Here is a 57,671-nt window from a genome sequence, read left to right as displayed (position 1 = left end):
ACGGCGCCGGATACGGTTCCAAAAATTTTTGCGGAAGGAATTATCTCAAAAGCATCGCGATCGGAGTTCGGCTCCGTCTTTTCCGCGGACGGGACCACATTTTATTTTGCGGTAAACGATGGGGGAAAAGCGGAAATACGGTACTCGCAATGGCAAAAAGAATCTTGGACGACACCAAAGACCGTCATTGGCCATGCTGTTTATAGTTTTAATGACCCAATGCTCTCACCGGACGAAAATCGACTGTACTACATCTCCGATAAACCAAAGACCGGGGAAACACCGGGCGACTATGATATTTGGTATTCGGAAAAAACCGGAAGTGGTTGGTCGCACCCTATAAACGCCGGAACCAAAATCAACTCGGAAAAAGACGAGTATTATATTTCTTTCACCGCAAATGGAACCCTATATTTTTCTTCGAATAAAGATGCAGGGGAAGGGAATGACAACAATTTTGACATTTACGCATCCAAAAGCGTCAACGGCGAACATCAAGAACCTGTACGGCTAAGCAGTGTCATCAATACCAAGTATTATGAGGCGGATGTTTTTGTCGCCCCCGATGAAGCCTATCTAATATTTTGCTCCCGCAGGCCCCAAGGCCTTGGCAGAGGTGACCTGTATATCAGCACAAAGGAACCCAATGGGAAATGGGGCGCTGCCCAACATTTAAAAAAACCGATAAGTACCGACAGCCACGAACTCTGTCCTTGGGTAACCCCAGATGGGGCTTACTTCTTTTACACTGGAAATCAGGATATTTATTGGGTAAGTACACGAATATTTGAACAAGTCGGGCAAAAGAAATAACTGCACCATAAGGGAGGCGCTTTAAAATCTTGCCCAAAAAGGCTGAAAAACCCGTCAAATCCCTTTTTTAACGTATGGGAAGCGACGGGTTTAAAATCGGTTTTTACAGTATTTTCGATAGTAATAACAACGATTTAATGCACTTTAGGTTGAAGTGATTAGAATTTAATGGCACGAAGACCGGTTTCCCCAAACTGCGAGATGTACAAGATGCGCTTTCGTTCGTCAGCGGCAATGCCATTGGGTTGCGAGAAGGTAGCTTCCAATAGTTTGCCATCGGCACTGCCATTTTCCCCGGTTCCGGCAAAAATTTCGGTACTTCCATCAAAAGCGACTTTATAGATTACGTTTTCGCTAATGCCGGTGGCGTAAACCGCTCCCTCAAAAATGGTCATGTATCCGATGGCAAAGCCTTGCGTAACGTTCGGAATGGTCGCCATCAGGGATACGGCGCCATCAGGGGTTATCTTTAAAATATCGGCGGTAAAGAAATTAGCGGTAATGATATTGCCCTCATCGTCAATATCGATGCCTACACATCCAAATAACCGATCATCGGTAGCGAGCACCGATAGGGTACCATCAGGCAGTACTTTGTGCAAGGTCGGGGCAAAAAAGTTGGCCACATAAAGGACATCATCGTCATCGATGGCCAGGCCGGAAGGCCAACCCGCTATTTCGCCTACGGTCTCCGAAGTGCCGTCAGGTGCTACCTTTACCAACACCCCCGATACGGCGTCGTTGTTGTTTTCCGTGTTAAAGTATAGGTTTCCTTGTCGGTCGAGTACACTTCCCATGGGTGCTTCAAAACCTTCTGCCTTTGCCCTTATACCACGTTTGGTAACTTCGAATACCGTGGTACCGTTATATTTGTTCAGCTCGGGGTCGAATACACCAAAATTAGAGGCGAAAAGTGTTCCGTCCGGGCCTACATGTAGCCCATCGTTGGCGGGAAAATCAGATCCGATGAGGGTGCTTACCTTGGGATTTTTTTTACCGCCTCCGATATAGTCCTTGATACAGGAGTTGAGCAAAAGCATGCCGCAACAGGCAAACGCGAATGTAATTTTAGAAAAGGAGTGTCGTTTTTTCATTGTTTTACGTTTTAAAGGGTTCAATGGTAAAACTATGTTCCAGATTTTCGGGTATCGGCCCCATGGGTACATTCATACCGATCTATGCTACGTTCAGGCTCTTTATGTAGGCGCTAGGGGTGGTTCCTTTTTCGTTTTTAAAGGCTTTGTTAAAAGTAGATTTCGAGTTGAAACCAACATCCATCGCCAGGGCCAACAACGTGTGCCGTAAGTGTTCTTTCCGATCGATCTTGTTTAAAAAGGCAGCGATGCGGTGTCGGTTGATGTAATCGTAGAAAGAGGCTTGGTATACCTGGTTTAAAAGCCAGGATAGGTTGTTGCTGGAGGTATTCATTTTTTCGGCCAGCTCCTTCAGAGTAAGTTTAGGCATAAGAAATACCTTTTCTTCGGAAATATAGTATTGCAATCTTTTTTGCAATTTTTGAATCTGGTCGGGTTTCAAACGGTCTTTTTTGGATGTTGGGAGTTTTGGCAAAGGGAGCCTAAAAATTTCCGGTTGGCGCAAACTAAAAAAACCGACAACGTAAATAAATGCCGGTGTCGATACCCACATGGTAACATAATCGGCATATGGGAACGGTTTTCCAAGGAAATTGGTAGTGGTAAAACTAATGCCCCACAGCAGCATAAAAACCCCTAGGGGGAGCAGTAAAAATATAACAAAGCGAAGGATGGCTTGGTTATAAGAGAGCTGATCGGGTGCTTCGTCCCTATAGCGCCGGACCAACAATATGGTCTTGATCCAATAAAAAATAAAGGATATCAGCCCGCAGCCCTCAACAATAAAGAACATCAGATATAATTTTCCCGAAAAGTATAGTGTATTGAATTCGGCCAACGGAACGGTCAGTGTCGCAAAGTAATACAGTAGATGAAGGCAAGCGGGCATATAGTGCCACCATTTTAAATGAAAATCCGGACTTTCCCGATATAGTAAGCGACGGACGTAGGTATATGTAAAAGGACCAAAAAGGAAGATAACGGTATCGACTAAGATGCCAAAACGCCACACCCAATCCTCTGGTATCCGAAATGCCGACATCCTTGCGAACAGCATCAGTGCCGCAATGAGCAAAAGGATGGAAAGCATTTTGTTCGCCGGCTTGTTTCTATTGTGCAAAAGCCGTAGCGAAAGCGACAAAAACACGCCTTGACTTACCCCTAGAAAAAGGATCAGATCTGTAAAGCTGTAGGATTGCATAGGAATGTGCGAATATCTGAAAATAGGATTAAAAAATGATGCCGAAGTAGGTTTGGGTACACTTGAACACAAACAAACGGTTTTCTGGGGACCATTTTTGATGACGCATGTTCTCATTTCAAAACTGCCGTCCGTTGTCGATGGATCATATAATTTTTCTGGAAAAATTGGTTATTCAAGTAAGGATACGGCAATTTCTTTTTTTGGGCAACGGTCAATTGGACCGATTGGTTTTCCGTGATATGGAGGTGCCGTAATTTTTCGATACCGACTTTTGGATGTACCGAAATTATCTTTCCATTCGCAAATAAAAAGAACGAACCAAGAGCTTAAAGGTATCTTTTGGAAAATAAATTTCTATGTGTGACCTGAAAAAGGAAAAGATACTTGTGTTGGGCGATTCCCCGTCTTTTTTAGAGGAAATCGGGTCACTTTTGGGAAAGGAAGGGTATCATACGCTTACCCTTGAAGAGCGGCCCGAAAAGGCCATGGCGATTATTGAAGAAGAAGCACCGGACCTTGTTCTGATCCACGTCGACTTTGAGTTGGGGGAAAAAGGGTTGGATTTGGGCGCGGCACTTTCGAAAGCAAAGAAAACGCCATTTGTATATATCACTGTTAACGGTGACAAACGTAGTTTTGAAAGGGCCATAAAAACACGCCCAAAGGGGTATTTGGTACGTCCCTTAAAGTCGATCGATATTATCACTACCGTAGCGACCATTTTGATCCATAATGGTGAAAGCGGCACGCGTCGTTTGGAGCATACCGTCCCTAATGGAATTCCCGTTAAAATCAAGGATACCATTGCTTACATCCAGGACAATTTACAGGATAAGATAACCGTTGGCGACTTGGCGGCGATCGCCGGTTGGAAAGAAGAGCATTACATCACGAATTTTAAGAAGGCGCTCGGGGTAACACCCTATCGGTTTGTGATGAAATCCAAGATCGATAGGGCAAAAAAACAATTGCTGGCAACGGATATTCCTATTGTGGATATAGCGTACGATCTGGGTTTCCAAAGCCACAGTAATTTTAGCGCCAATTTTTTGCGTTATGTGGGCATGACGCCCCGAAAATATAGAAGTGCTTCCCGGCTACAAAAAAGAGAAGCAGGGTAATTCAAAGAAATACCCTGCTCTTATCCATTGAGGATTTAATTTAACCTTACGGTACAAAAACGGAAGTAGTACCATTTTCTACATGTGTAGATCCATAGTTGGAAGTGACCTTGAACCCAGCATTGTCGAAACTGATAGACCCTCCCGAGGTGGCCACCCCGAGGGCATATCTTCCTTGGGCGTAACTGGAAGCGGTTGTTGTTACCTGTGATTCGGACAAACCGGATCCCCAGTTCATAACGGCCCAATCCTGCATGTCGGCAACAATTACTCGACGTGAGGACGAATCATATATAATTCGGAGTAAGTACCCCATTTCACCTCGTTTTGTACCCCATACATAGCGAATGATCCAATTGCGGGTACTGTCACGTCTATAGTTACGTTCGGTAGCAGTTATTTTACCTTCACCCTGTTTGCCGATTTCCGGTTTGTCTATTAAGACCATTCCAGATAGCATATTGTCCCAGGTAATACCATTCTCGTTTCCTAACGCAATGGTTTTTAACGACTCGCCCCTGTAGTTCCAAGTAAGCTCGAATACCAGATCACCCTTTTTGGCAGTGCTTTTCGCCATATTGGCTACGACGGATTTTTGGTCCTTGCCGGATTTGTTACGTACCTTCTGGAGCGTACTTATATTAATGGTACTTGGTTCCATAAGGTTACCGACACTTAAAATGCTCTCGTCTCGTAGGGACAAATCGATAGCATTTTCCAGCGCCTTCTCCTCGGTAGCTTTACCCAGTACTTTGTGGGATACATACTGTAGGTCCCCGTCTAAATAGGAGTCAAAGTTTTGATTGGAGAGCTTAAGCTGCTCGGCTACCTTTGCCGGTAAATCTTCGTTTTCCACACTTTCCAGACCAAGATCGTTCAGTTCGATACTATTGTCGATCACCAGATCATCCGTTTCATTTTTGGAGCATGCGGCCAAAAACAAGACGCATAGCAGGGCTACGTAATACTTTTTTACTGTATTCATAATTTGATTTTTTAATAGTTAAACTTTTTTAATGGATAGGAGGCGGCCAACCTACGGGAACGGTGCTTTACGAAGGTTTCTAATAGTAACCTACCACATCGTTCATAAGAATTCCTTTACCTAAAGGTAGGGTGCTATGGACGGTCGCTTTTTGTAAAAAATGTGGTTCATTTAAAAAAATTGACATTAATTAAGAAATAATTAACAAAAAAACAGGCCCGGTAAGGCCTGTTTGAAGTATTATTTTGAAGGTTATATCTACTGTCTAACGATACGGACAATAGCTTCTCCCTGTCCAGCGTTGACGGACCAATAATGATTGGTGGTCAAACCATACCCGTTGATCCGGTTTTCAAAGTAGCTGTAAATTGGCGGTCGAAGATAGCGATTGCGGTATTCGTTACGTACCAGAAAACGGTCGCCATCCAAATGCTCCAACCAAAAGTAGGTGCGTCTATCATCGTTTCCATGGCCTCCGTAAACCGATTCGTTGCCTTTTCTTGGACCAAAATACCTACTGTCCCCTTCCGGTTTGAAATTGAATTGTACCCTTCCGTTGCCAAGGTTTACAAGTTCCAACACTTCACCATCGCCATAGACCCTTCCATGGGTGTACACCCGGCCCCTATCGGCCCAAACATTGGGATTGATTTCACCGCCCAACTTAACGCGGAAGTTGTCCCGAGCGCGTAATCCGTACTCGTCGATAATACTTTGAAGGGTTCGTAACGCCGGTGTGGAGGCGCAATTCCTGGCATTGGCCAAAACATTCTCTACGTAAGAAATGGCCCTTTGATATCGGTCCGGAAAAAAACTGCTCATAGGATCGGTGAGCTGCACGTTTGCCACCTCTGCCCTTAAAATGGACCATTCCTCTACACGCTTGAAACACGTTTTTTGATTGTTGAACTCCTTGATCAGTCTGGCGTTCTTACCGGGATATTGATACGGCAATAGCTCTTGGTAGAGTCCCGCGGCCTGTTTTTTACGACTGTTCAGGTAATTTCGGCTCCTTCGTATTTCGGCATTGAATTCATTTACGTTCCGTACAAATTTGGGAGCAAAACCACCGATGTTGGTCGCCGACTTCAAAATCTCCTTTGTATTGGAAAGGATTACCTCATCTGCCTTGGAAAAACCGTAGGTTCTGGGAAGCTTAAAAATACGCTGTAATTTTCCGGAGACCATTCTATTGTATTTGCTCTTGGTCTGCTCGTTGATCAACTTGCTTTCGTAGGAGTACACATAATAGATCTCTCCGCCAAAAACTTGTTTGTTTACAAATGAGGTGCCGTACCTTCGAAAAAAACCGGCAAAGTCGTTGTTGTCCAACAGATCTTTGGCCCTATCGTTATAGTCGAGACCCGTAGGGTTCACTACGGAGGACCGGAAATCGTTGTACTCCACCCTGGCGATAACGTTTACCCGGTTGCTTTTGGTACGTATGATTTTTTTAAGGTCCGATACCGTTTTGGAAAATTTAATGACCCCTAAAAAAGAACCACTTTTTTTTATCGTTTTTCGAACATAGCTTTCAATGTCCTCCTCGGTCTTTATAACCTCGATAGATGCCTTTACGGCCGCTTGGGAAAAATTGTAGTCCTCTTTTATGCGAACATCTTCGAATGCGGGCCGGTATACCTGATCGGTAGCGGGGGTATAGCCAAAACCGGCTTCGTAACGTTTATTGTTCGGGCCCTCGAACGTATATTTGGTGGCCGATAGCTCTTCCTGCAACTGTAGGTCTTCCATATCGTCCTGTTTACAGGACGATGCCAGGAAAAACATGCACAATACGATATATTTTATACTTTTCATATCATTAAATTTTACTGTTCATATTCATTTTAATTGGTGGCTCCTTTTTCTTGCTCATATCGCGCTCTTAGCGCTTCGCCCGCTGTAGGTGGTGGAGGCACCGAATTTCTACAATTGTTGGCATTGTTGATCTGCTGTACAACATTGGCCAAAGCGGCTTTCGTATCATTTTTTAAAACGGGATCTGCGGTGTTGTTCCTTACATATACCAAATTGGCACGGACCGCCCTCCATTTTTCAAGGTTTTGATAACAGGCATATTTACTGCTATAGGCGTTGTTCAGGGCGCCTCGTGTTTGAGGAGAGATTCGCAGTCTTGGGTCGTCGCGGAGTACGCTGGCATAAGAGCGTAACTGTAGTTCCGTAGTAGCGGCGCGGCTCTCCCTTTGATTGATGTAGCGCACCAAATTTTGTTTTTCTTTTTCAAAACTTTCAACGCTGGTTATGGTTCGCTTCAAAGGTTTGTATCCCTTTAGATTGGTATAAAAACTACGCTCGAGCAAGTTGGCTTCTATGGTTTTTCGCTCCTCGTCGGATAGTTTTCGTTTGGGTCCCGGGGCGTTTAGGAAGGAAGCAAGATCATAGCGTACCTTGGTTTCGAGCGCCGTTCGGTTTTCCTTATTATAATTGGCCGTTCTATAGGTATAGAAAAAGTAGATATCCCCACCTAAATTTTGCCGTTCAATGAACATAGGGCCATAGGTTTTAAGAAACTCTTTGTCCTTGCCACTGTTCAAAAGGGCTACCGCTTCTTCGGTTAAACGGGGTACACGGTCCATTTCGTACCGTTTGGTTTTAAAGCTCACCACGGCCATTACCGTTGTGGTACTCTCGGTCAGTTTCAATTTACCGTTGACAACTTCCGGCATTACGCCCAACTCTACCCTAAGCCCTTGAAAAGAACGTACCGAAAATGGCTTTACCTTGGCTTCAAACTCCCGATTTTCTTTTAAAATGTTGATTTCGGAAAAGAATTGTATCGATCTTCCGTTGTCGATCTTAAAATTGATGTCGTCCATTATGAATGCGGGAGGTTTGAACATATCGTTTCTGGTAGGATCGTATCCGATACCGGAATACAGACGCTTCCCTTTATAAGAAACCGCCTTGTTGCTCGGAGATATACTTTTTAGCTGTATGGCGCTCAATGTGCCAAGGGAATCGGTTTGAGTCGATGTAGGAATCTCGATTTCGTTCTCTTTTTCACAAGAATAAAGACCTGCAAACAATGCTACTAGGATGATTATTTTTTTCATAGTCTAAATTTTAAGGGGCGTCACTTTTTTCTTTGGTAACTTTTAAACCAAGGGATACCGAATTGGGGCATCCCTTGGTTCAGATTAGTTATGGGCGAAGTTTAACGACCCTGTTCCTTATTTACAAACGGATGCTTCCATATCTCGACTTAGTAGGGGGTTTGCTGTTCCTACAGTTTCGTGCCTTTTCTATTTCTACCCTAACCTGTCGCAACGCGGTGGTCGCACGTCGTCGCATATTGGCATCGGCGCTTTTTTTCTTCACCGTTTCCAAACGCGCTTCCAAGGCCGTCCACCGGTCCAAGTTGGTGGCGCATTTTCCAAGTTTTTTGAATTCGGCCCTAAAAAACTTATTGTTCGGCCCTTGCGTGGTCTTATCGAATCTGGGGTCGACATGGGGCCGTAAAGTCTGCTTGAACGGCTTTAGGTTAAAAGGACTTCGCTTTGCGAACTGGATCATACGACGTATCTCTTTTTGGTATCCTCTTTTTTGAAAAATGGTGCTAAAATCATCCGTGCTAAACAGTTTTGGAGCAAAACCTACGAGATTGGTCAACACCTGTTGGTCTATAAAAGTTTCGGCGATCTCCCGCTTTTCAAAGGATGTAGTGCTGTTGTTGACACTCAATCCAAAATATGGCTGTATACCAAGGGAGAAGGACCCTTCGCGTTCCTCTACCTCTGTGGAGTCAAAGCTGGAGAAGTCAAAATTGAATACATGAAAGACCTCTATGGCCGAAGTTTCCGCGGATACCCAGGCCGGGCCGTAGTTGTCCATAAAAGTGAATTTTCCTATCTGGATATCTTCCTTGGCATCGTCGGATGGCCGTGGTCTTTTTCGAAGCACCTCATCTTTACGTATTGGAATGGTCACACGAACGATGATCGATTTTCTTTTGGAGCCGGTGGCGATACGTTCGTACATAAACTTACGTGCGCTTATGCTAAAACTGATATCCGAAAAGGTGGGAAAGGGTATGGAATCGGCTGTTGGATTTCCTTTGACCGCATTGAACAAAATGATGTCCTCCTCATCGGGGCCACCACTATCACCACCGCCATCTCCACCGCCGCCGTTATCACCGCCGCCCCCGGCATCGGGATTACCATTTTTACCGGGTGTTTTGTCCTCCGGATTGTTGAAACCGATACTAAAGCCCAATTCGCGGGATACCACCTTTTCAATGGCCGTTTCCGTATCTACGACCTCAATGGCCACCTTGGTCCCGGTAGGGAAGTTGTTGGTTCGTTCCACACGGTCGAATACGTCGTCGATGGCAGTGTCAAAACTCTCGTTGGTCAGCGGATTTATACCATAGCCGGCACGGAGAATGCGCCCACCTTTGGTAATTGCCTTGACCTCGTTTTCCTTTTTTACCCCATCGGGTTCCGGAGTATCCAATTCGTCCTTATTACATGATACAAAGCAGAGTAAACATGCAAAAAGCGTTGCACTTATTTTTTTCATAATTTAAAACTTAGGGTTAATATTTGGTTAAAGGTACCCGCATATCGACACGCCCGTTTGTTGTAAATTGAGTTCGATCCATAAAATTTGATTTTTGTTTTAACAAACCTTTTGCAATCTCCGAACATGATGCAGTGGTGCATGCCTTTCTAGCCTTTTTAGGGGTTTTGGCCAAAACAAAAAGAGCGCAACGTCGCGCTCTTTTTTCCGATAAAACCTGTATTTGTTGGGTTATAACCTAATATTTTTATAAGCATTTTTGGCAGGCGGGCGGGATTGATCGCACTCAAGGGATTTAAATATTTGTTGTTCCACTTCGGCTAAGGCCGCTCTTGCTTTTACCCGCATTTGTACATCGTCGGATTTTTTTGCTACGAGGATCAGGCGCGCCTGTAGTTCGGACCATTTGTTCAGGTGGGCGGTACACCGCAACGTTTTTCTATAGGTATTCTGGAATACATTGTTAATAGGTCCTTTTTTTGGATTATCGGTCTCTGGATCGACATGTGGTTTTAGTACCTGTAAAAATGGTTTTACCTTTAAGGGGTTTCTGTTCGCATACTGTATCATTCGGTTCAGTTCCTTGCGATAGCCACCATTTTCAAAAATTTTATCGACGTTGTTGGTAGCAAAAAGGCGAGGGGCAAAACCAATGAGGTTGACCATTACTTCCTGTTTGGAAAATGACCGTCTTACAATTGATTTTTCTTCCTTGGTGAGCCGGGTCTCGCGCTCAATTCCGAAATAGGGTTTTACCGCAAACCCGATTATCGTCGCCGCATCCTTTTTCTCTTCGGTGGTCAATGAAGAAAAGTCGAAATTGAAAACGTGGATGACCTCTACGGCCGACACCTCGGCCGATACCCAGCTAGGGCCATAGATGTTCATAAAGTTTTCTACCCCATCGTTTTTTAGATCTTCTTTCGCCAGCTGCGAATACTTGGGCCGTTTTTGTAAGATCTCGAATTTTCTTAAGGGAACGGTTGCCCGAACGATTACGGATTCCTTATCACTGCCCTCTTCTATTTTCTCCGATATAAACTTTCTGGTACTAAAGCTCAACGAGAACGCCCCTACCGCTGGGAGACCGACCGCCGCCCCGGGTATGGCGACACTTACGCCAAATCCGGATTCCCTTTGGAGTAGTTTTTCAATTGATTTTTCCGTTCTCACTCCTTCCACCACGATTTCGGTACCCTTCGGAAACGAATTGGTCCGTGCTACTTTATTAAATACTTTTTCTATGGGACTGTCGAAGGTTTCGGTGCTAAGGGTATTGTAGCCGTATCCCGCTTTGAGCACGCGCTTGCCCACTGCAATGGCCTTAACGGCCTTATCGACGGCAACCCCATCGGTTTCGGGTGGGGCGACCCCATCTTTGGTACAGGCCGAAAGGGCCAATGCTACCAGCAACATAATAAGTTTCGGTTTTTTCATAATAGCTGTGTTTTACATTCTTTTGACGGAATTTACAGCTATCGGAAACGACCAACTTGTTTAAAATTGTTACCGGTTTAGAAAAATTGAGACTACCTTATCGGTATTCCGGCAATGTTGCAATGTTTAGGTATTACTGGTCGCGCGCAGTTTTGAAATTTGTACTTTTTTACGGTAATCCTCCGCGCTCATTTTCATGTTCTTATAAAAAGCGACACAAAAATTGGAATGGCTTTGAAACCCAAGATCATATGCGATACTGGATATGGGCAGGTTGGTCTCCTCCAGTAAGGAGCGAGATCGGCTAATGCGTTGTTCCAGTATATATTGATAGGGCGTGGAGCCCACATACTTTTTAAAATTGCGGATAAAATGATGAAATTTCCATTGTGTCATATGGGCCAGCTCGCTCACCACAAGTTTTTTATCCAAGTTTTCGGTTATATGATCGACAACCTTCCTAAGGCGAAAAGGAATGTCGCTCTTATATTCCTTTTCATGCCTGATGGGATCTATTTTCCGATGTTCGTGATTAAAAAATGCGATTTCCACGGACGACCGTACCGCTTCGGGTTTGAACGGTTTTAACAAATACCCCATAGGCCGTGTTACTTTCACACGATCCAGCGTAAGGGTATCGGAAAGGGAGGTAATATAGATATATGGTATTTCATCGTTACGGAGAAGGTAGCGGGCAATGTCGGTACCATCTTTTTCGCCCCTTAAACAGATGTCGATCAATACCAGATCTGGCTTTTCGGAATCAATTTTTGATATGGCCTGACTGAAACTAGTGCAGGTTCCGATCGGTTCCCAGTTGTTCTTTCTAATAATTCTTTCCAGGTCCGAGGCAATAATGGCCTCGTCCTCAACAATCAATATTTTCTTTTTCATGGTTAAAAAATTTAGAGTTTTTTGGGGTAAGCGTAATCATATAATAAGTGCCGTTCGTTGTTTTTTGCGTAAGGGTACCCTCAAGTTGGTCGATAAGCAGTTGAACCAGCTTTAGGCCGTATGAGACTTTGGAATCTGTTTTTCTTGCCGGTATTCCCGAGCCATCGTCTTCCACCGTAATAATAAGCTGTTCGCTGTGAAGGGTGCCCTTTACTTCCAACCGTCCCTTTTTCCGGTTTTTGAAGGCATACTTGAAAGCGTTGTGTACCATTTCGTTGATGATGATACCAAGTGGAATAATGGTATCGATATCTAAAAAAATATCTTTTGCATGGATTTCGTAGTCGATTTTTTTCTCGGTAAAGTCGAACGACTCGTATACCGCGGTCACCAGACTTTTAAGGTAGTCGTGAAGGGCGATACGTTCAATTTTATTGCTCTTGTACAACACCTCATGTACCAAGGCCATAGAGGCGATCCTATTGTGGCTGCGAGCCACGAACGCGTCTATTATCCTACTTTCCAAAGGGTCGGCCTGTAGGTTCAACAAACTGGTGACCAATTGTAAATTGTTTTTTACCCTATGGTGAATTTCTTTTAAGAGCACATCCTTCTCTTTCAAGGCTTTTTTTAACTCGACGCTTTTTTTGAAAAAATCGTCGTTTTTGTTTTGGATTACCTTGTTCTTTTCAGCGAGTATCAGGTTGTTCCTTCGCTTGGTGCGGTACTGAAAGTAGATGCTGGTCAGCGCTAGGAAAAATGCGGAGGAAACCCCCCATAAGGTGTAGTTTTCATACCGTTGCCCTTTTATTTGAAGTTCTTGTTTTTCAAAGGCGCTGTTCAGTTTTTCGATTTCTTTTTCTTTTTCCAACGTTTGGTACTTTACTTGTAGCGCGTTGATGTCCCTGTTGACGTTTTCGCGTTGCAAAGAGTCGGCGATCCGAATGGATACCTTATAGTTTTCCAGGGCCTCTTCATGCTTGCCTTCAACGATATCGATTTCCGAAAGTAATTCGTAGATGTAGGGTTGTTCGGATGAAATTTGGTGTTCCTTGGAGAGTTGTAAGGCCTTGAGCGCTTTTGCCCTGGACTTTTTAGTGGAGTCGATTCCGATATAGGCGATGGAAAGGTTTTGAAGCGTAAAAATGTATTTTCGGGTCTTTTTTTCACGTCTATAGATTTCCAATGCCTTAAAGTTGTTCATGATCGCCAATCCGTGCTCGTCCATGTCGGCATAAATGGCTGCCATGGTGTCGTACACCTGCCCCCGATAAAAATCGGTATCCATTCGGTTAGCGAACTCAAGCGCACTTTTGGCATGATTTAGCGCCTTTTTTAGGTCAAAAAGATCAAAGTAGCAACCGCTGAGGTTGAGGTGGCAAAGGAAATTCTGAAGGTTCGCTTTTCCTTTCTTGCAATATTGGAGCGATTTCAAAAGGCTTTCGATGGCTTTCTCCGGTTTGCCGGTCATTCTGAAATTATGTCCGATGTTGTTATGAATGTTCGCCAAACGATAGATGTTTCCGGATTTTTCGAAGAACGATAATGCCTTAAGGTAGTGCTGTAAGGCCGCATCCAATTCTCCTTTTCTGCTTTTGTAAATGCCCATGGAGCTGTAGTACCCACCAAGAACATCGAACTTTCTGGTACGGATCATGGGAAGCAGTTTGCGCGCCATATCAAAATAAGTAGTCGCCGAGTCCATCTCCTTTAGGGAAACCAAGGTGCTTCCTAAACGATAGTAGGCTTGAAACAATAGCGCCGGATCTTTAAGTTGTTTCGCAACGTTGATCTTGTTACGGTTCAGCTTTTCCGCTCCCGTATAGTCTCTCTTATAGGTCAGGTACCGATCGTGCTCGGAAAGTATGTTTAACGTTCGATACGGGTCGTCTGCCTTTCGTATCAAATCGTAAGCGAGGTCGATATATATTATGGAAGAGTCGTTTTGAACATCGTTGAAGGCATTGGAAATCATTAAAAATGCTGTCAGCGAATCTGTTTTGGAAGTTTGCAGCTCTTGTATCGCACTTTTCACACGCTGTTTTGCAGAGGCACTTATTTGTGCGCCAATACCAACGGGGAATGCGCAAAGCATGCCATAAAGCAATATTTTATAAAGAAGAGTGTAGGTCATGGGGGCGCTCATGTGTTCCTCAATAATGCATGGAATGTATGGATGGAATAGCCTTAAGTTTGCTTCATTATTTGTAAGGTTTCACTGATTTTGGTAGTTGGTTATATCGGAAAGTTACTTATTATTTATGGCAACCACTTGCTTAAAATTTAGGCGACTGTTGCCATTCTAAGATGGTCGTTCCCGAACACGGTATTTCCTTGGACAAATCGGAAAATCCCGATATTTTTAAAAAATGCTACATTGAGGTAATTTCTATTTTTAAAGCGAAGAATACTACAAAATGGATGCGATACAGCTGGTCTTAGATCAAATTCCGATTAAACATGATATTGTTTCCCAGTTTATCTTTTTAGGGGTTTTCCAAGGGTTTTTTGTGGCTTCCATCATCATTTTTAAAGGGAACAAGTCCATTATTTCTTTAAAACTTATCGGGTATTTTTTGATTGCCTTTTGTTTGGTATTGTTCGATCAGTATTTATGCTATACCGGGTTGATGAAGTACACGATATACCTTAACGATACTTCGGAACCTTTGGTGTTGTTATGGGCGCCATTACTGTACCTTTTTATTCGAAACGTGCTGGAGAAAGAGCGTTTGCGCTTTAGGACCACTTGGTACCATTTTCTGTTACCGCTAGCGTATGCGCTGTCGCAGATCGGGTACTATGCCCATCCGAGGTCCGTAAAGATAAATGCGTACATCGCTGCGTATTTCCCTGATATGAAACACCTCCACACACCAAAAAATCTGGATTATGGTTATCAATTGATCAAAGACGAATTTCGATGGATATTACTTCTCTCCGGTTTGGTATACACCTTTTTGTGCCTACGGGTACTCCTGAAAAAGGGACCCACGAGTAAGCCTAAAAAACGAAAAGGGGGTATGGATACCTATCGTTTTTCAAGAAACGTTCTGGTTCCCTTTATCCTTCTCATGCTTATTGCGTTCATCATTTTTTTAAACCATGAGAACGATTTGGGCGACCATTATATTGGAATGGTACAGGCCGCCATCGTGTTTATGATAAGTATTATGGTATTTTCGGAGTCCCGTTTTTTTCAAAAATCCTGGGTGGTCGATAAATACGAAGCGCTAAAGGCACAAAACGATTCCTTAAAGATCGAAGAGATCAAGGCCTTTGTGCAGCGGAACGACTATTTTGCAAAGCCAGATATTTCTTTAAAGGAACTGTCGAGCAGCTTAGGGTCCAATGTAAATCATGTTTCTAAGGTCATCAATTTGGAAACGGGCAATAATTTTAACGAGTTTATCAATTCGTACCGGATCGAATTGGCCAAACGAAAGTTGTTGTCGTCCGAATACGGACAGCTTACCATAGAAGCGATCGGAAATTCGGTGGGATTTAAATCAAAATCCGCCTTTTATAATGCCTTTAAACACTTTACGGGGGTTTCACCAAAAGTGTTCAGGGAAAACATGAAGATGTCCTGAATCATCATTTCGTACAACTCTGTACCGTTTTTTTGTGTTGTTTCGCAAATTATCGACCAATTTTGGGACGAACCGATACACAAGACGTCATGATCCGTTTCCTTCTAAAAAACGACCTTTCTTTTTCCAACACATTTCCCTTCCTTGCCATTTCCCTATGCTTGTTTCAAGTTGTGACGGCACAGGAGCATGTTGCCCGGGCACCTGCATCCTGGTACGCGTATGGCGGCGATGCCGGTGGGAACAGATATGTTCGTTCCGATCAAATCAATAGCGAAAATGTTATGGACCTAAAACCGGCATGGACCTTTCGTACCGGGGAACTGGGTCAAAACAGTAGTATCGCGGAAAAACTTACGTTCGAGGCGACCCCTATTTTCTTTGACAACAGGTTATACCTGAGCACTTCCTATGGGAAGGTTTTCGCCCTTGACCCGACCTCAGGGACCGAACTGTGGTCCTACGACCCCAAAATCGATAGAAATGCCTCGTTTTCGGAACTGACCTCAAGAGGGGTCTCTTCTTGGACGGACCCCGATCTACATGCCGACGAAGCCTGTAAAAAATGTATTGTATTGGGTACGATACATGCCAAGCTGATCAAACTCGATGCCATTACTGGAAAGCCCTGCAAAAATTTTGGTAAAAAGGGTGTCGTTGATCTTTACGAAGGAGTGTTCGTGGCCGAGAAGGGCGATTATCAAACCACTTCTCCTCCAGCAATATATCAAGATCTGGCCATAACGGGCTCGTCCATAGGCGATAATTTTAATGCCGATACCGGTAATGGATCGGTACGGGCCTTTAGTTTGCGAACGGGAAAATTGGTATGGTCGTGGGATCCCTTGGCCGAGGCAAGAAGTACCTTCAAAGGGCCTGTTGGGGCTGCCAACGCTTGGTCCGTACTGTCCGTGGATGTTGCAAGGGACCTGGTGTTCGTTCCTACGGGGAGTGCCAGCCCCGACTTTTATGGGGGGTACCGACCTGGGGACAATCGGTATGCGAACTCCGTTGTGGCGTTAAAGGCGTCTACCGGACAGTTGGTATGGCATTTCCAGACCGTGCATCACGATCTTTGGGATTACGACGTAGCAGCACAACCGGCATTGGTCGAAATACGGAAAGACGGCAAAATAATTCCAGCGGTCGTACAGGCGACCAAAACCGGAAATTTGTTCGTGCTGCATCGCGAAACCGGGGAACCGATTTATCCTATTGAAGAAAGAACGGTGCCCCAATCTGATATTCCCGGTGAAGAAACCGCTCCTACCCAACCTTTCTCCAGTTTGCCCAATCTCATGGGCCAAGTTCCTTTGACAGCTGCGACCGTCTGGGGCAAAACGCCAGAGGAACGCCAGAAAAATGCACGGTTTATCGCCAAATTCCGGAATGAGGGCCTTTTTACGCCACCAAGCGTACAGGGATCCGTGCTTTACCCGGGCAATGGCTCGGGCACCAATTGGGGCAGTGTTTCCTACGATATGGAAAACCAATTGCTCATTGCCAATACCTGTAGGTTCGCAACATTGGTGGAGCTTTTTGAACAGGACGAGTTTGTTGGTAAACGTGCCGATAGCAAGGGTTTTGAGGTTTCGCGCCAACGTGGTGCGCCGTATGCCATGCGCCGACGGACCATGATCGGTGAAAGCGGTACCCTTATGAATCCACCGCCTTGGGGCACCCTGGCCGCGGTAAATTTGAGTACCGGACAGTTGGAATGGGAAACAGCATTGGGAACGTCGGAGGATGGCCTATCTGGATTGCCGAACGCAGGGGGTTCCATCGTTACCGCGGGTGGCCTGGTTTTTATCGCCGCCACCTTCGACAAAAAATTCAGGGCCTTTAGCAGCGCGGACGGCACAGTACTATGGGAAACGGAGCTGCCCAGGTGCGGTATTGCGACCCCCATGAGCTACGTGGACAAAAACGGAAAGCAATTTGTGGTCATCGCTGCAGGGGGCCACGGAAAAATGGGGCCGGAAATCGGAGATTTCCTAATGGCGTTTTCGTTGTAAGCGGTTTACACGAACGGTATGCTTGGAACATTGGGGCTTTTTAAGGATGTACAACTTCATCAAAATTACTGCGCTGCGGGCACAAACCCGTCCATAAGTTCCGACATCCGGGCCAATGGTATCTTGGAATCAGGGTCGTTAATGAGGTTATAGGTTTCCTCGGGATCTTTTTCAAGGTGGTATAGCTCTGCGGGAATACCTGCTTCGGTGTACTTGATGTATTTCCAATTTTCGGTACGGATCGCTTTCCAAGGGCGTATTTTAGGAGCTACCTTTTCCAAAAAATACTCCGCTAAAAAGGCCTTACGGCCCGGGAAGTCCTCATCTTCAAGTATCGGCACCAAACTCGTTCCGTCCATAGGTTCCAAGGGGGTCGCCCCAGCGAGTTGCAACAAGGTCGGGGCAATATCGATGTTCAATACCATTTGTTTTCGGGTACTGTTCGGCGGGATCATACGCGGGTAGCGCATTAGCATCGGTATGCGGAGCACCGGGTCGTAGGCCCATCGTTTGGTATTGAACGCCCCATGTTCGCCCATGAGCATGCCATTATCGCTTACGTATATTACAATGGTGTTGTCCAGCATGTTTTTGGCTTCCAAGGTTTTGAAAAACTGGCCGACGCCCTCGTCCACACTTTGTAGGCACCGGTGCTGGTCGGCTACTACCATGTCGCGTTCCCGTCCGCGGCCCCTTCTCGATTCGGGGCGCTCCGGCAATACGTTCTGGTATTCATAAAAGGCTTTTCGTTCAATATTTTCATTGTTGAGCGCTACTTTACCGGTAATATCCTGCTGCTTTACCGCTACCGAATCAAATTTAAAGTCGGGAAAAAGGGACTCATGTCGTTTTGCCGGAAGTAATGGCCAGTGCACCGCTTTGTGGGCAACGATCATGGCGAAGGGTTTACGCCCTTCTTGGGTATTCAAAAACGAAAGGGCCTTCTCGTTTATAATATCGGTCATGTAACCGGTGGTCTGTACGCGCGTATCCTCATCGTTTACCACACCATCGATGTAGTCGCCCTGGCCTTTAAAACTGAACCAACGGTCGTAGCCGGGGCGTCGCGAATCGTCCAGCCCCATATGCCATTTTCCGATAAAGGCGGTAGCATACCCCGACTCCCTCAGCTGTCGGGGCCAGGTCAATAAAGTATGGCTGATGACGTCCAACCCCAATTTGTCATTATTGATTACATTATGGTGGTGTGCATAGTTTCCCGTTAAAAAACTTGCCCTGCTCGGGGAACAGAGGGGGGTGACCACGAAGGCATTTTCAAAAACCACACCTTCTTTACCTATCCGGTCAATGTTCGGGGTATTGGGGATCGTATTCCCTTCAACGCCCAACAAACCTACCTGCTGGTCATCGGTAATGATGAAAATGATGTTCGGTCTTTCGTTCTGGTCCTGTCCCCAGCTATTTTTTGGTACAAAAACTAGAAATACGGTCAGCAAAGGGAGGAATGCAAAGGTTTTCATAGGGAATGGTCTAAATGATGTTGGCATGGCAAAAACTTAAAGTTCCAGTAATTTTTCGATACTGAAAATAATGGTATGTATTATTTTTATGTGCACTTCTTGAATTCGATCGGCATAACCCGGGGAAGCCACTAATAAGGAAATATCGGCGTATGGTGCCAGGGCCCCGCCCGAATTGCCCGAAAGCAGAACGGTGGTAATACCCTTGCTACGGGCTACTTTAAACGCCTCGACAATGTTTTGGGAATTGCCGCTGGTGCTGATTCCCAGTAAGATGTCGCCGGGGCTGCCCAAGCTATCCACAAACCTGGAAAAAACATGCTCGTATCCGTAATCGTTTCCGATACAGGAAAAGTGGCTCGGGTCGGAGATGGCGATCGCCGGTAACGGACGACGGCTTTCCCGATACCTGCCGGTCAGTTCCTCGGCAAAGTGCATGGCATCGCAGTGCGAACCCCCGTTGCCACAGGAAATTACTTTATTGCCTTTTTCGAATGCTGCGACCATCCGTTGGGCAATGGTCAAAATGGTATCGAAATGGGCATCGTTATGCAGAAATTCGTCGAGGACGCGCTGTGCCTGTAGAAATTCGTTTTTTATGGTAGTTGTCGAATGTGCCATAGGTTATGCAGTTAACATTGCCGCCCCAAAAACGCCGGCGCTATCGCCCAGTTTTGGTTTTAGAAATTCCGTTTCCAAGGTATCGTTAAAAATGTGGCGCCGCACACTGGCAACACCTTCGGTATAGAGCAGATCAATATTGCCGACGCCCCCGCCCAAAACAATGGCCTGTGGATCGAGAATGTTGATAATGGAGGCGATACCCTTGCCAAAATAATCCAGTAACCGTGCTACGGTGGCTTTGGCATTAGGGTCGTTTTCCGTTCGATATAGTTCCATGATCGCTTTCAATGTCTTTCGGTTGCCGCTTTTTTGTTCATAAAAACGTTCCAGGGCGGTTCCGGAAATAATGGTCTCCACACAGCCCTGTCGTCCACAGTAGCAGTCGCCTCCGGAAGCATCTAAAAAATTATGTCCCCATTCTCCACCGATCCCATGTTTTCCCTGTAAAGATTTACCATGGACCACCACTCCACCGCCGACCCCGGTACCCATGATGACCCCGAATACCACCTCGGCGCCCGGCACCGTTTCCGGTACGGAACCCAAGGTAGCCTCCGCGAGCGCAAAACAGTTGGCGTCATTGGCGATTTTAATGGGAAGCCCCAAGCGTTTTTCCAGATCGTACCGTATTGGTTTTCCGTTCAAACAAACGGTATTACTGTTTTTAAGGGTTTCGGTCTTTGGGTCGAGCGTTCCCGGAGTGCCGATACCAAGGGAGGTTATGGCAACACCACATTTCTGTTCCAGCTCACGGGCAAGGGTTTCAATTTGTTGTAGGATATGATGATATCCTTTTTGCTGCTCGGTCGGTATTCGAAGCCGTTCGATGACCTTAAAATCCGTACTGGTCTTCTCGAGTACGATGCCTTCGATCTTGGTGCCCCCAAGGTCGATTCCGTAAAGAATTTGAGGGGCATTGGTTTTCGTTTCTGTCTTCATTTGAACTAAGGATATCACTTGGCGTCTGTTTCAAAAATGTGGAAATACAACCCCCAATGGCTTCTGTTTTACGAATTGAAATACAAGTAAATCCCAGAAGGTATACATTGAGTTTTGTTATATAGCGCCTGTTTGGCGGTACTTATTCCTTATAAAATGACACAGAAAAACCATAATGCCAGTTTGTTCGTATTAACGATCCTATTTTTTCTTTGGGGATTCCTTACCTGTATGAACGATATCCTTATTCCCTATTTGAAAGAACTATTCGTACTCAAATATTGGCAGGCGATGTTGATACAATTTTGCTTTTTTGGAGCCTATTTTATCGGTTCGTTGGTCTATTTCCTGGTTTCCTTAAAAAGGGGGGATCCCATTAACAGTATCGGCTACAAAAACGGTATCGTCATAGGGCTCGTTGTTTCCGGGTTGGGGTGCTTTATGTTTTATCCCGCTGCACAGTTTAAGGTTTACGGGCTGTTTTTATCGGCCCTATTTATTTTAGGTCTTGGTTTTACCTTGTTACAGATTGTGGCCAATCCGTATGTTTCTATTTTGGGGAAACCCGAAACGGCCTCTTCCCGGTTGAACATGTCACAGGCCTTTAACTCCTTGGGAACTACCATTGCGCCCATTTTTGGGGGCTATCTTATTTACGAATTTTTCTTTGTGGAAGGTTCCGAAGGCGAATCTACCAAGGTGCCCTACCTCATTTTTGGTGCTATTTTTATGTTGCTCGCCCTGGTGTTCCGTTTTGTAGAACTACCAAAATTTCAAAACAAGGATGCCATTGTCAAGGGAATGGGCGCACTTCGTTTTCCCAACCTTTCCTTGGGAACCATAGCCATTTTCACCTATGTGGGTGCCGAGGTGGCCATCGGTAGTTTTCTGATCAACTTTATCGGTCTCGAACATATTATGGGATTGGATGAAGCGGTCGGTAAAAACTTCCTTGCCTACTACTGGGGCGGTACCATGATCGGCCGTTTTTCGGGCGCGTTGTCGCTGAGTAGTTTGGACAAAGCAAAAAAGCACACGCTAATGGCCGTACTCACCGTGCTTTCTTTCGCCCTGATCTATGCGATATCGGGAGTTGCGTTTCGTACGGTAATGCCCTATATGGCGATCATAGGGTTGAACTTTTTGGTGTTCTTGATCGGAAAAAGTATCCCTTCGCGAACGTTGGCGCTTTTTGCCATGGTAAGCGCCGGATTGGTCCTTTTCGCCATAACGGGCTTGGGAAGCATGGCCATGTGGGCGTTGATCGGAGTGGGGATCTTTAACTCCATTATGTGGTCCAACATATTCACCATCGCCATCAAAGGTTTGGGAAAGTATACCAGTCAGGGCTCGTCGCTTTTGGTCATGGCGATACTAGGCGCAGCCTTGGTACCCTTGTTCCAGGGGATATTGGCCGATACCATTGGGCTACAGTCGTCGTTTGTCGTGCCCTTTGTATGCTACCTATATATCGTTTTTTATGGCTTTTATAGTCCCAAGTTCGGTGCTTCGGAAGTGGAATAACGGGAGTTGCACATGATAATGGTCTTTATACCGATCCTAAAGGGTAGAACATAGGGATCTTAAATCGAACTCGCGTTATAAAGGACTCCACCAAAAACAACCAAAACCTACATCAACTGGCATTGAATACGTTAGTAGAAAAGGGGTACAGGGTAGGTAGAACAATGGTGGTGTACAGGTTGAAAAAAGACCGGTTATTCGGTTTCGATGCGCAGTATATCATCTTTCGAAACCAGTGATTCGTGGCTCACCTTATAGTCTATGTTTTCGCTTCCCAAACGCATGGATTTTATGGTCCCGTTGCTGGGGCCTTTGCGTTCGATAACAAGTGCTTTACCACTGTAGAAAGTATTGTTCAATTGTATGTGCACCTTGTCGAAGGAAGGGGTGGTAATCATATAGTCCGGGGTGCCAGGGGTATGTGGATAGATTCCCATCATGGCAAAGACCACCCATGACGACATGGCCCCGGCATCATCGTTCCCGGGAAGTCCGTTAGGGGCATTGGGAAAATATCGGTCCAAAAGACCATGTACCGTTCGAGCGGTCTTCCAGTCCCTTTCCTTGGTAAGGTTGTAGAAAAATGGAAAGCCAAAACCGGGTTCATTGGTCATATCAAAGTAGTTTTTATCAAAAATGGTATCGAGGTTCTTAAGAAACCGCTCTTCTCCCATACGTGTTTTAAGGGTATCGATTCCATTTGGTACCGAAAATAAATATTGCCAGGCACTACCTTCCACAAAACCGGGCCCGCCCCGAAGGCCGAAATTCATTCGATCCCAGAGTTCTTCCGTAGGGTCGAACGGCTCGTACCAACTGCCATCCTTATTTTTAGGCTGAATGAGGCCGCTAGCATCGTTATAGAGGTGCATAAACGATTTGGAGCGTGTTGCATATTTTTTATGGTCTTTTTCATGGCCCAGCAGTTTGGCCACCTGTGCAATATTGTGGTCGGCCAAATTGAACTCCATGGTGTTGGATACGGCTCCCCATACGATGCCATTGTCCCATTGAAAATCCTCTACATGGCTAAAGGGGCCGTCCATCGTAATATAACCGTAGCGGTTATAGTCCTGTATTCCCCTCCGGTTCAGATTGTCTTTTTCAACATCCGCATTTTTGACCATTGCCGCATATGCCTTTTGGATGTCGATTCCCTTTATTCCCTTGGTATAGGAGTCACCGATGACAATAGGCGCAGGGTCGCCCACCATCAGGTAGGGTTCATGGTTGAAAATGGACCATTTGGGCAGCCATCCCGATTCATCGTAGATGTCCAGCATGTTGTTTATAAATTCTTCCTGTTTTTCCGGGTAGGCCAATGTCAACAAAGGGTGTGTGGTTCTGTAGGTGTCCCAAAGCGAAAATCCGGTATAGCGGGTATAGGTCGACTTCCCGATTTCCGAACTGCCCATTTTAACGTATTCCCCGTTGTGGTCGCTAAAGGTTATGGGCATGAGCAGGCTATGGTATAACGCGGTGTAAAAAACGGTCTTGTCGTCCTCTGAATCGCCGGTCACCTTAATTTTGCCCAATTCTTCCCTCCATTCCGCTTCGGCCGCTTTTTGTACTTTTTCAAAAGCGTACCCTTGTTGTTCCCTGTTCAAATTTTCTTCGGCATTTTCGGTGGAAACGTAGGACACCCCTACTTTGATAAAGAGCTCGGAAGGTTCGTTATTTTTGAAGACGAACACAATACCGCTAGGCCGCTTCTCCAGGTTTTGGTTAAAGCGCGGATTTGTTCTGTTATTGTATTTTAAATAGGTGGAGTCCGCCGCCTTGCTCAAGTGGGCACTAAAAAAGATGGTGCTTCTATTGTCGGCACCGCAAAAGTTGCCCTCCAATTGGTAGCCGCTTACGGCATTGTTTTTGTGCCGTTCGATGACACCGCCCTTAATATGCCCCTGCTGTGCCATAAGGTCCACATAAACTTTTGTGCTGCCTTTGGGCACTTCCAGTTTCATCAACGAGGACCTTTTCGTTGCGGTGGCGTGTACCGTAATGGCATCGTCGTCCAAGGTTACGCCATAATATCCCGGACTTGCCTTTTGCCCCGAAAAATGAGAGCCGTTGTAGCCTAAGGGAAGATCGCGGGTAAAAAATTTAAAGGGAATACTCCCCGTAGCGGGACAACCGACCCCGGAAAAGTTTACATTGCTAAATCCGAATATTTTTTTTTCTTCGTGGCGATAGCCGCTCGGCGATTGCATTTTGGTGAAGTCGAAGGACTGCGGACTTACCGACGCCATACCCCACGGGGTTACCGCTCCAGGATGGACGTTTCCGATAGAGTGTTTGGTTCCGTTTCCCTGGGTGCCGATAAAAGGATTTACATAGTTCAAAGGCTCGAATGCGATTTCTTCGTTCTCGCTTTGGTCCGTGGACCGTTCTTTACAAGCGTTGAGCAAAGAAAACGCTAGCATTAGGATGGCTGCGGCACAACATCTAAAATTTACCATAGGGCGCATTACTTTAATTAAAGTAGGAAAATTAGAAGGTGGCTACTTTGGAATACTGCTATTTCGGAAAATAAGAGATAATATAATGCCCGGAGAACTGTAGATTGGCGGGGTTCAAAAGGTTTTGAGCTCCGACCCGGGCTAGGTGTTGGACAGGTACCTTTTTTTATATTGTTTCGGTGTAAGACCGGTCTGTTTTTTAAAGTTGACATAGAAAACCGATTCCGATCGAAACCCACTGTCCACCGCAATGGCAAAAATGGTAAGGTCCTTATTGTTTTCGTTCTCTAAAAGTCTTTTTGCCTCCTCGATCCGTTTTTCGTTGATAAAGGCACTGAACGATTTTCCCAAATAATCGTTTAAAACAATGGAAAGGATGTAGGATTGCACTTCCATGATATCGGCAAGTTTTTGTTCGTTCAACTCCGTATCCAAGTGAATACGGTCTTCGCTGATGAGCTTGTTCAATTTGTCGATATAAATTTGGCCGTCCGGAACCTTGGACGTTTTCTTTGACTTGATAATGGGTAGTCCTGATAGTATTTTAGGATATTTGAAAAAGAAAAATATCGTGATAAAGATGATGGAACAGGTAAAAATGATGTAGTTGAGCTCTACAAGTTTTTGTAGCGTAAACCGTACCGTCGAACCCAATTCAAAGTTGGGAACAATCAACATAAAATAACACAGGTTCAGGAAAGTAATATAAGTCAGAACCCCTAAAAAATACGCCAACATTTTCGGCCACCATAAAATGGTCTTTTTCTTTATGATATGCTGTTGCTCCTTTACGATGTTCCATCCCTTCAGGAACAAAAACAATTTCCAAACAAGGATACCCATCAACACGAATTTATGATAGAGCGATCCTACGTAATTCCCAAAGCTAAAATCGGTTCTAAAAACGGCATTCAATACGAAAAAGGTACCTGCGATGACCGGCACGTATACATAACGTTTGTCGGCCTTATCGATACCCCCTCCCAAAACCGCTTTGATGTAGATGAACAACAAGGTAGGCAACAAAAGGTCCAAGAAATCAGGGATGACCAACAGCCGTGGAAAGTCGTCCTTCCAGCCTTGATACCGCAATAAATATTGGATCAGGATGTTTAAAGAGGTCACGAAAAAAATGACAGATAACAAATAGTTGTTGCGCGCCTTTTTTACGATGGGTATAAAAATTCCCACGATCAAGCTTTGAACACAACCCCAGATAAAGAAAATTACTGCCATTTTATAATGCGAAATTCAAGAGGTAACAATAAGATTTAGGGTTGAATATAAACATTTATAGCTAAAATTGAATCAGGTTTGTAGCGATGTTTTTTATGATATTGGGATTGATTTAATAAAACAAAATTACAATTAGTTATTTGAAATTGTCATTTTCTACCCGCTTCGGTGTAATTGATCAAGGTTTCATACAGCTTTTGCCGTTGTTCGGGCATGGTATTGAACAAGTCCGTAGCCTCCGAAATGTCGGTATTCAAATTATAGAGTTGAAATGCTTTTTTCGCATCATCGATGTCAATTTTGTAGGGGAGGGTAAAACCGCCCGAACCCAGACCTTCGATAAGTTTTAGGGAGTCTTTTCGAATGGCGAAGAACCCCCTTGACGAATGGTGGATCAAGAAATCGCGATCGGCCACCCTATCTTTTTTACCTTGCAAAATGGGCAAAATGCTACGGCTATCTTCGCCTTCACGGAGTTCCGTTTTTGTCAGTTCCGCAAGGGTAGCCATCAGATCGTTCAGTAAAATTGGGGCATCCGAAGAGGAATTGGGCGAAATCTTATTTTTCCAGCTGGCGATGAAAGGAACGCGGTGCCCACCTTCATAAATATCCGCTTTTTGGCCCCTAAAATGGTGGTTGCCGTCATGCCCGTAATCGGGGTCTATATAGGCCCGTTCAAATGTGCCGTTGTCACTGGTAAAAATGAAAAGGGTGTTCGCTGCCAACCCTTCTTGCTCCAAGGTTTGCGATACCGTATGTACCACATGGTCCACCATCTGTATAAAATCGCCGTAGTCACCGGCCTTGCTGCTCCTCTGAAAACGTTTTGAGGGTAGTAGCGGACTATGGGGTGCCGTTAGGGGGAAATAGAGGAAAAAGGGACGTTTTTTATTTTTTTGTATAAAATCGACCGCTTTATCGGTTAAAGTGGGCAGTACTTCGGCATGTTTGAAATGGCTGCTTGCCATTCCTGAATGCCATTGTACCAAACTATCCCGTGCTGCCAAAATCTCCTTGTCCACCGGTCGCATGGGAAGGTCCAGCACCGTTTCGTTTTCAATATAGCAATAGGGCCGCATATCCAGTGAAGCGGGAATACCGAAAAAATAATCGAAACCTAGGGAAGTAGGGCCATTCGCGATGGGTTTTGCAAAGTCGATGGCGTTGGCCGGATATTTGGAAGGGTGCAGTTTGGGATTGTCCCATGGTGCGGCTACACCATCCTTAAGGGCCCACTCCAGTCCAAGATGCCATTTCCCGATACAGGCGGTACGGTAGCCGTTCTTTTGCATTAGGGAGGCAACGGTAGTGCTTCCCTGTTGGATAAGCGGTGGGGAGTACCCCCAGGTTACCCCTCTTTTTAGGGCGCTTCGCCAGGCATATCGCCCTGTAAGTATACTATAACGACTGGGCGTACATACCGACGATGAGCTGTGCGCATCGGTAAAGTGCATGCCGTTTGCGATCAGGGCGTCTAGGGCCGGGGTATGTACCTTGGCGTTGGGGTTCAAGGCCCCAATATCACCATAACCCATATCATCTGCCAAAATATACACCACATTGGGCCCGATCTGTGCATCGGGTTTGGTCGGTTGTACTTTTTTTTCGGAACGTTCCATACAGGAAACCACGAATAACAGTACAATTGCATACAACGGAAAGCGAAGGGTTCGGGAAATGTAAAAGGTATTTTTCATGATCATCGGTCCTGTGGATAAACGGTGATATCGCTTTCGGAATATCCGTAGCGCACTGCTTTGGTGTTTAATTCTTGAACGGCGTTTGCCGGTAAGGGTCGGGTGTACGGGTGCCATCTTGTATCACCGTTTTTTTGATAGCCGATAGAGGCTCCTTCGGTAAGGGAACTCAACCGTATGGAGTCGTTGGACACCGTAATCCTCACTTGGCCGGTCTGCGGTTGCACGCTTTTGGGCCACATGCGTTCGGCCTGTTCCGTTTCGGGAACATCCTTTAGATCTCCGTACGTTTCCTGCCAGTTGACCAGGGCACCCTCCATACGGGCGATGTCGCTTTGGTATTCTGGCAGTGCGGCCAAATTTTCCAGCTCAAAAGGGTCCTTTTCCAAATCGTAAAGCTCCCGGGCGGGTTTTGGCCCCTTTAGCCAATACGATTGTGCCCGATTTAGCTGCCCGGAGGCTTCCAAACGATGGATTTCCGCCATCAGCGGCATTTGGTCAAGAAAGGTGATCTCTTGGGAGTAGGGTACCTCGGGGGTATAATTTTTAATGAATTTATACTTTTGGTCGCGTACCGCCCGTCTAATATCATAACGGTTGTCCATACGGTCCCTTGCCGCAAATACGTATTCCCTGGGACGCTCGGCCAGTTCCGAAACAATGGACTTCCCCTGTACCCAATCCGGAACGGGGGTCCCCGCCAATTCAAGTACCGTAGGGGGCAGGTCTACAAAACTATAGAGCGCTTGGTCCCTAGAGGGTTGTTCGACACCCTTGGGAAGGTATTTTTCAGGATAATAGATGACCAAGGGGGCTTTAATGCCGCTGTCGTAGATCCACCGCTTGCTCCTGGGAAGGCAATCCCCATGATCGCTCATGAACATGATAATGGTGTTTTCCAAGAGCCCGTCTTCTTCCAGTTCTTTTAAAATACGGCCGATTTGGACGTCCATACGGCTAATATTGTCATAGAGCCGTGCAATGTGGGAACGGCCGATAGGGGTATCCGGTAAAAATGGGGGTACGGCAACCGTTTCGGGATCGGTGCTATTGGCAGGGTCAAATGGGGGGCGTTTGGTGACGTCCGGGGCAAGTTTTTTCCTTTTGATATTGAACTCCTCAAAAAACCTTGTTTTCGTACTGTCGGGCCATATATTGATTTCATGGGTAATTTCGAACGTATGGTAAATAAAGAACGGCCGCTCTTTGTCCGTATCGGAGCGGTCGCGCCACGAAGGATAATCGGAAACTTCGTCCCATATGGTAAAGGGCTCCCCAAACTGATAGTCGAGTTTTCGATAGGATGCCGTCCAATACCCCTGCTGTCGCAACAGCTCCGGAAACGCTTTTACCGATGCCGGGGGTACCGCGTTGTATTTTGGAAATCCGGGAATATTGATCACTCCGGCCTTTTGGCGCATGTGTTGGGTTCCAATACTGGTGGGGTACATGCCCGTTATCATGGAAGAACGACTAGGTGCGCAGACCCCTGAAACCGTAAAGGCATTTTCATAAACGATGCCCTTGTTGGCAATGTCGTTCAAATGGGGCGTATGTGCCAAGCTATCGCCATAGAAGGCGAATCGGGGACTCACATCCTCGGCTACGAGCCAAATGATGTTCGGCCGTGTGTCCTTTTCATTTGGATCTTGGTCTTTGGTTCCCGTTTTGGGGTCGGTGTTGCAACCGATAGCGATCATGCCCAAAAGAAGCAGCGAAATTGGTGTGATGATGTTCATACGATTATTCAAAGGTTATGATTGATATGGAATGTGGTGGCAGCTGCAACTGCTTTTCGAAAGACGCCTTGGCGGTATCGACATGGTCAAAACCGATTACCGGGCTTTCCGGTGGTGCGTTATAACTATGAATGGTGCCTTTGGTACCCAAGTCTTCCATAAGTGAAACGGTCCGTTCTTCAAATCCATAATTTACGATGATCGCCTTACGATTTTTTCCGTTTGAAAAGGACCATCCTTTTAATACGTCCATTTTTTCACCGCGATCGTCCGTTAAAAAAAGAGCGTTCTCGAATTGTAAGGGTGCCGCACTGGTCATATCGGCCATCGCCTCATTGAACAAAAAGGTGCACATACCGCCCGCCGATAAGGTGTAGGGAATCGATTTGGTCCGGCCTGATTTCAAATGCTCGAAATTGAGCGAATCGGTATGTACCATGCCAAAGAGGTTCCCGATCAGGTTGTGTAAATTGGAAATGGTGACATCTTTTGTTAAAAAGGTAAAATAATATTCCGACAGTATCAAGGTTTGGGCCCAACTATGCAATACGATGGAGTTATCGTCCCTGATGTTGAATTCCGTCACCCACAGTTCCATACCTTCGGGAAGGGTGTAGGCATCCAATTTTTTCAACTGTTTTGCCTTTGAGGTAAACATGTTGGCGTAGGCCTTCCGGTCTTTTAACAATTCTCTTTCCCATGCCTGCCGTTCGGCCAGATCTTTCGGCGCTTTTCGGGTAGCCGTTTTTTGTGCACCTAGGCCTTCGGATCCCGGGGCTATTTTTTTTCGTTCCAAACGGCCGTCCAATCCTGAAGGGGAATAGGTATGTAGGACCATTGCATCGGCATTGGTACAATGTTTCAGCATCCTTTGGTTCCAATCGATTTGTCTATCGTGCCGTTTTAACGTATTTCCGACAAGGGCGAAAGAAGCCTCGGGAAATTCTTTTTTTAGCGCGGTGATCCATAGTTGGCATGTTTTGCCGTACGATTCGGGCGTTGGGAAACGGAGTAAGGGAAAAGGAATGTCAAAATACAGTTCGTTGCCCATTTCAATGTAACGGATGGGTATGCCGAGCTTTCTGGCTTTTTTTAGGTTTCGTACGCTATGTTCCAGATCCTTGCTGAGCATGTTGAGCATAAAAATGGGAACGATACCGGTATCCTTATATAATAGGGCCAGGTGTTCCATGGTATATGTTTTGGAACTCTCGTTGAATCCGTTTTCGACCACCCATTTGATCATTAAACTATCGGGTACGGCTTTATCGATAGCACCGGTATCCCAATCCCAATAATTGCCGATAGTACCACCGGGGTATCGTAACGTTTTTATTCCGGTTTTTGCGGTAATGGCGATAAGGCTATCATTTTCCCAGGGTCTATCCAAGGCGGCCAGGTTGGCATTCGCACCCAATAAGTGCTGCCGCAACGGTCGCCATTGGTCAGCAGCGGCGACTTTGGGCTTCTTGGCCGTGGTTTGACAGTTGAGCAGGGTGAAGGAAGATATTAAAAAGAAGAAGCAGGAAACGGATTGTCTGGAAAAAAAGGGTGCCGTTAAAAGCAAAGGCAAACGTGGTAAAAACATATTGGTGGTCTATTGGTTCAAAGAAAAATGGTAACCGATACACTATTCCTGGTTGATGGAGGCCCGGTCTTGAAAAAAGTTCCGATACCTAGTTTCCCCTAAACAGTTGTTAACCATGCGGGGTACGGCAACGATGTAAACGGTTTTTTTTGATGACTCGTCAAGAACGTTTTTTATTCCAGTTTTTTACTTCTAATTTGAAACTCCTTAGCTTAAAAATGTGGGCATATTCAAAAAAAACCGCTGTTAAAAAGGCAAAAACGGGTTGTTTTGAACGCCAAAAACGAATCGTTTGATTGCTAAAAATTCCAAAAAGATTTTCTCCTATTTTATGCGAATTTGAAAATTAAAAGCCGAGTGGTTAAGATAAATTGAATTTTGCGGCCGTAGAATTGAAGATTATGCACTTTTGGTTTTATAACCGTTAAACCAAGTTATAATGCACGGGATATCGATTCTGTAACTAACTTAAAACTTATAAATTATGATCAGATTTTTGTTTAAAAACAGAACTGTCCTATGCTGTATGCTGATATGCGGTATAGGAATGATTGCACATGCGCAAGAAGTTTCTGGAACGATTACCGACTCTGGAGGAGTTCCCTTGGCCGGAGCATCGGTAATCGAAAAGGGAACTACGAATGGAGTACAGACCGATTTTGATGGGAACTATATGATTAAGGTAACGGACGCATCCGCTACGCTTACGTTTTCCTATATCGGATTTCTTAAAAAGGAAGAAGCCCTGAACGGGCGTACCACGATCAACATATCGCTACAAGAGGATGTGGCGAAATTGGAAGAAGTGGTCGTTATCGGTTATGGTACCCAGCGAAGGGAAAACGTATCCGCGGCGATTGCCACGGTCGACTCCGAAGCATTGGAGGGAAGACCGGTAGCCGACTTCCAAAGTGCTTTACAGGGACAGATTTCCGGATTACAGATTACCAGTAACTCGGGAAGACCGGGAGCGGGAAACAACATTCAGATCAGGGGCGCCGGTACCATTACCGGCGATAGCAGTCCGCTCTACGTAATCGATGGTACCATAGTGGAAAATGGTGTCGGTGGCGGTGGCGATCCGTTTGCTACCATAAACCCTTCGGACATTGCATCGGTGAACGTTTTAAAGGATGCCTCCGCTGCGGCCATCTATGGGGCAAGGGCGGCAAACGGTGTTATCATTATCACTACTAAAAAAGGAAGACCGGGAAAGACCAACATCAACTTTAATACGTTTGCCGGTTTTCAGAATGCGACGAATACCTTGGACCTTTTAAACTCCCAACAGTACCAACAGGCGTACAATACCGCGAGGGACAATGCCGGCCAGGACCGTATTCCAAATTTGGACGGTACTACCATAGGGACCAATAGCGATTGGCAGGATGCCCTATTGCGAACAGGTACCTTAAGAAGTTATGAATTAAGTGCTTCCGGAGGTGGGGAAAATTCAAGGTACTATACTTCCGTGGCGCATTACGATGAGGAAGGGACCATTTTGGGGACCGGTCTGGAGCGGACCACTATTCGCTTCAATTCCACCTCAAAACTCGGGAAGTTTACCTTGGGGAATTCGGTTACCTTTTCACGGTCCGTTTTTGACAGGGAATATGAAGGAAATGGTTTCAACACCCTTACTTGGGCGTTGCGGAGTTCCCCAACGGTTGAAATTTTTAACCCGAACACCATTGGTGGTTTTGGTGGACCTACCGAACAGGATGGTAACGACAGGGTATTGAACCCCGTTGCGGCGCAGAGCCTTATCGACAACGAAAATACGGTGAACCGTTTGTTGGGTAACGTATATGCATCATACGAAATTTTGAACGGTCTTACGGCGAAAGTAGGTTTCTCGGCCGACTTGATCACTTTTAAGAATAAAAGTTTTGCCCCCTTTTTCAATCAGATACCGGGTGCGGGCGTAGGATCGGTCGTTTCGCTCGACGATGGCGCTTTTGTAAGCGAAAGACGTGGCGATAACAATTCCTATATTGTGGAAAGCACGCTGAACTATAGAAACGATTTTGGTAAACACACCGTGGACGCACTTGTGGGATACACCACACAGGAGCGAAACCAAAGTTTTTTATCGGCGACCAATTTTGGAGGTTTTATCAATCCGGATTTTCCGGTACTGACCGCTTCGGTGGACGATAATGAAGGTGCCGCTACCGGAACCCTTACCGAAGTGCGGACCATCTCCTACATCGGAAGAATGATCTATGATTACGATGACCGGTATTTGGCCACGTTTAACTTTAGAAGGGACGGATCTTCCGTTTTCTCCGAGGGCAACTATTTTGATAACTTTTTCTCCGGATCGCTCGGTTGGGTGATCAGTAACGAAGCGTTCCTTCGTGACAGTGAAGTAATATCGAACTTGAAACTTAGGGGAAGCTACGGTTTTCTTGGGAACGACAGGATCAATGCCAATGCGGCCAGGTCTACCTTACAGCCGAACATCCGTTACATTCTCGGAGTCAATGGCGAAGAGGTTTTGGGTACGGCACGTGCCGCAAGGGTCGGAAATTCGGGCCTACAATGGGAAAAGCAAAAGCAGTTGAACATCGGTTTGGATGCCGCTTTTCTAAACAACAAACTGACCCTTACGGCCGATTATTTTGTGAAGACTTCGGACGACCTACTGCTTAGTTTCGATTTGCCGCAGACCACAGGGTTCAGCAACATCATTATCAACTCGGGAGAAGTAGAGAACAAAGGGCTCGAATTGGCCGTTGGTTTTAGGGAACAGATCGGGGAAGTGAGTTTCGGTTTTTCCGCAAATGCGACATTCCTTGATAACGAAGTTACAAGGCTTACCGATGGCCTCGATTTTATAGGTAGGAACAGCAGTAACCTTTACGGGAACCAAGCGCGTAACAGAATTGAAGTAGGACAACCGATCTCCTCGTTTTACGGTTATCGTGTAGACGGCATCTACCAGTCCGAGGAGGAAATCGAAAACGGACCCACGCCTTTGGGCAATGCCCAACCCGGTGACCTTCGCTTTGCCGATGTCAGTGGTCCTGATGGTGTTCCCGATGGTGTGATTAACGAAGAAGATCAGACCTTTATCGGCGATGCCACCCAAGACCTACAGTACGGTTTCGGCTTTAATGTAGGCTACAAAGGCTTCGATTTGTCCGCCCAGTTTCAGGGCGTTTCGGGCAACGATATCTGGAACGGTACCAAATTCATTACCGAAACCTATTTCCTCAGTGGCAATCAGTCCACCAACGTTTTGAACGCGTGGACACCGGATAACCCATCGACTACCGTCCCTAGAGCGACTACCGATGGATCGTTTTTTGCACAACCCTCTTCTTTTTATGTAGAAGACGGATCGTACTTACGGCTTAAAAACCTACAAATAGGATACAGCCTTACCAATAGAACGTTGGAGCAAGTAGGTGTCGGGGTTACCAAGGCGCGTATTTATCTGGCCGGTCAAAATTTATTGACGTTTACCGATTATAGCGGTTACGATCCCGAAATCGGTATTTCTTCCACCGGCAGTAATGCTTTGGGCTTCGATAATGTTTCGTACCCACAATCCAGAACGGTTACCGTTGGACTTCAATTAGGATTTTAAACAAAATAAACAAAGGAAAAATGAACAATCCAATAACAACAGATCTCAGGCAGTTACAGAAGTATGCTGCCTTGCTACTGCTAAGTTTCCTTACCGTAGCGTGTAGTGACGATTACCTAGAGGATGCCCTAGTGGCGACCCAACCGGAAGACGGAAATTTCTTCGCGAGCCAGGACGATGCGGTGGGTGCTTTGAACGCGGTGTACGGGCCCCTTCAGGACAATGGATACTATAAGTATCAATTTATAAGTATCGGGCACATGGCGGGCGATACCCGTCAGACCGATGGTACCACCCAGGCCGCTGAACAGGCATACCCCGAGTTCAATTTTAATGCAGGTACCGGTCAGCTGATACCTGGCGTTTGGAAAGCCTGTTATTTGGGAATACAACGGGCGAACAATTCCATCAATGGAATCGATGGAATGGATGTAGTGCTGTTCGCGACTCCCGAGGACAAGCAGCGCCTGTTGGGCGAAGCACGATTTTTACGTGCCTTTTATTACTTTGAACTAGCGCGCCTGTACGGAGGCGTGCCATTGATTACCGAGGTGTTCGATGGCGATATTACCAATGAAGAGGCCATATTTCCTACCCGAAGTACGGTAGCCGAAGTATATGCTCAGGTAGAGGCCGATTTTACCGCTGCCGCTGCCGCACTTCCGAACTCCTATGATGCCAACAATGTAGGACGGCCGACCGCAGGTGCCGCACAGGCCTTTTTGGGAAAGGCGTACCTATACCAAAAGAAATATGCATTGGCCAGGGACGCTTTTCAAAGTATTATTAACGGTGGTTTTGCCGAATATGTCCTCACCGAAGATTTTGGGGAAACGTTTACGTTGGCCGGAGAGAACAACGCAGAGTCTGTTTTTGAAATTCAATATCAGTCCGGGTTTGGACGTGCTTTTGGGGTGCCCGAAAATGAGGCCAACTGGATCGCCAATTGGTTCAACCCTACCGCGCAGTTCCCATTTGGCTTTAGGAACGCCGTTCCTTCCAAACAGGCCATCGAGTTTTTTGAGCAATATCCCGAAGAAGATGTGGAACGTCGTTTCTATACTTACGCCCGACCAGGGGACACTTGGGGAAGATGGGACCCGATCGAGGAAGATCCGGTAGCGGCCAATCAATGGAGACGTAGGAACATATTGGTATCCTACCCCGACGATCCCGATTTTCAATTGTTGGCGGTACGTAAGTTTTCCGGTGGATTTGAAGAGCGTGGTGGTTTCAATCAAAACCCGAACAACCTTAGGATTATGCGGTATTCCGACGTACTTCTGATGTTCGCCGAGGCCGAAAATGAAGTGAACGGACCTACTCCCGAAGCCTATGCGGCATTGAACGCGGTTCGTGAAAGAGCAGGGGTCCCTACCGTAGACGGCCTGTCCAAAGACGCCTTTTTTGAACAAATTGTGGTAGAGCGCCGCTTGGAGTTCATGTTCGAGTTCCATAGATATTTCGATTTGATCCGTTGGGGCCGAGGTACCGATATGCCCGGATTTACCGTTGGTAAGAACGAACTTTTACCCATTCCTGCGGCACAGGTGACCAACAACCCAAATTTGACACAGAATCCAGGATTTTAAGACTGTTTGTTTAGTTTAATTTCAAGTTGAGAGAGCTACCCTTTGGGGTAGCTTTTTTTGGATGTACCCATTCATTGAAAATGGGCAATAATCGGAACTACCAATGGAGAACTATGATTTCATTTTTCGCTGACGCTAGTTGAATGGATGCCCTTCAAAGCAAGACTTTCCACCGAGGAATCGGAGCTGCAGATCTTCAACAATTTGGCAGTTGCACATGGCAGTCCGTAATTTTTATGGATTACATGGTATTTTACTGCCTACTTTTAACTGTTACTTCACTGCAATGTTCAAAAAGGATTTCATTTTTTCCCACGAACCTATGTGTTTTAAATACCTAACGGTTCGCTTTCTTCCCTCCCGTCTACAAATTATGACAGATACTGCAGTGTAAAATAGAAAATGGGAAAACTTTTCTTGGCCAAAATCCACAGTTTTAAAAGCTTCCGTTTTATTCGTGCCGCATCCGGACCAATGCTAGATCCGTTTCTGGCCAAAATCAGTATGCAAAACCCTTTTTTGTCCGATTTCTTGAAACAACGTTAAAAAGTGTCCTTTAGGCTTGAAATTGTACACTAAAAGAAAACTATGCAAACGGCATAGGATCGGAACAGTTTTTAAGAAAAATTGATTTTTAAGTCTTTTAATTTACGAATAAGGCGAATTGAGAAGAGAATAACGGTCATTTTCGTTAAGAATTAGTTAAAAATTTTAAAGGAATACTTATGAGAAGAAATCAACCATTTTGTAACTATCTGCTAGCGCTCTTGGCACTTATTTTTGTGCAAGGTGCGGTATCTCAGGATATCGGCCTGTGGCAGCAGTTGGCTCCCGGAGCAGGTGGCCAGGTGCAGGATATTTATTTTGATCCTAACGTAAAGGACCGTATTTGGATTTCCAGTGATGTTGAGGGAAGTTACTATTCCAATGATCTGGGAGAGAACTGGACCTTCGTTGGAAAGGAACTTGGTCATGCCATGTCGTTCCTCGTTCGGACCGATGTCGGGGTAAATCGAATTTACCAAGGAGGACTATGGGGCGCCCATTATTCCGATGATCTTGGAAAAACCTGGGAACTGATACTTCCGACCCGGGCTACGGCCATTGCCGCCATCGCCGTTAGCAAGGATGCGGATAAAGTGGTGCTTGCCAAAGGTTGGAATACCAAAGATCCACAGAAAGGACAGGCAGCACTTTTAGATCCGCTACAACCGCTTCTCGGCAAAAGATCGGTCTATATCAGCAATGGTAATGTAGATAACGGTGTGCCGTCATTTGTGGAAACACAGTACGAAACCGCCGACGGATACAATCAGGTATGGGAGGTGTTCATCCACCCGGTTACCAACGATATTTATTTAGGTACCGCCGCAGGTATTTATTGGTACGATTTTTCTGCCGATGCCAATAAAAATGACGACACCTATCAATGGCAACGGATCGATAATCCGGAAAGTGCCTTTCTTGGTAAGCGATCTGGAATACAGACATTGACCTACATCAAACCCAACGGTACGGTCGATATCAATAGATATAAGGATAGCGGTGGTTGCAGTGGTATGGGCTTTTCACCCGACGGTTCTCGGGTATATGCGGTTTTCCAGACCAATACCGACCGTAATGCGTTGCCCCAATGGAGTATTTTTACGAATACCACTACCGCTTTGACCTCGGGAAATCCGAATTGGACGGTGTTACCGGGCCTACAAAACGTGCCGTTACGGACCATAAGTCCCGATCTACCCGATTCCAGTTTTGTTCCGTGGTACAATCCCAAGGTAGATCCACGGGCAACCGCCACTGAACAAAAGCTGCTGTTGGGCACCTTGTTCCTAGGGAAAAATTCCCGGGTGGGATTGGTTGAAGGGACCATTACTTTTAACGCCAATGGATCTATAAACGACCAATGGGTGAACATCGTCAACAACAAGTTATCATTGCAGGGCCCTGGTGGTCCGGGCGCTCCTTTGGGGCAAATGGATAGGGCCATCGATCTTGGTTGGGAGGACCCCCAGTTTCTTTCTAGGGCATACGACTATACTCCTATTACCTGGGACACCAACAACAATGGTAATAATAGAAAGATCATCTCCGCCGGTGGAAACAATTATTATTTGAGCAACAATGAAAATGTTGCGGGCTGGCCATTTGTGTTGGATAGCTGGTTGCCCATTTATACCGTAAAAAAAACGGATGAAAACGTTGGTCCGCAACCCACTTATTCCGGTACCGGGTTCGCCAATACGGTAACCTACGATATCGATACCTATGAGGATTATGCCATACAGGGAAATGCCGATCAGGGCGCATTGGAAAGTTGGGACGGTGGCGTAAGCTGGACCAAAAAAACAACGCCCAACGATCTGAAAAACTGCCAATCGGTAGTGATTACCAAAACGGTACCTCCCATCGTAATGGCGGAGGGCAGACCCGACTTTGGTATCCCAAAGTTCTTTAAACAGACCTTATGGGCCAGAAAACTGGTCAATCCCGGGAAGCAGCCCGCACTTTCCGATTGGAAGGTCATCGGTGGCGGAACCGATAAATTTAGGTTGAAAAATGGCCTGAACAACCGTTTGATGCAGGCCGTTGCCTTGGACGATAAGAACGTAAGCCGCGTATATGCCGGTTTTCGACAAGATGGAGGAGATGGCGGCATTTATGCGACGGAAGCGATAGAGGCCGTTTTTGATGGCAAAGAACAATGGGTTGAGATTTCGGACGCGAGTATGCGTCCCGAGCCCGCTTTTCGAGATATTTTTGTAGATCCCAACGATTCCAATATGTTATGGGCCGCCGGTAGTAGTTTGTATCGGGGAGTGCGTTCCGCACCCTATGAGTGGGAATGGAAACGACTCAATATCGCAGTGAACGACCTATATGTATGGGACGTTAACGGTAAAACTGCGGTAGCATTATCGGCCAAGGTCGATGGCGGGGCGCCAGAGGTCTATCTTTTGAGCAACCCGGAAAGCGACGATTGGAACACTACGGCCAATTTGAAATCTACGGGCATGGACATTCCATTTAGTCTGGGCCTTCGAGAGGAACCATGGGTGGAGCAGCCCGGTGAAACCATCGATTTCAGATCCTTGGCGGGCTACAAAAATCAAATTTATGTAGGTACCGAGAACGGTCGCCACAAAAAGGGACTGGGTATTTTTAAAGGTCGTGTTTCCGTAGCGGCCAACGGAGACCTTAAAGTGGATAAAAATACTTGGGAAGACTTTATGGACGACGGTACCCGTGAACTCTATTACGCGAGAACGGGCAATGGCGATGCGAAGATCAAAATTGAGACGGACGGAACGGTCAACTACTATTTACCCACTTTTGGTAATGGGGTATGGCGCCGGCAAATTGCCCGGGACAATTCCGTTCCCGACATCACCTTGAGCACCGGAGCGCTTATTTTTGCCTCCAATGCAAATAGTACGGAAAATCTGACCATAACTACTGCCGGCGGTAATGCCACGTGGTCGGTACGAAACGTGCCGAACTGGCTGGCGGTGAATGGAAACAACACTGGGGCCAATTATAACGGTTCCGGTACGGAGACCATCGCCTTTACCGCCACAGAAAACCAGGGGAACCTTTTTAGGCAAGCGGAAATAAATGTGATCAAGAGCGGAAAAACCTTCCCCGTTCTGGTAAAGCAATTGCCAAAGAATGTTTCGGTCGCCTTTGTGGGCACGCCGATAACCATCGACGGTAATTCGGATGCCGCCTGGAACGCTTTGGATACCAATGCTATCGACTCCGAGGTATTTGGAAATTCATCCGGAAAAAACGACACGTTCCAGTTAGCGTACAATCAGGAATTCCTTTACGTAAAAGCGACCATTGACGATGTTTCCGTGAACGACAACGATGCCATTTATGTAGGTATCGATATCGACAACGACAAGCGTGACGGTAGTTTGGGAATTAACGACTATATTTTTAAGATTTCCAAAAATGGTGCATTTGAGGGGGTCAGGAATAAGGCCAACCCCATAGCATTGAACACGGGTGTCCGCCGAAATTCCAATAGGTATATTTATGAGATAGCCCTCGCCTGGGACGATATTGGGGCGCAACCGGTGAACGGCCAAGAAATTGGCATTGAAGTGGGATTGGATGACTTTAATACCAACGGTACCATTTCAAGAAGGACCCAATTTGTGGGAACCGAAGATTTAAACGCTTCTACACCGGAATCTTGGGGAACGGGAGAACTTGATGGACCGCAATTACCATGGTTCGAAAACTTTAATTTGCCGGAGGGCGCCACTGTGGACAATGGTGCTACCGCCTGGAGTATCGACCCGAACGGTCTGGATGCGGAACCAAAGTCCTTTTTTGAGGTCAACGATAAAAATGCCTTGATCGCCAAGAATACTAGGGAGGAAGTGGTTTTTAGAACGGAAGCGATTGCCGTTCCCGCTGATCAAGACGTTAGTATTTCCATCGATGTAAAGGAAAAAGGCACCAATTTCGACCCCGACAGACCCGACAAAACCGGTCGATTGGAGGTTTTTGCAAAGTACGATGGAAACCTTCCCTTGGTAAAGATCGGTGAAATAATAGGGGACTCCGCCACGGACGACGAGTTCATTACATTTACCGAAACCGTGAACGGCGTAAGCTCCATTGAATTGATCGTAAAGATTTTTAACAAGGACGCCGGTAAGGTACACACCGTAGATAATATCGTTGTAAGTTTTGGAGCGGTGCAGTCCAGTTGTAAAAAACCGGTAGATCTGGCGGTGCTTTCCGTTGGAACCATTGGCGCCAAACTCAGCTGGCGAAATCCTGTTGGTGATGGGCTGCTCTATGATATTCAAGTACGTGAAAAAGGGGCAAATTCATGGAAGACCGCCTTACAGGAACGTGCTTTTAGACGCGGTACCGAAATTTTCGAGTTTTCCTTGAGTAAATTTACCGATGGTTCGGAACGATTGACGCCGGACACTGAGCATGAATGGCGTATTCGCCAACGATGTGCCGACGGTAGCAATACACCTTTTACCGTAGGGAGGAACTTTAGGACCCAGGCACCATCGGTGCCGCGATTGTACCGCGAAACCTTTGCTTCGCCTTTCGATACCTCACCTAGTACCATTGCCGCATACACGGCATACGATGGGCTCAGGGATACCGAGGCATCCATTAGTTATGAAGGGTCCGGACAGATCCGTTTCAGGGACGAACCTGCACGTTATAACGGGGCTTCCAACAGCATGCAGTTGCTGTTGAACGGTGTTAATGGTGCTAAAAACCTGATTATAAAAGGAATCAATTCGACCAGTTTTTCGGAAACCTCCTTTCAATTTGGACTATTGGAACTGCAAAAAAATGGTGGTACGCAAGGTTTGGTCGTTGAGTATAGAAACGGTAATTCCGGTTCTTGGACCCGTATTCCCTTCACCGTAGAAGACAATGATAATACGTCCGACTGGAGCTTTGTCAATAAAGAACAATTTTTCCCTCGAACGGCGAACTTACAATTGCGTTTTACCGCAAGTGCAGGTTCCAGTTATCGTGTTGACGATATTGGGATTACCGGGATCGAAATCGTTTTGGAGGGCTGTCAACCGGCCACGAACCTACGTACGATCGATATTGCGCAAAACCAAGCTACCTTGGCCTGGGATGCCGGTGCCAATGCCATTACCTACGAGGTACGCATCCGGCCGAACGGTACTACCGACTGGGAGGTGTTGCCTTCCAACGGAAACAGCCAAGTGGTAACCGATTTGACGGCCGGTACGGCATACCAGTGGCAAGTACGGTCGTTATGTGCGGACAATGAAACCTCCGATTGGACAACAGGAACACCGGTGCAATTTACTACTGAGGATGACGACCCCGGAACTCCCGGTGGCACGTTATTTTTGGAAACACATGATAGTAGCAGCAGTTGTAGCGGGAACTCCAACTTGGCGAACTATAGCTGTTATACTGGCGATGGCGATCATGCCGGAAGTGGTTCGGCCGTGAAGAACTCTTTGCAGGGCACGTATGAAGGAGCCTCTAATGAGCGCCACGTGTTTTTGGACAATGCCAATGAGAATTATAGCATTACCAATATCGATGCCTCCGGTCCGGACGACATCTCCATTTCCTTTGGAGTATTGCAGCAAAATGCAAGAGCCGATGGTTCCGCCCTACGGGTAGAGGTTACGGCCAACGGAACGGAGTGGACCGTGCTTACCCTGCCCGACCTGTCACAGGACAGTAGAGCGTGGCAGTTGATAAGCCTTACCAACCTTCCCGCCGCGGTTCAAGGTTCCGCTACTTTCGGCATCCGTTTTACGGCCTTGAGTACCGTAAAGTATCGTATTGACGATATTGCGGTAAAAGGGGGAGAAGGCAACACCGATACCTGTGCCGCACCGGGCAATGTTACCATTGGCTCCATCACGGCCAGCGGAGCAACGCTCTCATGGAACGCCAGTGCCGATGCCAATGCGTATCAAGCGCGCATAAGACCTACGGGAACGACCGATTGGTCCGTTAGTAACGTGAATGCGACCCAAACCGTTTTTGGTTCCCTTTCGGCAGGTACCGAGTATGAAGCTCAGGTACGGTCCGTTTGTGGTGGTGGGAACAATTCCGATTGGGTGTCGCAAACACCTATCGTATTCAGTACCCAAAGTGGTGGTTCCGGTAATCAGGATGTTGTATTCTTTTTGGAAACCCACGATAGCAGTACCGACTGTCGGCGTAATTCCAATTTGGAATTGTACACCTGTTACACCGGGGAGGCCGACCATTCCGGTAGCGGTTCCGCCGCAAGGACCTCTTTGATGGCCACGTACCAGAACGCTTCCAACGAACGTCACGCCTTTTTGGACAATGCCAATGAGAATTATGTGATTACCAATATCGATGCCTCGAGCTATACCGATCTGTCCCTGTCCTTTGGAGTACTCCAAGAAACGGCAGGTGCCGACGGTTCCGGTTTGCGGGTAGAGGTAAGCGCCAATGGTAGCATTTGGATTCCGCTAACGTTGCCGAACTTGGCCAAAGACCGTCGGGAATGGCAATTGCTTTCCTTCGGTCAGTTACCACAGGCCGTTGAGGGATCGGCGAATTTGGGTATCCGGTTCACGGCACTGAGTGGCGTAAGATACCGTATCGATGATATTCGTTTCGTAGGGGACGAAGGCAACGGGGTATCCTCTAAGGCGACCCTCGGAGAAGAACTGTCGGGAGCGAACTATTCCGTTTTTCCGAACCCGGTCAAAGATCGTTTGCATATCGATTTTTCAGGTGGTGTAATGCCCACCAGGATACAGGTTATGGATATCAACGGGAGAATAGTACTGCAGGAAGCTGCGGGACTGTCCAATAGCACCACATTGGAAACCTCGGCCTGGCCGACAGGACTCTATTTCATCAGGGTTCGGACCGGTATTCAAGACCATACGTTTAAAATATTGAAGCAATAAAAATACCCCGTTGTCCTTAACAAGGGTAGCGGGTCTATCGTAAAGTACCCCTATGAAAAAACCGCACAGCTACAAGCAATTGTAGTGTGCGGTTTTCTATTGGTAAAAACACTTTGGGTTAGCTGGAAGTAGACCAATAAACTACTTGTACCATAATGGAACCGCTACTCTAGGGTAATGGTCGTTGTAATCGGCTCACCGTTTTTAATATAAGTGATGTCGAGTATATTCGAATGGAGCGTAACGGTATCTACCGCTGTAACCTCCTTAGGTATCGCAATGGCAAAAAGGGTATAGGATTTGGTGCGGTGCTGGCCCGCGTCAATAAACTCAAAAGAGTTTTGCCCATAAAAGCGATAGTCTCCCGATGCCAAGCGTATAAAGTCGAGTCCAAGGCCGCAGGTAGCGAATTCCAGGGCACGCCCATACTGTTTCCCATCCCGATATTGATGCCATACGTTTAGCCAAGGATACTCCCGGGTATGCCAAACATACCCGACAAGCAATCCCTTTTCGGCGTTGATGGCGGTCGCCCAACCGAGTGAATCGGTACTGTCGAAGACATGGGAGGTGAGATAGGTCTTTTTTCGATTTCCGGAAGTTCTGAGGTCGATGGGGCCATCGGGCAATATGCCATTGGGCCATCGAAAGGAACGTTGTTCCAGGCTATCGTAGGAAACTCTCGGATATGCCCCTTTTTGATAGATGCCCGCTCCGGCGTTACTGTCCAAAATCAGATTTTTATCGGAAAAGGCACCGCCAAAGGTAGCGTGTTGCAGCATATTGTACATCCGTGCTATAGGATGCCGGTTGGTTATCGTTTCGGTAACCTTTACCGCCGGGGCATTGGCATATAACTGCAGGGAACGCTCAAAATCGAGTTTTTCGATATTGCCTTTAAAACCTGTGCGGGCATAGTGCGGGGAAATGGAATCGAGCTGCCATATGGTACCGTTCGCTTCGCCATACAAGCGGATGCCGGCCTGCTGCTCCCCTTTGGTGGGCATCCCCCAGGTTCCCAAGCTGATAAAATGGCCTTGGAACGGAAAACCGTTCTTATTGATTTCCGGCTGTTTGGCCACATCCAAGGTCCAATCGAACGGATTTAGGGCATTGTCCTTCAGTCGCAGCGCGGTGATGGCGCCCCCTTTTAGGTCTTGAACGATAGTAAGCAGCCCATTATCAAGTATTATGGTATCCGTAACCCTTTCCGATTGCCGTTGTTGAGCGCTGGTAACCAAGGACAGACCGGTCAAAAAAAAGAACAAAGGGGCCTTGCGAAATGTCATAATTCTTTTTTTATGGGCATCGGTGCATTTACCGAATGCAGCCATTGTTGTATACTGTCTTTCATTGCGGTAGCGGTTTCGGGAAACCGATCGGCCAGGTTTTGGGTTTCTCCAAGGTCTTTTGCCAAATCGTATAGCTCCACACCGTCATCTTCCAACGAAAGTATCAATTTCATATCACCTTGCCGCATGGCGGTCTTCGGTCGGCCGCCCTGATTGCTAAAATGGGGGTAATGCCAATACAGGGCATCTCTTGTTAAAACGGCATCGGTCTCAAAAGCGGCCAACCTGTCCGTACCATCTATTTTCTGTATTACTTTCGGGTCTTCCCTGGTCAACGATAACAATGTAGGGAAAAGGTCGATGGTCGATAACACGGACGAGTTTACCCGGCCACCTTCAAAACGGTCTTTCCAATAGGCAATCATGGGCACGCGCAAACCGCCTTCATATATGGTACCCTTTCCGGCGCGTAGGGGATCGTTTACCGTTGGCTTGCTACCGGCCTCGCCTACGGCAAGTCCGCCATTGTCCGAAACGAACAATACAATGGTATCTTCTAGAAGCCCGTTTTCTTCCAAACTTTTCATGATACGGCCGACCGAGGTATCCATTTGTTCGATCATTGCGGCATATACCGGATTAAAATCGTCGGGGCGAGGGTTGTCCTTGGCCCTGTATTTTTCCACTAGCAGGGAATCGCCCTGTAACGGCAAGTGTACCGCAAAATGGGCTACCGTCATAAAAAAAGTGGTATCCTTGTTCTTTTCGATAAAATCGATGGAATTTTGCGTAATCTCTTCGGTCAAATACGGCAATTCGAAGGCCTTGGTAGTATCCCCGATCTTGTACCACTTATAGGTATCCTTAACGGGCAATAGCTCATAATCGAACCCTTCGGTAACATCAAAACCTTGGAATTCCGGGTCCGATTCCCCAAAAGTGGTATTCTCGCCCAAGTGCCATTTTCCGATCAAAGAGGTTTTATAACCGTCTTTTTTTAATTCTTCGGCGATCGTAATTTCTTTTAGGGGCAAATGGTCGACATAGGTTGCGGGCAATACGGGAGAATCCTCAAGGGTCTTCGTTCCAAAAAGATAATTGGTCAACCCCACCCGCGCGGGATACCTGCCCGTTAAAAGGCTTGCCCTTGTAGGGGAACAAACATGCGCTGCGGCATAGGCATTGTCGAAACGGACGCCCCTTTCGGCGAGGGCATCCAAATGGGGGCTTTCAAAATAGGTGTTTCCATAGCAACCCAGATCGGCCCAACCGAGGTCATCGGCCACGATCAGCACGATATTGGGTTTTTTCGGTTTGGTTTGGGTATCCATTTTTGTTTTGTCACCTTCCCCTTTGCACGAAGTGAATAAAAGCATGATCAGCATGCCTGAAATAGTGTAGTTCATCTTGGATTCTTGTTTGATTGAAATATCCCTAAAAAAAGCCCCTAATTCCTTGCGTTTTCCAAATTGAAAGAGAAATGGAGGCCAAAATCGGCATTTTAGAGTAACCAAACCATAACCAAATTATTTGTATCCTATGGCCGATAGTCCTACCTCGCTTACCGAAAAACTCGCGGAAATCGATGAATATGAAAGAGAACCCGTACCCCGGAAGGCCGTAAAGGGCTTTAAGAGTTTTGTGGGTATGGTGGCCGGAGAACATATTGCGGGAACCGAATTTATCATCGGTCCGCTGTTCGTACTTCATGGGGTAGGCATTTATGATATTTTTTTGGGCCTTCTTTTCGGAAACCTGTTGGCGACCTTGAGTTGGACCTTGATCTGTGCACCGGCAGCGGTGAAAACCCGGCTTACCATTTTTTATCAACTGGAGAAAATTAGCGGTCTCGGGCTGGTTACCATATATAATGTGGTCAACGGAATTCTATTTTGTGTGACCGCTTCGGCGATGATCGGTGTTTCCGCTTCCGCAGTGGGCCTGTTGGTGAATGTTCCCGGTCCCGGACTTACCGATCTGTATCCGACCAGTTTTTTATGGATCTTGATCATTGTTGCGATCGGAATGGTCATCACTATCGTAGCCACCTTTGGTTTTGATCGGGTATCAAAATTCGCCAATATTTTTGCGCCTTGGATGCCCTTGATCTTTTTGGCCTCCGGTATTGCAATGCTTCCTTCCTTGGGGGTCGATTCGGTTGAAAGTTTCTGGGAAATCGGGAAATCCAAAATCTGGACCGGCGTACCGGCCGAAGGCCAGACCAAATACTCTTTTTGGCATGTGCTGATTTTTGCATGGCTCTGCAACAGTTCCATGCATTTGGGACTCGCCGATATGTCCATTTACCGCTATGCCAAAAAATCGTACTACGGGTTGGCATCCGCCTTTGGTATGTTTATCGGGCATTTTATGGCGTGGATCGCTTCCGGGATCTTATGTGCCGTGGCTTTTCAAGCGGGAAATACAAATCCATCGCCTGGTGAAATCGCGTTTATGGGGGCTGGCTTGGCGGGAGCGATTTGTGTGGTGGTGGCCGGTTGGACCACTGCAAACCCTACCATATACAGGGCAGGGTTGGCGGTTCAGGCGCTATTGCCCAAATTTCCGCGTTGGAAGATTACCATGATCGTCGGTATTACCGCAACGATTTTGGCCTGTTCACCGGCCATTATTAGCAAATTAGATCAGTTTTTAGGCCTTTACGCCCTATTGGCATCCCCGGTCGGTGCGGTGGTGATCATTGATATTTTTGTTTTTCCGAAACTCGGCCTACATTGCAATTTTGCATCTTTGCGAAAAATAAACATCAATATTTCCGTATTATTGGCGTGGATCGTCGCCTTAGCGGGCAGTTATAGTATTTACGTATACACCGAAGCGGATTTTTACTTTTTCGTTGCCGTACCCGGATGGATCATCGGTGGATTGAGCTATCTGTTTTTTGCATACCTTCAACAGAACTACCTGACCAAGAAAGAAACCATCGCACCCGCATCATCCGTTAAATCCATTTAAAATGAACGTTCCCAAAATACTCTCCTATATCGGCCTGGCATTGACCATTATACCTTCATTTTTGGTTTTTGCGCAATTGTTGGACCTGGAATGGTACAAAAACTTGATCCTTTCCGGAACCTTGATCTGGTTCTGTACAGCCCCTTTTTGGATCAATAAAACGGAAAAGGAGCGATAACCCTCGATTATCCTATTTTACGGGAAGCCACGTACAGGTTTTTCTGCCGTTCCAATTATCGCTGGAAGCATAGTCGATCATGGTAATGTACCCGTTGGTAACGGGAATCTGAATTTCGATTTGAACAAATGGGCTCGATGGTGTTTTCAATACGCCGTTCACCCTTCCGTTTTTAGAGACAAGCTGTACGGTACTATCAAAAAGAGGGTCGCTGTTCTCATTTCGGGCAAGGACCAACGGCCCATAACGAAGCGCCACATGCCCATCGTTTTTGGGTGCGCTCAAAACACGTACGCCCATATCGAGGGTCAAGGAAACAACATCATCGGCACGCCACTCCCTTGTAAGGGTTTTATAGGTTCCGGGCGTTACTTCCTGATCGACACCATTTAACTGTAATCGGGTATCGGTACTCCACTCGGGTATTCTTAAGCTCAGGGTAAAGTGTTCCGGTGTGCCCAGCTTGGGGCGGAGGGTGATTTTTCCATGTTTTGGGTAGTCGGAGTCGATGTGCAAGGTAATTTCTTGTCCGCTTTTGCCGGTCGTTTTGTACGTTCCCTTGTTGTATAGGTTGACCACTGGTCCGGTTTGGGAATCCATTACCGCTATATAAGGAATATAGGCCAGCCCCATGGGGCCGTTAAGTTCGCAACAGGTAATGCGTCCCTTATTGTAAAAATAGACCCCCCATCCCAAGGGATTGTCCTTAACGCCATTGAGGAGGTTGGAATAACTAAAGGTATCTCCGTTCGACTTTTGTGCGCCGATAAGGCCATTATAAATATAACGTTCCATCATGTCCGCAATGGACGGATCGCCGGTAAGCCGCAATACTTGTGAAGAAAATTTTAACCAGGTGACCCCAACACAGGTTTCCATCATCCGCTCGATTTTAGGGTTGGTCTGCTCGTATGCGGTATCGCCCCAGCACTCCCCATTGCTATGGTAAAGATCATTGCCCCCGTTGCCTACAATGGTAATTTCTTTTGAAGCCACCTTTCGGTACATGTTTATGATCGCCCGCTTGATACGCTCATCACCCGTAACCCTGTAATATTCTGCCAGACCTTCAAAAAAGGAGAGCATTTCATAGGCTTTGGGGTAGGTGCCCCCGGCCATTTTGTGTGGAGGCATGTTCGATAGCGCTTCCGCGACAAGATCGAACCCCTGGGCACCACCACTTGCCACAAGGTATTTGGCGAAGTCCAAAAAACGCTTTTTTCCGGTAAGCTTGTACAGGCGCATGACCGGTTCGAGTATGGTGCTCGATTCAATATTGTTGTGGCTCCAACCGGTGGCCGTAACCGGAGTTTTTGGGGCGGGTCCGATCTGGGAGATCAACGCGTCGGTCTGCCGTACCATGGAAGCCAATACCTCCGGATCTTGGTCGACCAGGGTATAGTAGCGTTCCAGTCCCAACAGCACATATTTTCGCTCCCAAAGGTCGCCCCCTTTGGCGTCGGGTTGGTCGGTAATGGGGGTACAGCTTATGGTTCCGTTCGCACGCTCTTTGGTCAATAGGTCCGAAACCGTTTCGTCCAATAAGGTTTTCAAACGGATGTCGTTTTGATACCTATAGAACATACAGGCCGCCCTAACGGCTTTTCCCCACATTTCTCCCGAAGCAAATTTTGGTCTGCCCTTGGAGAAGAAACTGGCAAATTCTTGATAGGGAACTTTTGCGATGCTCCAATGCGCAATGGTTTTGTTCAGGTTGTTCTCCAAATGTCCGGATAGTTGACAGCTATTGGCTTCCAAGGGGGTAAAAAAATCTTTGGTATGGGTTTGGGCGGCAACATTGATCCAAACAAAAAAGCTTAGCAAAAAGCTATGGACGAGGGGGGTAGGGTTCATTTGTTGGATGTTAAGCATAGTAAATACGTTGGTTTGATGTAAAGCCTCGGTTTACGGGAGCGGCAAACATCGGATTACTCGTTCTCTAGAGGTATCGGGGGCACGCCCGTATGGGTCATAATGATGGGAAGTATCGTGCCATCTTCGTTAAAGTACATTCGGTCGATACAGACCACGCGGTGGTTCCGGTGTTCATTGGGAATAGGTCTTCTATGATAGAGGATGTACCACTCGTCGGTGCCTGGAACGTTGAGCACGGAATTGTGGCCCGCTCCCGTGGCGATTTCCGGATTCGATGCCAAGATCGTAGCAATACGGTCAAATGGCCCCAATGGGGATTTGGCCCTTCCATAGGCCACACGATAGCTGTCCCTACCCCAACTTCCTTCCGACCACATTAGATAATAATGGCCGTCCTTATAAAACATTACCGGACCTTCAACATAGTTTTCGGGCGTAATCTCCTTTAATAGACTGCCGTCGGCAAAGGGTTTTAAAGCGGTGAAATCGTCGTTCAACATACCAATGTTACAATGGCCCCAGCCACCGTACATGATATAATGGGTACCATCATGGTCACGAAAAATACTTTGGTCTATGGGCTGTGCCCCATTGACGACCGTTCCTATGAGCGGTTTCCCGATATGGTCGACATAGGGTCCTTCGGGATGCTTGGCCCGGACCACACCGATACCGCCGACTTCGGTACTGTCGTGTACCTTGGGGTCCCACCAATGGCTTTCGGGGGTCTGTATATCGTTGGCACTAAAGAAAATGTAATAGGTACTGTCTTTTTGAATGGCCGAAGGGGCCCAAACGGCATCTTTCGCCCATTTGACATTGCTAGGGTCGACGACCTTGTCATACTTTGTCCACTGCTTCAGGTCGTTGGACGAAAAAATATCAATGAAGTCCTGTTTTTTCGTAACTCCGGAAAAGGTGGGAAAGAGCCAATAGGTATTTTCAAAAATGGCCATTTCGGGATCCGCATACCAATCGGTCAGTATGGGATTGCTGGTAACGATTTTGGTTTGCGCAACAACACTGGAAATAGCACACAACAACAAGGTACAAACGCCTTTTTTAACAAGGGACATAAGGGATGCTTTAAGCGGTTCTAAAAATTGGGTTTTTGTATCGTACAACTTAGCAGTTTTAACAACTTTCTACCTTTTGATTCGCGAATCCATCGATTTTGACTACTGCTTTTTGTGATATTACCTAACATTTTAGCTAAGAACTAATAAATCCTCAAAAACGATGAAAACAAAAATTACACTGCTCTTTCTTTTTTGTTGTACCGTTTTCCTTCAGGCCCAGGTACAGGTGACCGAGGGCACTGCGGTAAACAACAATCCCGATATGATCGGGTGCAACAACAACACCACACTGATCGAGGAACCGTGGGACAATCCCAATAGAGTTGCCTCTTTAAAAAAATCGAGACTCGGAAATCTCCGATATCCCGGAGGTACCGTATCGGAAAATTGGGATTATCGGAACGATACGTTCTTTCCTGCCAAGGGAACCCCTGGGAGTGAAGATGGTTGGGTAGACCCTTCCAAAATGATCGGTTTTGTAAAGTCGATCATTGAGAACGGCAACGGTAAGGTCAATTCCATAGAGAACTTTGCCAAGGCACAAGAGGCCAATGGGCTTGCTCCGGTATATGTGTTGAACATGACCACCCCAGGGCTGGATTATTATGCCGAGAAATTTGGGGTGCCGGAAGACAGCCCCACGTTTGACCCGTTGCAGCCCGATTGGTGGCGCGCGTTCGAAGACCGTTTGGCACGTAACCTGGAAATGCTGCGGCGTGCGGAGGCAAATGGCATGCCCGTACGCTATTTGGAGCTTTCCAATGAACTTTATTTCGGTGCAGGGGAATATCAGTTCAAAAACTTTCAGGGCTTTCGGGCCGATAATGCCGGCTTTGGTTATCCCGAGGCCTGCCACTATTTTATTACGGAGATCGAAAAAGAGTTTCCGGAAGCCAAGTTTTCCGCTGTGGCCTTTTTTAATACCGACGGATCGTCGGGAAGGCGAAAAAACTTTTGGAACGGGTACGTAATTCCCCGATTGGACCGAAACTTGGTAGATGCATTGACCATGCACGCCTATATCGAATCCGACCCCAATCAGACGGCAACCACACAACCGGAGTTGAACGCGATGCTCAATTCGTTCCGTACCGTTTTTGACCAGGCAAAGGTCAATACCGATTTTGATGCTTTGGTGACCCAACAGAACTGGGATGTTTGGTGGACGGAATACATGCCCAACTTTTTCAAAATAGGGCCCGGTGTCAACCAAGAGCGTTTTAAATGGGAAAACGCCCTTGTAGTCAATTATAATATTGCAAGTTATTTGGAGCTTGCCTCTTCGGAGATTTTGGAAATGCACGAATTCAATGGAATGATTACCACCGATGGCGGTTTAAAAGCTGTTGGCCGGGCAATATCGTTGGCCAGTTTGGCCGTTTCGGGCATGACGGAAAGAAGCCAGCTCTCTTTTTCGGGAACGTCTAACTTGGCCGGTACTGATGTGCCGGAATTGTTCGGGTTTTCTTTTTCAGATCAAAACAACAAAAACTTCTGGATCACCAATGCCAGCGGGGAAAGCAAAACCTTGGACATTTCCGGTCTTGGCTTCTCTGGAAAGGTAATGCATCAAGCAGCGGGCACTTTGGGTAGCGAGGCCGATCCCACGGAAACCGTAACCCTGCCCGATGGAACCATTGTGCTACCACCAAATTCCATTACTACCTTGCTCACTACCGACCTACCGGACATACAGATTACAACTTCTGCGGGAGAAGTATTGGAAAATGGGGCACTTTTTGATTTTGGTACCGTGCGATTGGGCAATAACGGGGTCGAAAACGATTTTGAGGTTACCAATTTGGGGGGAGGAACCTTAAACCTTTCCGATGTTTCGATCAGCGGGCCACAGGCCGCGGATTTTGAAGTAACGCAAACCCCAAATGCCAACCTTGTCAACCGTGAGCGCGGGCAATTGACCATTAGGTTCGCCCCTTTGGCAGATGGCGACCGTACGGCTACCATAACCATTGCGAACAACGATCCCGACGAAGCACCTTTCACGTTTACCGTAAAGGGCAAAACCTCCCGGGCGTTCGCCTTTAACCGATTGGACGTGGTAGTGGTGCAGGACGGTTTTAAGGACATTCGTTTTCGCGACGAAGATGCGGGCGTACAGGGTAGCGGATTGCGATTGACTTCTTTGGGAAGGGTAAATAACGACGACAATTCCGATGGGTTTACCATTTGGAGGGTACGCAATGCTTCCGAAGAAAACAAAGAGGTAGTTTTAAGATCGGTAGACAGCAGCTTTGAATATCCGTTTACCATCAAAAAAAATAAGGAAGCCTTTATCAGGAGCCCCTATGTAACGGGTAGCGCGACCCATACGTTATTTTTTGACGGGAATGGCCTAACGACCAAATCGGCAAGCAATAACCAGTACGCCGATGGCAGAACGGTATTTGTTGCCAAAAACGGTAATGTGGGCGGGGCCTCACCTTCAGGACGGGTGCGCTCTTCCAACGGTATTTTTACCATGGAAGCTTCGGGTTCCGGTATTTCCGGGACCTCGGATCAGTTCCGATATATTTTTGAAAGAATTGAAGGCGATTTTGAGTTCACTACAAAACTGTCCACTGTTCCCGGTACCGGAATGTTCGGTATAATGGTCCGTAAAAATAACGGATCGACCAGGGAAAATGTTTTCTTGGGACTTTCCGAAGCCAGTGAATTGGTATTGCAACGTAGGTTTCAAAGGGACGCGGCTACCGAAGCAATGGCCTCGGTCTCCGCTGCTGCGCCCATATGGCTAAGGATACAACGTTCGGGCAACATTTTTACCGCATCCTATGCGACCGATGGATTAAACTTTACCGTTTTGGAACGTACCGTGGTGGTACTGCCCTTCAAGGTTTCCGTAGGTCTTGCCGGTTCCAGTGGGGTAAACGGCCAATTGGCCACGGCTGTTTTTGATGAGGCCGTTATCGTTCCCGAAGCTAGCGAAAGACAGGGAGATCTGGCCTTTATAGACACCGATACGAAAACCTTGATAAACGACAGTTCGTTCGATTTTGGGTTGGTCGAGTTAAATGCTTCTGAAACCAGACCATTGCGCCTTATCAATATTGGCACCCGTTCGTTGCAAATAAACGCCATAAGTATCGCTGGCGCCGACGCATCGCTTTTTACGCTCGACAGTTCGTTTAGCGGTGCTTTGAGCCCGGGGCAAGTAGCCCAGCTCGATCTTACGTTTACCGCATCGCAGTCAAGCTCGCGAAGCGCTGAACTGATCATAGAAAGCAATGATGCCGATACCCCTATTACCGAGTTGTTGCTTACCGGACAAGGTCCGGGCAACCTTTTGGGCAATGGCGATTTTGAGGCCGCTTCCCGAGCACCTTGGATCAATGCGGGTACTGTTGTGGATGACGCCACCAACTCCAGATCGGGCAACAAGGCCCTTAGGATCTTTATACCGGATGACGCACCCGAGGGCAACCGCTTTTTGGGAGCGGTCCAAAGTGTTGCCGTACAACCATTGGGCCAATATACGGTGCAGGGGTATTACAAGGGAGTGCTGACATCACCGACCGGGGCCGCAAGAATATTGGTCAGGGTCTATGATGCCGGGAACAATGTTATCCAAGAAACGAGTACCAACTTTTTTAGGGACGTACAGCTTTATAAACTCATGACGGCCAGTTTTGCCGTACCACAAAACGGTACGCGGGTGGAGGTAATTCCACAAATTTTGGCGGCTACCGGAAACATTTGGTTCGATGATATCGAAATGGCGGACAATACCAATAACGAGCCGGCCAGTATCCTTAGAAACGGTAGTTTTGATAGTGCGCAGAAAACACCGTGGACCAATGGCGGAACCGTTCAAACGGATGTGGTCAAGCCAGATGGGACCGAGAGTAACATTTTGCGTTTGTTCTTGGCCAATAAGGGCTTTGGAGGGGCGCGCCAACAGGTGAAAGTGACACCGGGAAGTACGTATAATCTTTCGGGATCGGTAAAACGTTCATTGACCGAGGGTTTTGCCCGTTTCTTTGTACAGTACGTTGCGGCGGACGGTAGTTATGTGACCGGTGCCGATGGTAAGAACATTACCAAGGCGACCCCGTTCGGTAGGTTTGGTGGCGTTGATCTGGACTATAAGTTTATAGGGCTCAACGGTATAATTCCGCCCGCAGAGGCCATTGCAATGGAAATTAACTTACAGCTTTTTAACGGACAAGGTTCCGTTTGGTGGGAAGATATTCGGTTGGAAGAAATTTTACCCGAAAACACGGCCACGTTAAGAGCGGATGTACCTTTGGAAGAAACGTCGACGGAAAGTCTTTTTGCCATCTATCCGAACCCTACGGCCAATATATTGATGGTATCCTTTGCAAAGGACACTAGCGATTTGGAAAGTGCAAAAAGTGGCCGACATATCCAAATTTACGATATGGGCGGTCGTATTGTACTTGACCAGGCTACGGGGAATGCGGTATCATCTGAAAAAGAAGTACAGCTTTCGGTTCAGAACCTCAACCAAGGCCTGTACGTGGTCAAAGTACTTTTTGCGGATGGTAGTTCGGAAGAAAAACTGTTACAGATTCAGTAGTATCCATTTTTTTAATCTGATGACGGGCCGGGTGCGATAAGCATTTGGCCCGTTTTTGTTTTAAGTATCGCCGTGGTATAGCAATGATCGGATATGGATGTTTGATAGAAAACGCATCCCTTGAAAACGGATGAAACCCCTATCATATTGTTTTAACCGGAGTCGGTCTCCGTCCAAACATAAGGCTTATCGCCTATGTACATTTGCTGAATAAGGGTTCCGATTATTTGACATGTATTGTTAAAACAGTTGGTGTAGGGTTTGGGATTTACGCCATCGAAAGGGTATATTTCATCGTTATAAGTACCGATCCGTATGAAACTATTCGCTTCTTGAACAGTTCTGGTTAAAGGACGGTCAATCCTGGTTGTATTTAAACATGGTTATCGGTCTGTTTTGAACATTTGCTCAAAAAACCTACCTATAACGTACCCTTAAAAAACTCCAAGGCCATTACCAGGGTCTTTTGATGTATTTCGCCCCTATTGATTTTAGGGTGGTCAATCGTGATCGCAGGTGCTACCTGTTTTCCGAACGGAGTGGCTTCGTTTAAAAAAATGTAGTGTTGCACGTTCTCATTAAAAAGATGGATTTTGCTGGATTTGATCAGGGAATGGTATTTTTCCGCATTTTTGTTAACGGGAGCTACCTGGTCGCCTTTTCCGGCTACGATAAAAATAGGGGCGGTAATCTCTTTGGTCTGATCTACGGTATGGAATCCAAAACCGATTGCGGGAGCCATTACAAAAAAAGAGGTAATTCTATCGTCTTTTACCAGGTCCTTATATTTACGGTAAGAGGAAACGATAAGACTATCTTTCTCAAAATCGATAACCTCGTCCGTTTCCGGAAACTCGGCGGGCATTGCCCGTTCTGTACCATGTTCATTTTCGTGTACTGTTCGATCTACATGGCCGCCAGCGAGGGCAATGTTGGTATAGCCACCCAACGAAAAACCGACCCCGCCTATTTTTGAGCTGTCGATTGCAAATGCAATATCCTTATCTTCAAGAACTTGGGTCAGCACGTATTGAACATCGATCGCCCTTTCCCACCACTTTACAAATTCCCTTGGTATTCTATTGAAAGTAGAATTTCCGTAATGATCTAGAGAAACCACCATGTAGCCCTCCTTTACCATGGCCTGGATAAACCAGGTCAACGAAAACCGGTTTCCCCCTGTCCCATGAGAGACGATAAGGAGCGGAAACTTTTGATTGGGAATGCTGGCATTCGGGATGGTCTTTATGGTTTTGAACAGTTCTTTTTTATTCTCTTTTGGCCTTGTTTCAAGAGCATCGTCATGGGTGGGGTACCAAATTTCGGTGGCCAACGGTCGATTTCTTGATGCATCTTCGAACAGTACCGATTTTTGTCCTATCCTAAAGGTATTTTTCTGTTGTTGTGCATTACAGACAAGTAGGGAGATCAGCATTAAAATTAGCGGTCCATTTTTCATGTATTGGTGAATTGGTTTAAGATATAGATGATGCAAAACCCAAATTGTTACAGTACTTTTTAAAATGTTTTTTCATACCATATGCGATACTATGGGAGGGAGAACTAGATCCAAGGGCAAAAGCTATTTTGTGGATATAGCCTTTTTTAAATTGTAAGGTATTGATAAACCTAGGCGACCCCAAGCGATTATCCAAACCATCAAAAAGGATACCCCGGGCCCTGATCCTATCGTAATAATACTCAGCAGCGATAGTGGCCTTGAAATTTCCGGGGCAATGGACATTCACACGAAGAACCAATTTATGAAAGGGGGAAAATCTTGAGCTTGCCAAATTGTAAACCTATCTAGGCCTTTTTAATACCATTTGTCCAATAATTTAGTCTTCTTGTTCCATCCTATTCCATTTTTTTTTAGAAGACGACCGCATCATGTGGGAAAAAGTATTTGGACTCCTATCCGAATAAAAAAATACGACTATGGGAGGTTTCCTTCAAATTCCCAAACCATGAAAAGCCGGTATCGGAATGGTCTCCAAAGGGTATGTCAACGAATATTCCGGGCAACACAACGGATCTAAAATCCGTGTGCCTCAATCGATACGTACAACTCCTTACAAGTAAAAAACCTACAACACCTACAATCC

The 57,671-nt window shown here is 46.4% G+C and carries 35 protein-coding genes (1 of these 35 running past the window's edge); 12 read left to right on the top strand and 23 right to left on the bottom strand.

Annotated elements, in window-relative coordinates:
• Nucleotides 1-813, top strand: partial view of a TolB family protein gene (locus tag ACRD7P_RS12175; RefSeq protein WP_430907895.1) — the 3' portion only. It extends 84 nt beyond the left edge of the window; the window shows 813 of its 897 coding nt (coding positions 85-897); the start codon falls outside the window, past its left edge; it ends in the stop codon at nt 811-813.
• A 158-nt stretch (nt 814-971) separates the two neighbouring features.
• On the opposite strand, the gene ACRD7P_RS12170 is transcribed toward ACRD7P_RS12175, so the two are convergent.
• Together ACRD7P_RS12170 and ACRD7P_RS12165 are read right to left on the bottom strand one after the other, a co-directional pair.
• Nucleotides 972-1,907, bottom strand: a complete 936-nt coding sequence (locus ACRD7P_RS12170) for a hypothetical protein (protein ID WP_430907894.1) — start codon at nt 1,905-1,907, stop codon at nt 972-974.
• An 82-nt stretch (nt 1,908-1,989) separates the two neighbouring features.
• Nucleotides 1,990-3,108, bottom strand: a complete 1,119-nt coding sequence (locus ACRD7P_RS12165; protein WP_430907893.1) for a helix-turn-helix domain-containing protein — start codon at nt 3,106-3,108, stop codon at nt 1,990-1,992.
• A gap of 4 nt (nt 3,109-3,112) precedes the next feature.
• On the opposite strand from ACRD7P_RS12165, the gene ACRD7P_RS12160 reads away from it, so the two are divergent.
• Both ACRD7P_RS12160 and ACRD7P_RS12155 read left to right on the top strand, forming a co-directional pair.
• On the top strand, nt 3,113-3,349 hold the full coding sequence (locus tag ACRD7P_RS12160) for a hypothetical protein (RefSeq protein ID WP_430907892.1): 237 nt from the start codon (nt 3,113-3,115) through the stop codon (nt 3,347-3,349).
• A gap of 118 nt (nt 3,350-3,467) precedes the next feature.
• Complete coding sequence (locus tag ACRD7P_RS12155) at nt 3,468-4,232, top strand: helix-turn-helix domain-containing protein (RefSeq protein ID WP_430907891.1); 765 nt, start codon at nt 3,468-3,470, stop codon at nt 4,230-4,232.
• A 46-nt stretch (nt 4,233-4,278) separates the two neighbouring features.
• Here ACRD7P_RS12155 and ACRD7P_RS12150 read toward each other — a convergent pair whose 3' ends face one another.
• From ACRD7P_RS12150 to ACRD7P_RS12120, 7 genes are all read right to left on the bottom strand, one after another.
• Nucleotides 4,279-5,217, bottom strand: coding sequence for a hypothetical protein (locus ACRD7P_RS12150; protein WP_430907890.1), 939 nt, complete (start codon nt 5,215-5,217; stop codon nt 4,279-4,281).
• A 258-nt stretch (nt 5,218-5,475) separates the two neighbouring features.
• Nucleotides 5,476-7,035, bottom strand: a complete 1,560-nt coding sequence (locus tag ACRD7P_RS12145) for a hypothetical protein (RefSeq protein WP_430907889.1) — start codon at nt 7,033-7,035, stop codon at nt 5,476-5,478.
• Nucleotides 7,036-7,064: 29 nt separating this feature from the next.
• A complete protein-coding gene (locus ACRD7P_RS12140; protein ID WP_430907888.1) occupies nt 7,065-8,291 on the bottom strand; it encodes a hypothetical protein in 1,227 nt (408 codons plus the stop codon).
• A gap of 121 nt (nt 8,292-8,412) precedes the next feature.
• A complete protein-coding gene (locus ACRD7P_RS12135; protein ID WP_430907887.1) occupies nt 8,413-9,759 on the bottom strand; it encodes a hypothetical protein in 1,347 nt (448 codons plus the stop codon).
• 231 nt (nt 9,760-9,990) lie between these two features.
• Nucleotides 9,991-11,196 carry a hypothetical protein gene (locus ACRD7P_RS12130; protein ID WP_430907886.1) on the bottom strand — a complete coding sequence of 402 codons (1,206 nt, stop codon included), beginning with the start codon at nt 11,194-11,196 and terminating at the stop codon, nt 9,991-9,993.
• Between the two features lie 126 nt (nt 11,197-11,322).
• Complete coding sequence (locus ACRD7P_RS12125; protein ID WP_430907885.1) at nt 11,323-12,090, bottom strand: helix-turn-helix domain-containing protein; 768 nt, start codon at nt 12,088-12,090, stop codon at nt 11,323-11,325.
• On the bottom strand, nt 12,065-14,224 hold the full coding sequence (locus ACRD7P_RS12120; protein WP_430907884.1) for a tetratricopeptide repeat-containing sensor histidine kinase: 2,160 nt from the start codon (nt 14,222-14,224) through the stop codon (nt 12,065-12,067). Before ACRD7P_RS12120 ends, ACRD7P_RS12125 begins: the two co-directional genes overlap by 26 nt.
• Before the next feature lie 283 nt (nt 14,225-14,507).
• Between ACRD7P_RS12120 and ACRD7P_RS12115 the strand changes: the two genes are divergently transcribed.
• Both ACRD7P_RS12115 and ACRD7P_RS12110 read left to right on the top strand, forming a co-directional pair.
• Nucleotides 14,508-15,683, top strand: a complete 1,176-nt coding sequence (locus tag ACRD7P_RS12115; RefSeq protein ID WP_430907883.1) for a helix-turn-helix domain-containing protein — start codon at nt 14,508-14,510, stop codon at nt 15,681-15,683.
• Between the two features lie 89 nt (nt 15,684-15,772).
• A complete protein-coding gene (locus ACRD7P_RS12110; RefSeq protein WP_430907882.1) occupies nt 15,773-17,698 on the top strand; it encodes a pyrroloquinoline quinone-dependent dehydrogenase in 1,926 nt (641 codons plus the stop codon).
• A 65-nt stretch (nt 17,699-17,763) separates the two neighbouring features.
• On the opposite strand, the gene ACRD7P_RS12105 is transcribed toward ACRD7P_RS12110, so the two are convergent.
• From ACRD7P_RS12105 to ACRD7P_RS12095, 3 genes are read right to left on the bottom strand one after another with little or no spacing between them, the layout of a single operon-like run.
• A complete protein-coding gene (locus tag ACRD7P_RS12105; RefSeq protein ID WP_430907881.1) occupies nt 17,764-19,179 on the bottom strand; it encodes a sulfatase-like hydrolase/transferase in 1,416 nt (471 codons plus the stop codon).
• 36 nt (nt 19,180-19,215) lie between these two features.
• The gene (gmhA, locus tag ACRD7P_RS12100) at nt 19,216-19,800 is read right to left on the bottom strand and encodes a D-sedoheptulose 7-phosphate isomerase (protein WP_430907880.1); all 585 of its coding nucleotides are present in this window, start codon (nt 19,798-19,800) and stop codon (nt 19,216-19,218) included.
• Nucleotides 19,801-19,803: 3 nt separating this feature from the next.
• Nucleotides 19,804-20,742 (bottom strand): ROK family protein, encoded by a 939-nt coding sequence (locus ACRD7P_RS12095; protein ID WP_430907879.1) that lies wholly within the window; start codon nt 20,740-20,742, stop codon nt 19,804-19,806.
• Between the two features lie 156 nt (nt 20,743-20,898).
• On the opposite strand from ACRD7P_RS12095, the gene ACRD7P_RS12090 reads away from it, so the two are divergent.
• Nucleotides 20,899-22,266, top strand: a complete 1,368-nt coding sequence (locus ACRD7P_RS12090) for a sugar MFS transporter (protein ID WP_430907878.1) — start codon at nt 20,899-20,901, stop codon at nt 22,264-22,266.
• A gap of 194 nt (nt 22,267-22,460) precedes the next feature.
• On the opposite strand, the gene ACRD7P_RS12085 is transcribed toward ACRD7P_RS12090, so the two are convergent.
• From ACRD7P_RS12085 to ACRD7P_RS12065, 5 genes are all read right to left on the bottom strand, one after another.
• Nucleotides 22,461-24,725 carry a GH92 family glycosyl hydrolase gene (locus ACRD7P_RS12085; RefSeq protein WP_430907877.1) on the bottom strand — a complete coding sequence of 755 codons (2,265 nt, stop codon included), beginning with the start codon at nt 24,723-24,725 and terminating at the stop codon, nt 22,461-22,463.
• Between the two features lie 141 nt (nt 24,726-24,866).
• Nucleotides 24,867-25,961, bottom strand: coding sequence for a helix-turn-helix domain-containing protein (locus ACRD7P_RS12080; protein ID WP_430907876.1), 1,095 nt, complete (start codon nt 25,959-25,961; stop codon nt 24,867-24,869).
• Nucleotides 25,962-26,110: 149 nt separating this feature from the next.
• Entirely contained in the window at nt 26,111-27,658 is a 1,548-nt protein-coding gene (locus ACRD7P_RS12075) for a sulfatase family protein (RefSeq protein ID WP_430907875.1), read from the bottom strand.
• Between the two features lie 2 nt (nt 27,659-27,660).
• Nucleotides 27,661-29,397: a sulfatase family protein gene (locus ACRD7P_RS12070; protein ID WP_430907874.1), complete on the bottom strand. Its 1,737-nt coding sequence runs from the start codon at nt 29,395-29,397 to the stop codon at nt 27,661-27,663.
• A 4-nt stretch (nt 29,398-29,401) separates the two neighbouring features.
• Entirely contained in the window at nt 29,402-30,985 is a 1,584-nt protein-coding gene (locus ACRD7P_RS12065) for a hypothetical protein (RefSeq protein WP_430907873.1), read from the bottom strand.
• A 484-nt stretch (nt 30,986-31,469) separates the two neighbouring features.
• On the opposite strand from ACRD7P_RS12065, the gene ACRD7P_RS12060 reads away from it, so the two are divergent.
• The 3 genes from ACRD7P_RS12060 (at nt 31,470) to ACRD7P_RS12050 (ending at nt 43,608) form a co-directional block, all read left to right on the top strand.
• Nucleotides 31,470-34,580: a SusC/RagA family TonB-linked outer membrane protein gene (locus tag ACRD7P_RS12060; protein WP_430907872.1), complete on the top strand. Its 3,111-nt coding sequence runs from the start codon at nt 31,470-31,472 to the stop codon at nt 34,578-34,580.
• Between the two features lie 20 nt (nt 34,581-34,600).
• The gene (locus tag ACRD7P_RS12055) at nt 34,601-36,172 is read left to right on the top strand and encodes a RagB/SusD family nutrient uptake outer membrane protein (RefSeq protein ID WP_430907871.1); all 1,572 of its coding nucleotides are present in this window, start codon (nt 34,601-34,603) and stop codon (nt 36,170-36,172) included.
• 725 nt (nt 36,173-36,897) lie between these two features.
• Nucleotides 36,898-43,608, top strand: a complete 6,711-nt coding sequence (locus ACRD7P_RS12050) for a fibronectin type III domain-containing protein (RefSeq protein ID WP_430907870.1) — start codon at nt 36,898-36,900, stop codon at nt 43,606-43,608.
• 164 nt (nt 43,609-43,772) lie between these two features.
• Here ACRD7P_RS12050 and ACRD7P_RS12045 read toward each other — a convergent pair whose 3' ends face one another.
• Together ACRD7P_RS12045 and ACRD7P_RS12040 are read right to left on the bottom strand one after the other, a co-directional pair.
• Nucleotides 43,773-44,897: a hypothetical protein gene (locus ACRD7P_RS12045; protein WP_430907869.1), complete on the bottom strand. Its 1,125-nt coding sequence runs from the start codon at nt 44,895-44,897 to the stop codon at nt 43,773-43,775.
• Nucleotides 44,894-46,306: a sulfatase gene (locus ACRD7P_RS12040; protein WP_430907868.1), complete on the bottom strand. Its 1,413-nt coding sequence runs from the start codon at nt 46,304-46,306 to the stop codon at nt 44,894-44,896. Before ACRD7P_RS12040 ends, ACRD7P_RS12045 begins: the two co-directional genes overlap by 4 nt.
• A gap of 133 nt (nt 46,307-46,439) precedes the next feature.
• Here ACRD7P_RS12040 and ACRD7P_RS12035 point away from each other — a divergent pair, with 133 nt between their 5' ends.
• Nucleotides 46,440-47,876: a purine-cytosine permease family protein gene (locus tag ACRD7P_RS12035; protein WP_430907867.1), complete on the top strand. Its 1,437-nt coding sequence runs from the start codon at nt 46,440-46,442 to the stop codon at nt 47,874-47,876.
• A gap of 1 nt (nt 47,877) precedes the next feature.
• The gene (locus ACRD7P_RS12030; protein ID WP_430907866.1) at nt 47,878-48,054 is read left to right on the top strand and encodes a hypothetical protein; all 177 of its coding nucleotides are present in this window, start codon (nt 47,878-47,880) and stop codon (nt 48,052-48,054) included.
• A gap of 12 nt (nt 48,055-48,066) precedes the next feature.
• Here ACRD7P_RS12030 and ACRD7P_RS12025 read toward each other — a convergent pair whose 3' ends face one another.
• On the bottom strand, nt 48,067-49,908 hold the full coding sequence (locus ACRD7P_RS12025) for a beta-L-arabinofuranosidase domain-containing protein (protein ID WP_430907865.1): 1,842 nt from the start codon (nt 49,906-49,908) through the stop codon (nt 48,067-48,069).
• A gap of 74 nt (nt 49,909-49,982) precedes the next feature.
• Nucleotides 49,983-51,005, bottom strand: a complete 1,023-nt coding sequence (locus tag ACRD7P_RS12020; protein ID WP_430907864.1) for a glycoside hydrolase family 43 protein — start codon at nt 51,003-51,005, stop codon at nt 49,983-49,985.
• Between the two features lie 163 nt (nt 51,006-51,168).
• On the opposite strand from ACRD7P_RS12020, the gene ACRD7P_RS12015 reads away from it, so the two are divergent.
• On the top strand, nt 51,169-55,566 hold the full coding sequence (locus ACRD7P_RS12015) for a choice-of-anchor D domain-containing protein (protein WP_430907863.1): 4,398 nt from the start codon (nt 51,169-51,171) through the stop codon (nt 55,564-55,566).
• 421 nt (nt 55,567-55,987) lie between these two features.
• Here the strand turns inward: ACRD7P_RS12015 and ACRD7P_RS12010 are convergent, their stop codons facing one another.
• Both ACRD7P_RS12010 and ACRD7P_RS12005 read right to left on the bottom strand, forming a co-directional pair.
• Nucleotides 55,988-57,025 (bottom strand): alpha/beta hydrolase family protein, encoded by a 1,038-nt coding sequence (locus ACRD7P_RS12010; protein WP_430907862.1) that lies wholly within the window; start codon nt 57,023-57,025, stop codon nt 55,988-55,990.
• A gap of 455 nt (nt 57,026-57,480) precedes the next feature.
• On the bottom strand, nt 57,481-57,671 hold a 191-nt coding region (locus ACRD7P_RS12005), incomplete at its 5' end, for a hypothetical protein (RefSeq protein WP_430907861.1).

This window comes from Maribacter sp. 2-571 (assembly GCF_050589625.1).
In the GTDB taxonomy this organism is placed as follows: Bacteria; Bacteroidota; Bacteroidia; order Flavobacteriales; family Flavobacteriaceae; genus Pelagihabitans.
This window is presented reverse-complemented; position numbering and strand designations above follow the sequence as displayed.

Bases quoted from the DNA above. Each gene is read 5' to 3' on its own strand.
- ACRD7P_RS12085 (WP_430907877.1), bottom strand. From the start codon at position 24,725: ATGGTAAATTTTAGATGTTGTGCCGCAGCCATCCTAATGCTAGCGTTT.
- ACRD7P_RS12065 (WP_430907873.1), bottom strand. From the start codon at position 30,985: ATGTTTTTACCACGTTTGCCTTTGCTTTTAACGGCACCCTTTTTTTCC.
- ACRD7P_RS12035 (WP_430907867.1), top strand. From the start codon at position 46,440: ATGGCCGATAGTCCTACCTCGCTTACCGAAAAACTCGCGGAAATCGAT.
- ACRD7P_RS12140 (WP_430907888.1), bottom strand. From the start codon at position 8,291: ATGAAAAAAATAATCATCCTAGTAGCATTGTTTGCAGGTCTTTATTCT.
- ACRD7P_RS12130 (WP_430907886.1), bottom strand. From the start codon at position 11,196: ATGAAAAAACCGAAACTTATTATGTTGCTGGTAGCATTGGCCCTTTCG.
- ACRD7P_RS12155 (WP_430907891.1), top strand. From the start codon at position 3,468: ATGTGTGACCTGAAAAAGGAAAAGATACTTGTGTTGGGCGATTCCCCG.
- ACRD7P_RS12050 (WP_430907870.1), top strand. From the start codon at position 36,898: ATGAGAAGAAATCAACCATTTTGTAACTATCTGCTAGCGCTCTTGGCA.
- ACRD7P_RS12030 (WP_430907866.1), top strand. From the start codon at position 47,878: ATGAACGTTCCCAAAATACTCTCCTATATCGGCCTGGCATTGACCATT.
- ACRD7P_RS12020 (WP_430907864.1), bottom strand. From the start codon at position 51,005: ATGTCCCTTGTTAAAAAAGGCGTTTGTACCTTGTTGTTGTGTGCTATT.
- ACRD7P_RS12010 (WP_430907862.1), bottom strand. From the start codon at position 57,025: ATGAAAAATGGACCGCTAATTTTAATGCTGATCTCCCTACTTGTCTGT.
- ACRD7P_RS12095 (WP_430907879.1), bottom strand. From the start codon at position 20,742: ATGAAGACAGAAACGAAAACCAATGCCCCTCAAATTCTTTACGGAATC.
- ACRD7P_RS12040 (WP_430907868.1), bottom strand. From the start codon at position 46,306: ATGAACTACACTATTTCAGGCATGCTGATCATGCTTTTATTCACTTCG.
- ACRD7P_RS12125 (WP_430907885.1), bottom strand. From the start codon at position 12,090: ATGAAAAAGAAAATATTGATTGTTGAGGACGAGGCCATTATTGCCTCG.
- ACRD7P_RS12150 (WP_430907890.1), bottom strand. From the start codon at position 5,217: ATGAATACAGTAAAAAAGTATTACGTAGCCCTGCTATGCGTCTTGTTT.
- ACRD7P_RS12135 (WP_430907887.1), bottom strand. From the start codon at position 9,759: ATGAAAAAAATAAGTGCAACGCTTTTTGCATGTTTACTCTGCTTTGTA.
- ACRD7P_RS12115 (WP_430907883.1), top strand. From the start codon at position 14,508: ATGGATGCGATACAGCTGGTCTTAGATCAAATTCCGATTAAACATGAT.
- ACRD7P_RS12045 (WP_430907869.1), bottom strand. From the start codon at position 44,897: ATGACATTTCGCAAGGCCCCTTTGTTCTTTTTTTTGACCGGTCTGTCC.
- ACRD7P_RS12120 (WP_430907884.1), bottom strand. From the start codon at position 14,224: ATGACCTACACTCTTCTTTATAAAATATTGCTTTATGGCATGCTTTGC.
- ACRD7P_RS12070 (WP_430907874.1), bottom strand. From the start codon at position 29,397: ATGAACATCATCACACCAATTTCGCTGCTTCTTTTGGGCATGATCGCT.
- ACRD7P_RS12165 (WP_430907893.1), bottom strand. From the start codon at position 3,108: ATGCAATCCTACAGCTTTACAGATCTGATCCTTTTTCTAGGGGTAAGT.
- gmhA (WP_430907880.1), bottom strand. From the start codon at position 19,800: ATGGCACATTCGACAACTACCATAAAAAACGAATTTCTACAGGCACAG.
- ACRD7P_RS12025 (WP_430907865.1), bottom strand. From the start codon at position 49,908: ATGAACCCTACCCCCCTCGTCCATAGCTTTTTGCTAAGCTTTTTTGTT.
- ACRD7P_RS12055 (WP_430907871.1), top strand. From the start codon at position 34,601: ATGAACAATCCAATAACAACAGATCTCAGGCAGTTACAGAAGTATGCT.
- ACRD7P_RS12060 (WP_430907872.1), top strand. From the start codon at position 31,470: ATGATCAGATTTTTGTTTAAAAACAGAACTGTCCTATGCTGTATGCTG.
- ACRD7P_RS12075 (WP_430907875.1), bottom strand. From the start codon at position 27,658: ATGAAAAATACCTTTTACATTTCCCGAACCCTTCGCTTTCCGTTGTAT.
- ACRD7P_RS12105 (WP_430907881.1), bottom strand. From the start codon at position 19,179: ATGAAAACCTTTGCATTCCTCCCTTTGCTGACCGTATTTCTAGTTTTT.
- ACRD7P_RS12110 (WP_430907882.1), top strand. From the start codon at position 15,773: ATGATCCGTTTCCTTCTAAAAAACGACCTTTCTTTTTCCAACACATTT.
- ACRD7P_RS12145 (WP_430907889.1), bottom strand. From the start codon at position 7,035: ATGAAAAGTATAAAATATATCGTATTGTGCATGTTTTTCCTGGCATCG.
- ACRD7P_RS12090 (WP_430907878.1), top strand. From the start codon at position 20,899: ATGACACAGAAAAACCATAATGCCAGTTTGTTCGTATTAACGATCCTA.
- ACRD7P_RS12160 (WP_430907892.1), top strand. From the start codon at position 3,113: ATGTGCGAATATCTGAAAATAGGATTAAAAAATGATGCCGAAGTAGGT.
- ACRD7P_RS12015 (WP_430907863.1), top strand. From the start codon at position 51,169: ATGAAAACAAAAATTACACTGCTCTTTCTTTTTTGTTGTACCGTTTTC.
- ACRD7P_RS12080 (WP_430907876.1), bottom strand. From the start codon at position 25,961: ATGGCAGTAATTTTCTTTATCTGGGGTTGTGTTCAAAGCTTGATCGTG.
- ACRD7P_RS12170 (WP_430907894.1), bottom strand. From the start codon at position 1,907: ATGAAAAAACGACACTCCTTTTCTAAAATTACATTCGCGTTTGCCTGT.